The sequence below is a fragment of the Pseudoxanthomonas jiangsuensis genome, from assembly GCF_010093185.1.
Taxonomy (GTDB): Bacteria; Pseudomonadota; Gammaproteobacteria; order Xanthomonadales; family Xanthomonadaceae; genus Pseudoxanthomonas; species Pseudoxanthomonas jiangsuensis.
Genome location: NZ_PDWL01000002.1, coordinates 112894 through 169016 on the forward strand (window position 1 = coordinate 112894; position 56123 = coordinate 169016).

The 56123-nt window shown below is 71.0% G+C and carries 51 protein-coding genes and 1 pseudogene (2 of these 52 only partly in view); 32 read left to right on the plus strand and 20 right to left on the minus strand.

What is annotated here, in order from left to right:
• Positions 1–2096, plus strand: the 3' portion of a protein-coding gene (locus CSC62_RS01935; protein WP_162404483.1) for a phosphomannomutase/phosphoglucomutase. The gene continues 241 nt to the left of window position 1, outside the view; only the last 2096 of its 2337 coding nucleotides appear in the window; its start codon lies beyond the left edge, outside the window; it ends in the stop codon at positions 2094–2096.
• Between the two features lie 40 nt (positions 2097–2136).
• Here CSC62_RS01935 and CSC62_RS01940 read toward each other — a convergent pair whose 3' ends face one another.
• Positions 2137–2829, minus strand: a complete 693-nt coding sequence (locus CSC62_RS01940; RefSeq protein ID WP_162404484.1) for a hypothetical protein — start codon at positions 2827–2829, stop codon at positions 2137–2139.
• A gap of 21 nt (positions 2830–2850) precedes the next feature.
• Positions 2851–3510 carry an orotate phosphoribosyltransferase gene (pyrE, locus tag CSC62_RS01945; protein WP_162404485.1) on the minus strand — a complete coding sequence of 220 codons (660 nt, stop codon included), beginning with the start codon at positions 3508–3510 and terminating at the stop codon, positions 2851–2853.
• A gap of 286 nt (positions 3511–3796) precedes the next feature.
• Between pyrE and CSC62_RS17925 the strand changes: the two genes are divergently transcribed.
• The 5 genes from CSC62_RS17925 to CSC62_RS01970 all read left to right on the plus strand — a co-directional run bounded on the left by CSC62_RS17925 (position 3797) and on the right by CSC62_RS01970 (position 6814).
• A complete protein-coding gene (locus CSC62_RS17925; RefSeq protein ID WP_170298345.1) occupies positions 3797–3982 on the plus strand; it encodes a type II toxin-antitoxin system RelE/ParE family toxin in 186 nt (61 codons plus the stop codon).
• 14 nt (positions 3983–3996) lie between these two features.
• Positions 3997–4299, plus strand: a complete 303-nt coding sequence (locus tag CSC62_RS01955) for a helix-turn-helix domain-containing protein (protein ID WP_162404486.1) — start codon at positions 3997–3999, stop codon at positions 4297–4299.
• Between the two features lie 94 nt (positions 4300–4393).
• The gene (locus CSC62_RS01960; RefSeq protein WP_162404487.1) at positions 4394–5203 is read left to right on the plus strand and encodes an exodeoxyribonuclease III; all 810 of its coding nucleotides are present in this window, start codon (positions 4394–4396) and stop codon (positions 5201–5203) included.
• Entirely contained in the window at positions 5200–6507 is a 1308-nt protein-coding gene (locus tag CSC62_RS01965) for an AmpG family muropeptide MFS transporter (RefSeq protein WP_162404488.1), read from the plus strand. The genes CSC62_RS01960 and CSC62_RS01965 overlap by 4 nt, the downstream gene beginning before the upstream one ends.
• 79 nt (positions 6508–6586) lie before the next feature.
• On the plus strand, positions 6587–6814 hold the full coding sequence (locus tag CSC62_RS01970; RefSeq protein ID WP_162404489.1) for a hypothetical protein: 228 nt from the start codon (positions 6587–6589) through the stop codon (positions 6812–6814).
• Positions 6815–6816: 2 nt separating this feature from the next.
• Here CSC62_RS01970 and CSC62_RS17930 read toward each other — a convergent pair whose 3' ends face one another.
• Positions 6817–7806: an isoaspartyl peptidase/L-asparaginase family protein gene (locus CSC62_RS17930; RefSeq protein WP_246194133.1), complete on the minus strand. Its 990-nt coding sequence runs from the start codon at positions 7804–7806 to the stop codon at positions 6817–6819.
• A 414-nt stretch (positions 7807–8220) separates the two neighbouring features.
• Positions 8221–8760, minus strand: a pseudogene (locus CSC62_RS18220) (cyanophycinase); the annotation flags it as partial.
• Positions 8761–8986: 226 nt separating this feature from the next.
• On the opposite strand from CSC62_RS18220, the gene CSC62_RS01980 reads away from it, so the two are divergent.
• The 3 genes from CSC62_RS01980 (at position 8987) to CSC62_RS01990 (ending at position 13864) form a co-directional block, all read left to right on the plus strand.
• Entirely contained in the window at positions 8987–9580 is a 594-nt protein-coding gene (locus CSC62_RS01980) for an RNA polymerase sigma factor (protein WP_162404490.1), read from the plus strand.
• Positions 9558–10697, plus strand: coding sequence for a FecR family protein (locus CSC62_RS01985; protein ID WP_162404491.1), 1140 nt, complete (start codon positions 9558–9560; stop codon positions 10695–10697). The genes CSC62_RS01980 and CSC62_RS01985 overlap by 23 nt, the downstream gene beginning before the upstream one ends.
• Before the next feature lie 143 nt (positions 10698–10840).
• Positions 10841–13864, plus strand: a complete 3024-nt coding sequence (locus CSC62_RS01990; protein WP_162404492.1) for a TonB-dependent receptor — start codon at positions 10841–10843, stop codon at positions 13862–13864.
• A 42-nt stretch (positions 13865–13906) separates the two neighbouring features.
• On the opposite strand, the gene CSC62_RS01995 is transcribed toward CSC62_RS01990, so the two are convergent.
• Entirely contained in the window at positions 13907–15019 is a 1113-nt protein-coding gene (locus CSC62_RS01995; protein ID WP_162404493.1) for an anhydro-N-acetylmuramic acid kinase, read from the minus strand.
• A gap of 41 nt (positions 15020–15060) precedes the next feature.
• Entirely contained in the window at positions 15061–16473 is a 1413-nt protein-coding gene (locus tag CSC62_RS02000) for a M23 family metallopeptidase (RefSeq protein WP_162404494.1), read from the minus strand.
• Between the two features lie 172 nt (positions 16474–16645).
• On the opposite strand from CSC62_RS02000, the gene tyrS reads away from it, so the two are divergent.
• A complete protein-coding gene (gene tyrS / locus CSC62_RS02005) occupies positions 16646–17857 on the plus strand; it encodes a tyrosine--tRNA ligase (RefSeq protein WP_162404495.1) in 1212 nt (403 codons plus the stop codon).
• A 121-nt stretch (positions 17858–17978) separates the two neighbouring features.
• Here tyrS and CSC62_RS02010 read toward each other — a convergent pair whose 3' ends face one another.
• The 3 genes from CSC62_RS02010 to CSC62_RS02020 all read right to left on the minus strand — a co-directional run bounded on the left by CSC62_RS02010 (position 17979) and on the right by CSC62_RS02020 (position 23471).
• Positions 17979–19130, minus strand: coding sequence for a GGDEF domain-containing protein (locus CSC62_RS02010; RefSeq protein ID WP_162404496.1), 1152 nt, complete (start codon positions 19128–19130; stop codon positions 17979–17981).
• 216 nt (positions 19131–19346) lie between these two features.
• Positions 19347–22574 carry a bifunctional proline dehydrogenase/L-glutamate gamma-semialdehyde dehydrogenase PutA gene (gene putA / locus CSC62_RS02015; RefSeq protein ID WP_162404497.1) on the minus strand — a complete coding sequence of 1076 codons (3228 nt, stop codon included), beginning with the start codon at positions 22572–22574 and terminating at the stop codon, positions 19347–19349.
• A 183-nt stretch (positions 22575–22757) separates the two neighbouring features.
• A complete protein-coding gene (locus CSC62_RS02020) occupies positions 22758–23471 on the minus strand; it encodes an AraC family transcriptional regulator (RefSeq protein ID WP_246194113.1) in 714 nt (237 codons plus the stop codon).
• A 191-nt stretch (positions 23472–23662) separates the two neighbouring features.
• Between CSC62_RS02020 and CSC62_RS02025 the strand changes: the two genes are divergently transcribed.
• The 6 genes from CSC62_RS02025 to CSC62_RS02045 all read left to right on the plus strand — a co-directional run bounded on the left by CSC62_RS02025 (position 23663) and on the right by CSC62_RS02045 (position 28484).
• The gene (locus tag CSC62_RS02025) at positions 23663–24136 is read left to right on the plus strand and encodes a DUF2244 domain-containing protein (RefSeq protein ID WP_162404499.1); all 474 of its coding nucleotides are present in this window, start codon (positions 23663–23665) and stop codon (positions 24134–24136) included.
• Between the two features lie 19 nt (positions 24137–24155).
• Entirely contained in the window at positions 24156–25103 is a 948-nt protein-coding gene (gene coxB / locus CSC62_RS02030) for a cytochrome c oxidase subunit II (protein ID WP_162404500.1), read from the plus strand.
• A 64-nt stretch (positions 25104–25167) separates the two neighbouring features.
• On the plus strand, positions 25168–26781 hold the full coding sequence (ctaD, locus tag CSC62_RS02035; RefSeq protein ID WP_162404501.1) for a cytochrome c oxidase subunit I: 1614 nt from the start codon (positions 25168–25170) through the stop codon (positions 26779–26781).
• A gap of 58 nt (positions 26782–26839) precedes the next feature.
• The gene (locus CSC62_RS18145; RefSeq protein WP_281353273.1) at positions 26840–26971 is read left to right on the plus strand and encodes a hypothetical protein; all 132 of its coding nucleotides are present in this window, start codon (positions 26840–26842) and stop codon (positions 26969–26971) included.
• Complete coding sequence (locus CSC62_RS02040) at positions 26968–27585, plus strand: cytochrome c oxidase assembly protein (protein WP_162404502.1); 618 nt, start codon at positions 26968–26970, stop codon at positions 27583–27585. The genes CSC62_RS18145 and CSC62_RS02040 overlap by 4 nt, the downstream gene beginning before the upstream one ends.
• A 23-nt stretch (positions 27586–27608) precedes the next feature.
• The gene (locus CSC62_RS02045; protein ID WP_162404503.1) at positions 27609–28484 is read left to right on the plus strand and encodes a cytochrome c oxidase subunit 3; all 876 of its coding nucleotides are present in this window, start codon (positions 27609–27611) and stop codon (positions 28482–28484) included.
• Positions 28485–28578: 94 nt separating this feature from the next.
• On the opposite strand, the gene CSC62_RS02050 is transcribed toward CSC62_RS02045, so the two are convergent.
• Positions 28579–28797, minus strand: a complete 219-nt coding sequence (locus tag CSC62_RS02050) for a twin transmembrane helix small protein (protein WP_162404504.1) — start codon at positions 28795–28797, stop codon at positions 28579–28581.
• A 78-nt stretch (positions 28798–28875) separates the two neighbouring features.
• Between CSC62_RS02050 and CSC62_RS02055 the strand changes: the two genes are divergently transcribed.
• From CSC62_RS02055 to CSC62_RS02070, 4 genes are read left to right on the plus strand one after another with little or no spacing between them, the layout of a single operon-like run.
• Complete coding sequence (locus CSC62_RS02055) at positions 28876–29622, plus strand: SURF1 family protein (protein WP_246194115.1); 747 nt, start codon at positions 28876–28878, stop codon at positions 29620–29622.
• Between the two features lie 36 nt (positions 29623–29658).
• Entirely contained in the window at positions 29659–30231 is a 573-nt protein-coding gene (locus tag CSC62_RS02060; RefSeq protein WP_162404505.1) for a hypothetical protein, read from the plus strand.
• A 13-nt stretch (positions 30232–30244) separates the two neighbouring features.
• Positions 30245–31432 carry a COX15/CtaA family protein gene (locus CSC62_RS02065; protein WP_162404506.1) on the plus strand — a complete coding sequence of 396 codons (1188 nt, stop codon included), beginning with the start codon at positions 30245–30247 and terminating at the stop codon, positions 31430–31432.
• Complete coding sequence (locus tag CSC62_RS02070; RefSeq protein ID WP_162404507.1) at positions 31429–32331, plus strand: heme o synthase; 903 nt, start codon at positions 31429–31431, stop codon at positions 32329–32331. Before CSC62_RS02065 ends, CSC62_RS02070 begins: the two co-directional genes overlap by 4 nt.
• A 432-nt stretch (positions 32332–32763) precedes the next feature.
• On the opposite strand, the gene CSC62_RS02075 is transcribed toward CSC62_RS02070, so the two are convergent.
• The 7 genes from CSC62_RS02075 to rpsU all read right to left on the minus strand — a co-directional run bounded on the left by CSC62_RS02075 (position 32764) and on the right by rpsU (position 38299).
• The gene (locus CSC62_RS02075; protein WP_162404508.1) at positions 32764–33510 is read right to left on the minus strand and encodes a TerC family protein; all 747 of its coding nucleotides are present in this window, start codon (positions 33508–33510) and stop codon (positions 32764–32766) included.
• Between the two features lie 81 nt (positions 33511–33591).
• Positions 33592–33888: a TFIIB-type zinc ribbon-containing protein gene (locus CSC62_RS02080; RefSeq protein ID WP_162404509.1), complete on the minus strand. Its 297-nt coding sequence runs from the start codon at positions 33886–33888 to the stop codon at positions 33592–33594.
• 235 nt (positions 33889–34123) lie between these two features.
• The gene (dnaG, locus tag CSC62_RS02085) at positions 34124–35851 is read right to left on the minus strand and encodes a DNA primase (RefSeq protein WP_162404510.1); all 1728 of its coding nucleotides are present in this window, start codon (positions 35849–35851) and stop codon (positions 34124–34126) included.
• Between the two features lie 77 nt (positions 35852–35928).
• Positions 35929–36858: a YihY/virulence factor BrkB family protein gene (locus CSC62_RS02090; protein ID WP_162404511.1), complete on the minus strand. Its 930-nt coding sequence runs from the start codon at positions 36856–36858 to the stop codon at positions 35929–35931.
• A 75-nt stretch (positions 36859–36933) separates the two neighbouring features.
• Positions 36934–37437 carry a GNAT family N-acetyltransferase gene (locus CSC62_RS02095; protein ID WP_162404512.1) on the minus strand — a complete coding sequence of 168 codons (504 nt, stop codon included), beginning with the start codon at positions 37435–37437 and terminating at the stop codon, positions 36934–36936.
• A 5-nt stretch (positions 37438–37442) separates the two neighbouring features.
• Complete coding sequence (locus CSC62_RS02100) at positions 37443–37904, minus strand: GatB/YqeY domain-containing protein (protein ID WP_162404513.1); 462 nt, start codon at positions 37902–37904, stop codon at positions 37443–37445.
• A 179-nt stretch (positions 37905–38083) separates the two neighbouring features.
• Positions 38084–38299: a 30S ribosomal protein S21 gene (gene rpsU, locus CSC62_RS02105; RefSeq protein WP_162404514.1), complete on the minus strand. Its 216-nt coding sequence runs from the start codon at positions 38297–38299 to the stop codon at positions 38084–38086.
• 120 nt (positions 38300–38419) lie between these two features.
• On the opposite strand from rpsU, the gene tsaD reads away from it, so the two are divergent.
• From tsaD to CSC62_RS02165, 12 genes are all read left to right on the plus strand, one after another.
• Entirely contained in the window at positions 38420–39445 is a 1026-nt protein-coding gene (gene tsaD, locus CSC62_RS02110; RefSeq protein WP_162404515.1) for a tRNA (adenosine(37)-N6)-threonylcarbamoyltransferase complex transferase subunit TsaD, read from the plus strand.
• Positions 39446–39475: 30 nt separating this feature from the next.
• Entirely contained in the window at positions 39476–39832 is a 357-nt protein-coding gene (folB, locus tag CSC62_RS02115) for a dihydroneopterin aldolase (protein WP_162404516.1), read from the plus strand.
• 76 nt (positions 39833–39908) lie between these two features.
• A complete protein-coding gene (locus CSC62_RS02120; protein WP_162404517.1) occupies positions 39909–40667 on the plus strand; it encodes a hypothetical protein in 759 nt (252 codons plus the stop codon).
• Positions 40664–41356 (plus strand): SDR family oxidoreductase, encoded by a 693-nt coding sequence (locus tag CSC62_RS02125; RefSeq protein WP_211368910.1) that lies wholly within the window; start codon positions 40664–40666, stop codon positions 41354–41356. The genes CSC62_RS02120 and CSC62_RS02125 overlap by 4 nt, the downstream gene beginning before the upstream one ends.
• Before the next feature lie 6 nt (positions 41357–41362).
• The gene (locus tag CSC62_RS02130) at positions 41363–41863 is read left to right on the plus strand and encodes a 6-pyruvoyl trahydropterin synthase family protein (RefSeq protein ID WP_162404518.1); all 501 of its coding nucleotides are present in this window, start codon (positions 41363–41365) and stop codon (positions 41861–41863) included.
• 74 nt (positions 41864–41937) lie between these two features.
• On the plus strand, positions 41938–43239 hold the full coding sequence (locus tag CSC62_RS02135) for a mechanosensitive ion channel family protein (RefSeq protein WP_425501978.1): 1302 nt from the start codon (positions 41938–41940) through the stop codon (positions 43237–43239).
• Between the two features lie 78 nt (positions 43240–43317).
• Complete coding sequence (locus tag CSC62_RS02140) at positions 43318–44763, plus strand: circularly permuted type 2 ATP-grasp protein (RefSeq protein WP_162404519.1); 1446 nt, start codon at positions 43318–43320, stop codon at positions 44761–44763.
• The gene (locus CSC62_RS02145; RefSeq protein ID WP_162404520.1) at positions 44763–45692 is read left to right on the plus strand and encodes an alpha-E domain-containing protein; all 930 of its coding nucleotides are present in this window, start codon (positions 44763–44765) and stop codon (positions 45690–45692) included. Before CSC62_RS02140 ends, CSC62_RS02145 begins: the two co-directional genes overlap by 1 nt.
• A gap of 61 nt (positions 45693–45753) precedes the next feature.
• On the plus strand, positions 45754–46584 hold the full coding sequence (locus CSC62_RS02150) for a proteasome-type protease (protein ID WP_162404521.1): 831 nt from the start codon (positions 45754–45756) through the stop codon (positions 46582–46584).
• A 10-nt stretch (positions 46585–46594) separates the two neighbouring features.
• Positions 46595–47119 carry a 2-amino-4-hydroxy-6-hydroxymethyldihydropteridine diphosphokinase gene (gene folK / locus CSC62_RS02155; RefSeq protein ID WP_246194117.1) on the plus strand — a complete coding sequence of 175 codons (525 nt, stop codon included), beginning with the start codon at positions 46595–46597 and terminating at the stop codon, positions 47117–47119.
• 62 nt (positions 47120–47181) lie between these two features.
• Entirely contained in the window at positions 47182–48366 is a 1185-nt protein-coding gene (locus CSC62_RS02160) for a class I SAM-dependent methyltransferase (RefSeq protein WP_162404522.1), read from the plus strand.
• Positions 48363–48752 (plus strand): VanZ family protein, encoded by a 390-nt coding sequence (locus CSC62_RS02165; protein ID WP_425501979.1) that lies wholly within the window; start codon positions 48363–48365, stop codon positions 48750–48752. Before CSC62_RS02160 ends, CSC62_RS02165 begins: the two co-directional genes overlap by 4 nt.
• Before the next feature lie 67 nt (positions 48753–48819).
• On the opposite strand, the gene CSC62_RS02170 is transcribed toward CSC62_RS02165, so the two are convergent.
• From CSC62_RS02170 to CSC62_RS02180, 3 genes are all read right to left on the minus strand, one after another.
• The gene (locus tag CSC62_RS02170) at positions 48820–51174 is read right to left on the minus strand and encodes a beta-N-acetylhexosaminidase (RefSeq protein WP_162404523.1); all 2355 of its coding nucleotides are present in this window, start codon (positions 51172–51174) and stop codon (positions 48820–48822) included.
• Positions 51171–53546 carry a family 20 glycosylhydrolase gene (locus CSC62_RS02175; RefSeq protein WP_162404524.1) on the minus strand — a complete coding sequence of 792 codons (2376 nt, stop codon included), beginning with the start codon at positions 53544–53546 and terminating at the stop codon, positions 51171–51173. The genes CSC62_RS02170 and CSC62_RS02175 overlap by 4 nt, the downstream gene beginning before the upstream one ends.
• A gap of 109 nt (positions 53547–53655) precedes the next feature.
• A protein-coding gene (locus CSC62_RS02180; protein WP_162404525.1) for a TonB-dependent receptor crosses the window boundary here: on the minus strand, positions 53656–56123 show its 3' portion. The gene runs 337 nt beyond the window's last position; only the last 2468 of its 2805 coding nucleotides appear in the window; its start codon lies off the right edge, out of view — the gene reads right to left on this strand; the stop codon is at positions 53656–53658.

The window sequence follows — 56123 nt, forward strand, 5'->3', positions numbered from 1 at the left end:
AGGCCGCCCTGGCGGGCGGCGATCCGGCCGCCGCTGCGGCCGCCCTGCGCGCCGCCTGGCCGCAGGCCGAGGACAGCGCGGTGTGGCGCGCCGACCTGGCTGCCGGGTATGCCGATGCCAACGCTTTCGGCTACGCCCGCCTGGCCCTGCTCGAGCGCGCGCTCAGCGGCGACGCGCCAGTGGCCGCGGTGGTCCGCGACGAAGGCAAGCCCAGGCTGGGGGTGGCCGCGCCGGTGAACCTCGGCGGCCAGGCCGCGGTGGCCTACGTACGCCTGCCGTTGCCTTTGCTCACCGCCGGCGTCTCCCAGGCGCCGGTGCCCGAAGGCACCTACCTGGCCCTGCGCCAGGGCAACTACAACGTGATCGAGCGCGGCAACGGCTCGCTGGCGCAGAGCGCCGACCTGCTCTCGCGCGAGGTCGGCAAGACCGGCCTGCGCGCGGCGGCGGCGGTGCCCGATCCGGGCGTGGCCCCGTTCGGCCTGGGCGCGCTGGCCTGTTTCGTGGTGGCCGGGGTGTTCGCCGTGCTGGCGGTGCTGGCCCTGCTGCTGGCCCACCCGCGGGTGCGCGGGCTGCTGCGCCGCCGCGCCGCCGCCGCGCCGGCGGCGGAAGACCTGCCGACCCTGGGCCAGACCCTGCGCGATTCCGCCGCCGAGGCACCGGCCGCTGCGGCCGCCTCCCCGCGCGCCGCGCCGGCGGTGCAGGACGTGCAGCTGGATCCGGGCATCTTCCGCGCCTACGACATCCGCGGCGTGGTCGGCAAGCAGCTGACCCCGCAGGTCGCCGCGCGGATCGGCCAGGCGATCGGCAGCGTGATGGCCGAGCAGGGCCTGACCGACATCGTGGTCGGCCGCGACGGCCGCCTGTCCGGGCCCGAGCTGTCGGGCGGCCTGATCGAGGGCCTGCGCCGGGCTGGCCGCAACGTGATCGACGTGGGCATGGTCCCGACCCCGGTGGTGTACTTCGCCGCCTACCACCTGCGCGCCGGCAGCGGCGTGGCGGTGACCGGCAGCCACAACCCGCCCGACTACAACGGCTTCAAGATCGTGGTCGGCGGCGAGACCCTGTCCGGCGACGCGATCTCCGACCTGTACGCGCGCATCGCCGAGGGCCGCCTGCACCAGGCCGACCCGGGCGTGCTGACCCAGCACGACGTGGCCGACGACTACATCCAGCGGATCGCCGACGACGTCCAGCTCGAGCGCCCGCTGAAGGTGGTGGCCGACGCCGGCAATGGCGTCGCCGGCGAGATCGCCCCGCGCCTGCTGGAGGCGATCGGCGCCGACGTGATCCCGCTGTACTGCGAGGTCGACGGCACCTTCCCCAACCACCACCCGGACCCGAGCGAGCCGCACAACCTCGAGGACCTGATCCAGACGGTCAAGCAGTTCGACGCCGACATCGGCCTGGCCTTCGACGGCGACGGCGACCGCCTGGGCGTGGTCACCAGGGAAGGCAAGGTGATCTTCCCCGACCGCCTGCTGATGCTGTACGCGGCCGACGTGCTGCAGCGCAATCCGGGCGCGATGGTGATCTACGACGTCAAGTGCACCGGCAAGCTGTCCGACTACATCCTGCGCAACGGCGGCAGCCCGCTGATGTGGAAGACCGGCCACTCGCTGATCAAGTCGAAGATGCGCGAGACCGAGGCCGAGCTGGCCGGCGAGATGAGTGGCCACTTCTTCTTCAAGGAGCGCTGGTACGGCTTCGACGACGGCCTGTACTCGGCCGCGCGCCTGCTGGAGATCCTGGCCGGCCGCGCGGAGAGTGCCTCGGAAGTGCTCGACGAGCTGCCCGACAGCGTCTCCACCCCGGAGATCAAGGTCCCGGTGGAGGACAATCCGCACGGGGTCGTGGCCCGCTTCGCCGCCGCCGCCCAGGTCGAGGACGCGCCGTTCGCCGGCGCCCGCCTGACCACCATCGACGGCCTGCGCGCGGACTGGAACGACGGCTGGGGCCTGCTGCGCGCCTCCAACACCACCCCGGTGCTGGTGCTGCGCTTCGAGGCCGACGACGAGGCGGCGCTGGCGCGGATCAAGGACCTCTACCGCGAGCAGCTGCGCGGCCTGCTGCCGGAAGGCACGCCGCTGGAGTTCTGAGGCCTCCGGCCGGCTCCTGCGAGGGGCCGGCGCGTCGCGATTACCGCTCCGGCGGCAGGCTGGCCACGCCGCGCCCGCCCGGGGCGTCGGCGGCCTTCAGCGCGCGGTAGCGCTCGAGGATGTCGGCGATCTCCACGTCCAGCGCGGCCCGCTGGTTCTCGAAGCTGCGCTGCAGCAGCTTGTTGTACAGCAGCTGGGCGTGGCGCTGGCGGATGTCGTCGGCCAGCTGGTCCGGCACCGGCTTGCCGCCGAGCTCGCGCTCGCCGGCGGTGCGCAGCAGGGTCACCAGGCCCTCGCGCAGGCTGGCCACGTTGTAGCGCGCGGTCTGGATGCTGTTGTCGACCAGGCCGATCCGCTCGGCGAACACCCGGCGCAGCTCCTCCTCGTCCTGGAAGGTGACCAGCATGGCCTGGTCGGTGCGGCGGCGGGTCTCCAGCGCCAGCGCCTCGGTGCGGCGGCGGGCCTCCTCGTCGGCCTGGGCGGCGCGTTCCTCGTCGGTCAGCGCGCGCTGGATCTCGCCGGTGCGGATGCCGCTGCTGGCGCTGATCTCCTCGCGCGCGGAGGCCATCGCCTCCGGCGGCACCGTGTCGGAACAGACCCGCTGGCCGCCCTGGTCCCAGCAGTACAGCTTCTTGGCGGGCGGCTTGCCACTCTGCGCCGCCGCCAGTGCCGGCAAGGCCAGGCAGGCGAGCAAGGCCAGGCGCGAAGGCCCGGTCGTGGAACGGTTCGGCATCACGGCAGCCCCCTGCTGTCTTCAGCCCGACGGATCGCTGCCGTAGCGGGCCCGATAGGCCTGCAATGGCGCGCGGAATGCGGCCAGTGTGTCGTTTCCGGCGGCGAATGCAAGCAGGTCTGCCAGCCCGGCCACGGCCTGCACCGGCACCCCGGCTTCGGCCGCCACCGCCTGCGCGGCCGAACGGCGGTCGGACTCGCCCGCGACCTCCTGCCGGTCCAGCGCGACCACGATCCCGGTCACCGTTCCGCCGGCGCCGGCGATGATCCCCAGCGCCTCGCGGATCGCGGTGCCGGCGGTGATCACGTCGTCCACCACCAGCACCCGGCGCCCGGCCAGCGGCGCCCCGATCAGGCTGCCGCCCTCGCCATGGGCCTTGGCCTCCTTGCGGTTGAACGCCAGCGGCAGGTCGCGGCCGCGGCGCGCGTACTCGCAGGCCAGCGCGGTCGCCAGCGGGATGCCCTTGTAGGCCGGGCCGAACAGCAGGTCGAAACGCAGCCCGGCCGCATCGATCGCGTCGGCGTAGCAGGCCGCCAGCGCCGCCAGGCTGGCGCCGCTGTCGAAGCGCCCGGCGTTGAAGAAATAGGGCGAGACCCGGCCCGACTTCAGGGTGAACTCGCCGAAGCGCAGGGCATCGGCGTCCAGGGCCAGTTGCAGGAAGCGGGTGCGGTGGTCGGACATGCCTTGGAAAGTGAATCGGAGAAGCGCCAAAGGATACCCGGCGCGCCCGGTTGCTTCGCATGGCCATGGGCAGGCCGGCAAGCAGGCAGGCCGGGCGATTGCGCGGGGCGCCGGCCAGTGCTTGCATGAATATACAAGTAAATATATATTCCGGGCCATGAAGGAGCTGCACTGGATCGGAACCTCATTGGACGACCTGCGCGGGTTTCCGACGGATGCCCGGGCCGAAGCGGGCACGGACCTGCGCCTGGTCCAGCAGGGGGGCGATCCACGGGACTGGTAGCCCATGCCGGATGTCGGCGCCGGCACCCGGGAGATCCGGGTGCGCACCAGGGATGGTGCCTTCCGGGTTTTCTACGTGGTCGAGAGCGCCACGGACGTCTATGTGCTGCATGCCTTCCAGAAGAAAAGCCAGAAGACTGCGGCCAGTGACCTCGAGAAGGGCAAGGCCCGATACAGACTTATTCCATGAATGAGAGGTGCCCCATGCGCAAGAGTGACAGGGACGAAAACAGGATCACGACGTCCAGCGGCAATGTATTCGCCGATCTCGGGTTCGATGAGGCCGAAGCCCAGGTGCTTGCGCTGCGTGCGGACCTCATGGCGCAGCTCGAGCAGACGATCAAGGCGCGCAAGCTGACCCAAGTTGCGGCTTCCAAGGTCCTGGGCGTGAGCCAGGGGCGAGTGTCAGACCTGGCCCGGGGAAAGGTCGAGAAGTTCAGCCTCGACATGTTGGTCACCTTTGCGGCCAAGCTGGGCAAGCCTGCCAGGATCGAACTGTCGGCCTGATGCCGGATCGGTCCGTCCGGGCAAGCCAAGGGGCGCACGCCGCCGCCGCGATTCGCTAGGCTAGCGGCCTGTCCCGCTTCCCGTGTCCTGCCGCATGCGCATCATCAGCTTCAACGCCAATGGCATCCGTTCGGCCGCCAGCAAGGGGTTCTTCGACTGGTTCGGCCAGCAGGACGCCGACGTGCTGTGCATGCAGGAGACCAAGGCGCAGGAGCACCAGCTGGCCGGGCCGGAGTTCCTGCCGGCCGGCTACAAGGCCTGGTTCCGCGATGCGAGCACCAAGAAGGGCTACAGCGGCGTGGCGATCTACGCGCGGCGCGAGCCGGACGAGATCCGCACCGCGCTGGGGCGGCCGGACTTCGACGAGGAGGGGCGCTACATCGAGGCGCGCTTCGGCAACCTGAGCGTGGTCTCGTTCTACATCCCGTCCGGTTCGTCGGGCGAGCTGCGCCAGGGCTACAAGTTCCAGATCATGGAATGGCTGAAACCGGTCCTGGACCAGTGGCTGGCCAGCGGCCGCGACTACGTGCTGTGCGGGGACTGGAACATCGTCCGTTCGCGCCTGGACATCCGTAACTGGACCTCCAACCAGAAGAATTCCGGCTGCCTGCCGCCGGAGCGCGACTGGCTCAACGGCCTGTGCGCGGACCTGGCCGAGGAGGCCGACGCGAAGGCCGGGCGCGGCTGGGTCGATGCCTACCGCGCGCTGCATCCCACCGGCGAGGACTACACCTGGTGGAGCAACCGCGGCGCCGCCCGGGCCAACAACGTGGGCTGGCGGATCGACTACCAGTTCGTGACCCCTGCCTTGCGCGAGCGCCTGCGCGCGTGCTCGATCCACCGCGCCGACCGCTTCTCCGACCACGCCCCGTTCACCGTGGACTACGCCGGGCCGGTGGCATGACCGCGGCCGCGCCGGACAGGCCGGCGTACAAGGGCTGGGTCGGGATCCGCCGCGCCTTCGGCACGCCGTCGGCGGCGACGATGGCGCTGCTCGGATTCGGCTGCGGGCTGCCGTTCCTGCCGATCGCCTCGATGACCCTGTCCACCCGGCTGCGCGACTCGGGCCTGGACCTAGGCAGCATCGGCCTGATCAGCCTTGCGAGCTTCTTCTACCTGCTCAAGTTCCTGTGGGCGCCGCTGATCGACCGCTACGTGTTCGCGCCGCTGGGCGTGTTCGGCCGGCGCCGCTCGTGGCTGTTGGCCGCGCAGCTGGGCGTGGCCGCGGGCCTGGCGGCGCTGGCCCTCACCCGGCCGGAGCTGGGGGTGGGGCCGCTGGTGGCCTGGGTGCTGTTCACCTCCTTCGCCGGCGCGACCCAGGATTCGGTGGTCGACGCCTACCGGATCGAGGTCGCCCCGGCGCAGGCGCAGGCCGCGCTGGCGGCGACCTACACCCTGGGTTACCGCATCGGCCTGATCGTCGGCGGCGCCGGCGCGCTGTATCTGGCCGAATTCGCCGGCTGGAAGAGCGCCTACCTGGCGATGGCCGCGCTGATGGCGCTGCCGCTGCTGGCCACCCTGTGTTCGCGCGAGCCGGACGCACCGGAGGCGACGGTGCAGCGGCGGATCGATTTCCTCGGCGCGTTCTGGCAGCCGTTCTCCAGCTTCTTCGCCAACAACGGCTGGGCGCTGGGGCTGGTCCTGCTGTTGTTCGTGGGCCTGTTCAAGTTCCCCGACCAGGTGATCGGGGTGATGGCCGGCCCGTTCTACCTGGACAGCGGCTACACCAAGGCCGACATCGCCACGGTCTCCAAGCTGTACGGAATCTGGGCCGGAATCGGCGGCGCGTTCCTCGGCGGGCTGTGCGTGGCCGCGTTCGGCTTCCGGAAGATGCTGTTCGTGGCCGCGCTGGGCGTAGCCCTGTCGAACCTGGCCTTCCTGCTGATGAGCCAGTACCCGTCGCAGATCTGGGCGTTCTACGCGGCCATCACCGCCGACAACGTCTCCCAGGGCTTCGCCGGCACGGTGCTGGTGGCGTTCATGTCCTCGTTGACCGACCGCAACTTCACCGCCACCCAGTTCGCCCTGCTGGTGTCGCTGGCCAACCTGCCGGGCAAGTTCGCCGGTGGGGTGTCCGGTTATGTGGTGGAGGCCAGCTCGTACGGCACGTTCTTCGTGCTCAGCGCGCTGACGGTGGTGCCGACCCTGGCCCTGCTGGCCTGGCTGTGGCCGCGGATCCGCGAAGCCGGACCTGCCGCGCAGAACTGAACGCCGGCCGGGGCGCGGCGATTCCGCGCCCCGGCGATCCGTGGCAGTCTTGCCGCACCACCAAGGACCCACCCACGCTATGGCCGACCTGGTGCTGCGCGACATCGACCCGATCCTGGCCGACCGCATCCGTCGCGTCTCGGTGGCGCGCGGCTGGACCCAGCAGGAAACCCTCACCCGGCTGCTCGAGCAGGGCCTGTTCGCCTCCGAGCACGAGGTCCGTAGCGGCTTCGAGAATCCCGAGGTGACCGCGTTGTCGGATGCGATCGCGGCGCTGAAGATGCTGCCGGCGGGCAAGGGGTTCTAGGGTCAGGGAAGTGGCAATGCTTCGTCGCGGAACACCGCCACGTGCGGCACGCCGTCGACGCCGATCCAGCCGCGGTACATGCCCTCGGTGTTGAACGGGAAGGCCAGGCTGCCGTCGGCGCCCAGGGCGATCGCGCCGCCGTCGCCGCCGGCCTTGGGGATGTCGCGGTTGATCACCGCCTCGGCCGCCCGCGCCAGCGGCGCGCCGGCCAGGCGCACCCGGGCGCAGATCTCGTGGGCGGCGGCGGCACGGATGTAGAACTCGCCCCAGCCGGTGCCCGAGACCGCGCAGCGTGTGTCGGCCCAGGTGCCGGCGCCGATGATCGGCGAATCGCCGACCCGGCCGTAGCGCTTGTCGGTCATACCGCCGGTGGATGTGCCGGCGGCCAGGCGGCCCTGGCCGTCCAGGGCCAGCGCGCCGACGGTGCCGAAGTAGTCGTGCGGGCGCTCGACTCGGGCCTGGCCGGAGGCTTCCTCCTTCAGCCTTTGCTGCAGCTGCTGCCAGCGCTTCTCGGTGCGGAAGTACGCCGGATCGACCAGCTCCACGCCCTGCCCGGCGGCGAAGGCCTCGGCGCCGGCGCCGACCATCATCACGTGCTTCGAGCGCTCCATCACCGTGCGCGCCAGCCGGATCGGGTTCTTCACCCGGTGCACGCCGGCGATCGCGCCGGCCCGGCCGCTGGCGCCGTCCATGATCGAGGCGTCCAGCTCGTTGCGGCCGTCGTGGGTGAACACCGCGCCGCGGCCGGCGTTGAACTGCGGCGCGTCCTCGAGCACCGCGATCGCCGCGGCCACCGCCTCGGTGGAGGGCTGGCCGGCGCGCAGGGCGGCATGGCCGGCGCGCAGCGCCGCTTCCAGGGCCTTGCGCGCGGCGGCCTCGTCTTCGGCGCTCAGGTCGGCGCGTTCGACGCCGGCGCCGCCGTGGACCACCAGCAAGGGCGCGTCCAGCGCCACCAGCACGCCGTCGCGCACCGCGTAGCGGCGCGTGGCCAGCGGCCGCTCGACCCGGCCCTCGGGCAGGTGCAGCACCGAGCCGGTGCCGGCGACCACGGCCTCCAGGCCCGCCACGTTCATCGGTGCATCCTCGGCCTGGCTCTCGAAGCCGCCGCGGACCACGGTGGCGCCGGCGCCGGGCGCGGTGGCGAACACCCGCCCGCGGCCGTCGCCCTCCACCGCCACCGCTGCGTCTTCGTCCACGCCCAGCCCGACCAGCGGCCGCCCGGCGTGGGCCTCGGCCTTGGCGACGAAGGCGACCAGGCGGCCGAGCCGGCCGCGCTCGCTGAAGTGGGTGTCGGTGATCACCCCGCGCAGCCGCTCCAGCCGCAGGAAGCCGGTCTCGATGGTGTTGTCGTCGCCGAGCGGGTCGGCCAGCGCGCGCGGGCTGGTCTGGCTGCCGCCGTCCATCGCGCCGTACAGGTATTCGCCCAGCATCGCCAGGCCGGCACTGGTGCCGCCCAGCGGCTTGCCGTCGCGCACGTGCTTCTCCAGCGCCGCGGCCACCGGGGTGCCGCGCCAGTAGCGCACGTAGCGCGACTGGTCGCCGCCGGCCAGGAAGATGCCGTCGGCCCGCGCCAGCGCGCGCAGCATGGCCGGATCGCCGGCGCTTTCGCGGTCCTTGAACACGAAGGTCTCCACTGAGGCGATGCCGCCGACCTCGCGGTAGAACTCCTCGCCGATCTCCCCGCCCAGCGAGGCGCGCAGGACCACGATGTGGCCGTGCCCGGCCTTGGCCATGAACCAGCGCAGGGCGTCGAAGTTGCGGTCGCCGCCGCCCATCAGCAGCAGGCCGGGTTCGACCTTGCCGGGCGTGCGCGCGTCCTTGTCGCCGAGCAGGTGGTGGCCGAGTTCGGCCGCCTGCGCCGGCAGGGCGCAGGCCGCGGCCAGGGCCAGCCAGGTGCCGAGCCGCCGCAAAGTCCGTCCGATCTTCCTGCCGCCGGCTGCCTTCATGCGCTCGCTCCCGTTCGATGCCGCGGCCGGATGGCCGCCGCTTCCAGACTAGACGAACGGGCGCGGGTCTTCCCCCATGACCGATCTCTGTTGTAGGAGCCGGTCTTGCCGGCGACCGTGGAGGCGGATGGATCAATGGCATCCGGTTTCACGCAGACGCTTCCGCCATGGCGGTCGCCGCAAGACCGGCTCCTACAAGGGGAGGCGGGTCGGCTACAGTGCGGCCATGCCCACCGAATTCGACGCCTGGTTCGTCCGCGAGGTGCTGGTCCACGAGCGCGCACTGGTGCAGTACCTGCAGCGCGCCTGGCCGCAGCGCGACGAGGTCCACGACCTGCGCCAGGAGGTCTACGCCCGGGTCTACGAGGCCGCCGCCCGCAGCCGGCCGACCGCGCCGCGGGCGTTCCTGTTCGCCACTGCCCGGCACCTGATGACCGACCGCCTGCGCCGCAGCCGGGTGGTGTCGATCGAGCCGGTGGGTGATTTCGAGTCCTCGAACGTCTACCTGATCGACGAGGTTTCGCCCGAGCGCTGGCTCGGTACCCGCCAGGCCCTGCGGCGGCTGACCCAGGCGCTGGAGCGCCTGCCCGACCGCTGCCGCGAGGTGGTCTGGCTGCGCCGGGTGGAGGAGCTGTCGCAGAAGGACGTGGCCGCGCGCCTGGGCATCAGCGAGAAGACCGTGGAAAAACACCTGGCCAAGGGGATGCGCCTGATCGCCGACTACCTCTACGGGGGCGACGAAAGCTCGGCCGCGTCCGCGCGGCGGCGCGCGCCGGCGGCGCAGGGAGACGACGGGCATGGACGCCAGCAGGCGGATTGAGCGCACCGCCGCCGCCTGGCTGGCGCGGCGCGACGGCGGCGACTGGTCGCCGCAGGCGCAGGCCGAGCTGGACGCCTGGCTGGCCGAGCGCACCGAGCACCGGGTCGCCCTGCTGCGGCTGGAATCGGCCTGGCACGAGGCGGCGCGGCTGAAGGCGCTGGCCGCCGGCCTGTCCGGGGGGCAGGTGCCGGCACGCGGCCACTGGGCGCGCTGGACCGGTGCGATGGCGGCGACGGGCGACGGCGACGGCGGCGGAGAGGCGGCAGGCACCGCTGCTGCGAATCCGCACCCCGCGTCCGCGGTATGCGATGCCCGCGCCGCCACGCCGCCGCCCGACCTGCGCGCACTGACCTTCAACCCGCGACCGGCCGTGCGCGCATCGCGCTGGCCGGCCGGGCTGGCGGCGGTCTGCGTGCTCGGCCTGGCCGGCGTCGTCGGCGGGTTCGGCTGGCAGGCCAGCGGCCGCGAACAGGCGACCTACGCCAGCGCCCGCGGCCAGGTGCGCGAACTGGTCCTGGGCGATGGCTCGCAGGTGACCCTGGGCAGCGACAGCCGCCTGGACGTCAGCCTGGAACGCGGCCGGCGCCGGATCGCCTTGGTCCAGGGCGAGGCTATCTTCGCCGTCGCCCATGATCCGGGCCGGCCGTTCGAGGTCGAGGCCGGCGGCCGCCGTGCCATCGCCGTGGGCACCCGCTATTCGGTCCGGCGCCAGGCCGACGGCCTGCGGGTGGTGGTGACCGAGGGCCGGGTCCGGCTGGAAAGCGCCGAAGCCGGCGGCCGCCCGCATCCGGCGGCTTTGCTGACCGCCGGCAGCGTGGCCACCGCCGGCCGCGACGGCCTGCTGGTGCGCGCGCTGGCGGCCGGCGAGGCCGAGCGCCTGCTGGAATGGCGCCAGGGCTTCCTCGCCTTCGACGACGCCCCGCTGGCCGAGGCGGCGGCCGAGTTCAACCGCTTCAACGCCCGCCGCCTGGAACTGGCCGACCCGGCGGTGGCCGGCCTGCGGGTCGGTGGCAACTTCCGCTGGGACAACCTCGACGGCTTCGTCGGCCTGCTCGAGCAGGGCTTCCCGGTGCGCGCCGAGCGCCATCCCGACCGCATCGTCCTGCACGCGCGCTGAGCCCGGCGTAGCGGCCATGCACCGCCAAGGTGCGACGGCGGCGACATCACGTTGTCCGGCATCGTCGGCATGGGGGGAACGGCCCGCCCGTTCGTCGTGCTCCATTGAAGGTGCCGCTGCGTGCACCGCCGGGGGAAGAATCCATGCGCCATCCATTGCGTGTCCTGCTGTTGAGCCTGGCCTGTAGCACCGCGCTGGCGGCGCAGGCGCAAACCGCGCCCGCGCGCATCGACGTGCCCGCCGGCGACCTGGCCACTGCGCTCAACACCCTGGCCCGGCAGTCCGGCACCCAGCTGGTCTACCGCGCCGACGAGCTGAAGGGCCGGCGTACCGGCGGGGTCCAGGGCGCGGCCTCGGCCGAGCAGGCGCTGGAACAACTGCTGCGCGGCAGCGGCTTCACCACCCGCCGCGACCCGGCCACCGGCGCGGTGCTGGTGGTGCGACAGGCCGGGGCCACACCGCCGGCGCCCGCGCCGCGCGCGGTCCCGGCCGCGTCCGGCGGCAGCGCCGCGGCCGAACCGGTCACCGAGATCGACGCGGTCCAGGTCACCGGCTCGCGCATCCCGCGCGCGCAGGTCGAGGGCCCGGCGCCGATCACTGTGATCACCGCCGAGCAGATCCAGGCCCAGGGCTTCACCTCGGTGCCCGACGTGCTGCGGGCGATGACCCAGAACGGCGGCGAGACCCAGAGCCAGCAGTCGGCCAGCGGCGCGGACTTCTCCCCCGGCGCGCAGCAGGTGGACCTGCGCGGCCTCGGCCCCAACCACACCCTGGTATTGGTCAACGGCCGCCGCATCGCCGACTTCCCGATGCCGTTCAAGGGCCGCAGCAATTTCACCGACGTGTCCAGCATCCCGATCGGGATGATCGAGCGGATCGAGGTGCTGACCGGCAGCGCTTCCGCGATCTACGGCTCGGACGCGATCTCCGGCGTGGTCAACTTCATCCTCAAGAAGCGCGCCGATGGGGTGACCGTCGACGTGCGCATGGGCACCACCACCGAGGGCGGCGGCGAATCCTTCGACGCCAGCCTGGTCAGCGGCTTCGAGCGCGGCCGCTTCAGCGGCGTGTACAGCCTGGACCTGCAGTCGCAGACGCCGCTGTGGGCGTACGAGCGCGATATCCAGGACTCGACCCGGGACGGCCCCACCGAGGGCTCGCGGATCGCCCGGCGTGCTTACCTGCGCACCGACTGGTGGGACGACTACATCGACCCGGGCGAGGACACCTGCGCCGGGCTGTCCGGGCAGAACGGCGGCAGCACCTACCATGCCTACCGCCCGCGCTACGGCTACTACTGCGGCAGCGACACCTCGATCGGCTACGGCACCATCCTCAGCGAGCGCCGCGGCGCCAATGCCTACGCCTCGCTGAGCTACCTGTTCGACAACGGCAGCGAGTGGTTCGCCGACCTCCAGGCCGGCTACCACACCGTGGAGCTGTTCCGCGACGTGACCGCGTGGAGCTACATGGCGCCCGACGGCAACGAGGAGGGCTATTTCTTCAACCAGGCCACCGACCAGGTCGAGTACTGGCAGCGGCAGTTCTCGCCGGAGGAGATCGGCGGGCTGAACCGCAACATGATCGAGACCACCCAGAAGACCCTGGGCCTGACCACCGGCTTCAAGGGCAGCTTCGCCGCCGACTGGGACTACGAGGCCTCGCTGAGCTGGTCGCAGTACAAGGCCGAAATCAGCTGGCCGCAGATCGTGGCCGCGCGCGCCAACGCGCTGTTCCTGGGCGAGCAGCTGGGCGAGGACGACGATGGTTTCCCGATCTTCGACGCCGACCCGGCGCGGCTGTACACGCCGCTGACCCGGGCCGAGTACGACGGCATCGCCGCGCGCTCGGTCTACCACCCGCAGTCGGAGACCGGAACGCTGGCGCTGACCGTGGCCCAGTCCGAACTGTTCGCCCTGCCCGGCGGCGCGGCCGGCTTCGCCGCCACGGTCGAACTCGGCCACCAGTCCTACGAACTCAATCCCGACCCGCTCGCCACCCAGTACCACTACTACAGCTGGAAGGACTCCGACGGCCACGGCAGCCGCAACCGCTGGGCCGCGGCCGGCGAGCTGCGCATGCCGCTGCACGACACCCTGAACCTGAGCGTGGCAGGTCGCTACGACCAGTATCGATATTCGGGCAACAGCATCGGCAAGGCGACCTGGAGCGCGGGCCTGGAGTGGCGGCCGGTCGACAGCCTGCTGGTGCGCGGCTCCTACGGCACCGCGTTCCGCGCCCCGGACCTGCACTACGTCTACGCCGGCATCGGCAACGACGAGACCTCGGGCAACGACTACTACTACTGCCTGCTGGACGAGGCCGACGACTGCTCCGACTACGAGGAAGGCCTGATCCGCACCCGCGCCGGCAACCGCGACCTGGAGCCGGAGACCAGCACCTCGTGGACCGCCGGCTTCGTCTGGTCGCCGCTGGAAGGGCTGGACCTGTCGGCCGACTGGTTCGACATCGACATGCGCGACCAGGTCCAGGACATGAGCGTGGACGCGATCCTGCGCGACGAGGCGGCCTGCCGCCTGGGCGAGCTGGACATCGCCTCGCCGACCTGCGTCGATGCCCTGGCGCGGGTGACCCGCAGCTCCAACGACACCCTGTACGGGATCTACGTCAACCCGGTGAACGTGGCCCGCGAGACCACCCGCGGCATCGACGCCACCGCGCGCTACCGCTTCGACACCGGGATCGGCCGTTTCACCGCCTCGCTCAACCACACCTGGGTGGAGTCGCACGACTTCCAGCAGTTCGATGGCGACCCGGTGGAGGACCAGTTCGCGATCAACAGCGGCTTCGACATCCCGCGGACCAAGACCGGGATCAGCCTGGGCTGGGAGAAGTCGGCGTGGTCGGCCACGGTCTACGGCCAGCGCCTGGGCCGGCTGCCGAACGGCTGGTCGTACGACCAGGTGTGGGAGGAGGGCGATCCGGGTCCGTGGATCGCGGCGACCTGGCGCTACAACGCCTCGGTGCAGTACCGCTTCGACGACCATTCGCGGCTGTCGCTGGCGGTGGTCAACCTGACCAACGAGAAGCCGCCGTACGACCCGACCTACACCGCCTACCCGTACTACGACGTGTCCTGGTTCGACTCGGTCGGGCGCCAGGTCAACCTGCAGTACACCCACAAGTTCGGCGGCAGCGCGCTGTAGTCCCCACGTCGTCCCGGCGAACGCCGGGACGACGGCTGCGGGTCAGGCGGGATGCACCACGCCTAGCACCCGCGGCCCGCGTGCGCCGGTGACCGCCGGCAGGTTGCCGGGCCGGCCGGCCAGGGTCTCGCGCGCCAGCCAGGCGAAGGCCATGGCCTCGACGTAGTCCGGATCCAGGCCATGGACCGCGGTGGACTCCACCGCCACGCCCGGCAGGCGCGCGGCGATGCGTTCGATCAGCCGCGGGTTTCGTACGCCGCCGCCGCACGCGATCACCCGCGCGGTACCGGGCTGGTGCGCGCGCAGGGCGTCGGCGCAGGTGGCCGCGCTCAGTTCCAGCAGGGTGGCCTGGACGTCGGCGGGCGACTCGCCACCGTGCAGCTGCGCCTGCACCCACTCCAGGCGGAACTGCTCGCGGCCCGTGCTCTTCGGCGGCGGCAGCGCGAACCAGGCCTCGTCGAGCAGGCGCGCGAGCAAGGCCTCGTCGACCCGCCCCGAGGCGGCGAACGCGCCATCGGCATCGAACGCCTGCCCGGTATGGCGCAGGCACCAGGCATCGAGCAAGGCGTTTGCCGGGCCGGTGTCGAAGCCGCGCACCGCGCCCTGCCGCGGCAGCAGGGTGTAGTTGCCGATCCCGCCGAGGTTGAGCACGGCCCGGTCTTCGTCGTCCGAATGCAGCAGGGCGGCGTGGAAGGCGGGCACCAACGGCGCGCCATGCCCGCCGGCGGCCACGTCGCGGCGGCGGAAATCGCAGACGGTGGCGATGCCGGTGCGCTCGGCGATCACGCTGCCGTCGCCGACCTGCAGGGTGAACGGCGCATCGCCGTGCGGGCGGTGGCGCAGGGTCTGGCCGTGCGAGCCGATCGCAGTCACCGCGGACGGCGCGATCCCGGCGTCCTCCAGCAAGGCCAGCGCCGCGTCGGCGAAGGCCTGGGCGACCTGCACGTCCAGCCGGCCCAGTTCGTCCAGCGAGCGCAGCTCGCCGCCCTGGCCGAGCGCGACCAGGCGCTCGCGCAAGACCGGCGCCCAGGGCTGCACCCGCGCCGCGCGCAGCTGCAGGCCGGCGGCGTTGTCGGGATCGGGGAATTCCACCAGCGCGGCATCGATGCCGTCGGCGCTGGTGCCGGAGATCAGGCCAATGAAGAGCTGCGACATGCCGGCATTGTAGGCGCCGGCCCTGCCGCTTACGCGCCTCCTCAGCCGCGCTTGGCCTTGCCCTTCGCCGGCTCGGCCGAGGCGTACATCAGCCGCTCCATCGACTCGATCCGGGCCAGGGCCGGGGCGGCCTGGGCGCGGAAGGCGGCCAGTTCGGCGCCGGCCAGCGGGGCCGGCGGCGGCATGGTCACCGACAGCGGGTTGCGGTGCACGCCGTTGACCCGGAATTCGTAGTGCAGGTGCGGGCCGGTGGCCAGGCCGGTGGAGCCGACGTAGCCGATCACCGAGCCCTGCGCCACCTGCTGGCCGCGCTTGATCTTGCCGAAGCGCGACATGTGCGCGTACAGGGTGGTGTGGCCGCGGCCGTGGTCGAGGATCACCACGTTGCCGTAGCCGCGCTGCTGTCCGACGAACTGCACCTTGGCGTCGCCGGCGGCCATGATCGGGGTGCCGGTGCCGGCGGCGTAGTCCACGCCCTTGTGCATGCGCATCTTGCCCAGCACCGGGTGCCGGCGCGCGCCGAAGGTGGACGACAGCCGCGCGTAGGGGATCGGCATGCGGATGAAGCTCTTCTTCAGCGGCCGCCCGTCCTGGGTGAAGTACTCGGTCTTGCCGTCGCGCTCGAAGCGGAAGCCGGTGTAGGTCTTGCCGCCGGTGGTGAAGGTCGCCGCCAGGATCCGGCCACCGCCGATCCGCTCGCCCTCGCGCCAGGTCTCCTCGACCACGGCGCTGAAGCGGTCGCCCGGCTGCACGTCCTTGAAGTCGATGTCGTACTTGAAGATGTCGTCGGTCATCACCGCGATCGAGGCCGGGCTCAGGCCGGCGCGACGCCCGGCGGCGTACAGCGAGGAGTCGATCTCGGCGCTGGTCACCGCCACCCGGGTGGTGGTGGCGCGCTCGAGCACCTTCTCGTGGATCTTGCCGCCGACCAGGCTCAGTTCGACCCGCTGGCTCGGGGTGCGGTCGAAGCGGAAGCCCTGCAGGGCGCCGTCCTCGCCCAGGGCGAAGGCCAGCTCGGCGCCGGGGCGCAGCCGGGTCAGCGCCTCGCGGTTGCCGGGCTGCTCCAGGATCTGGTGCATGGTCTGGCTGGACACGCCCATGGACTCGAACACCCCGCCCAGGGTCTGCCCGGATTCGACCTGGACCACGTCCCACTGGTGGCCCTGGCCGGCGGCCGGGGCGCGCACGGTCAGCGGCGGCAGGCTCAGCGGCAGGGTGGCGTGCAGCTGCGAGGCCGGCTGCAGCTGCGAGGAGAAACCGGGGACGATGGTGGCCAGCAGCGCGCCCAGGGTCGCGAACAGGCTGGCGTGGACCCAGTGCCGGCGGGTCCAGCGGGTGTTGAACGCCGCCGGGAAGCGCTGCCGGAGGGTGCGGTGGAGGAGGGTGTCGTGGAGGATGCCGAGGCGGTCGTGGAACTGCTGCTTGCGGACGGGGCCGTGTTCGGACAGGGGCATGGAGCGGCTTCCTTCACGTAGGCCCCGGAATGCGGCCCAGCGCGGGTAACATAGACACCTGAAATCTGTGCGTCAAACCATTGAAGAAGCTGAATTTTTGGCTGGCTTTCCGGTTAACCCGCACGTAACATTTGGTTCAAGTTTGTCGTTGCCAGAACCGTGGGAGCCGTCCGTGTCGTCCGTCGAACAATCCCTTGCCCTGATCGGCCGCGGCGCCGACGAGATCCTCAAGCGCGACGAGCTGGAGGCGCGGCTCAAGCTGGGCCGGCCGCTGCGGGTCAAGGCCGGCTTCGACCCGACCGCGCCGGACCTGCACCTGGGGCATACGGTGCTGCTGAACAAGATGCGCCAGTTCCAGGAGCTGGGACACCAGGTGATCTTCCTGATCGGCGACTTCACCGGGATGATCGGCGACCCCTCGGGCAAGAACGTCACCCGCAAGCCGCTCTCGCGCGAGGACGTGCTGGCCAACGCCGAGACCTACGCCGAGCAGGTGTTCAAGGTCCTCGACCGCGAGCGCACCGAGGTGCGGTTCAACAGCGAATGGTTCGGCAAGATGTCGGCCGCCGACATGATCCGCCTGGCCGGCCAGCACACGGTGGCGCGCATGCTCGAGCGCGACGACTTCGCCAAGCGCTACGCGGCCCAGCAGTCGATCGCGATCCACGAGTTCCTCTACCCGCTGGTCCAGGGCTACGACTCGGTGGCCCTGCAGGCGGACGTGGAGCTGGGAGGCACCGACCAGAAGTTCAACCTGCTGATGGGCCGCGGCCTGCAGGAGCACCACGGCCAGGCGCCGCAGATCGTGCTGACCATGCCCTTGCTGGAAGGCCTGGACGGGGTCAACAAGATGAGCAAGTCGCTGGGCAACTACATCGGCATCGCCGAGCCGGCGATCGACATCGTGACCAAGACGATGAAGATCGGCGACGAGCTGACCTGGCGCTGGATCGACCTGCTCAGCTTCGAGATCCCGGTGGCAGAGGCCGAGCGGCTGAAGGCCGAAGTGGCTTCCGGCGCGCTCAACCCGCGCGAGGTCAAGCTGCGCCTGGCGCGCGAGCTGGCCACCCGTTTCCACGACGCGGTCGCGGCCGAGCAGGCGATCGCCGGCTGGCACGCGGTGGTGACCGGGCAGGGCGACACCTCCTCGCTGCCGTTGCAGGACGTGGCGGTGCCGGCCGAGGGCATCCGCATCGCCGCGCTGCTGACCGCCGCCGGCATCACCCCGTCCAACTCCGAGGCCAACCGCAAGCTCAAGGAGCGGGCGGTGAAGGTGGCCGGCGAGGTGGTCGAGGATCCGGGCGCCACCTTCGCCCCCGGCTTCGAGGGCGTGCTGCAGGTGGGCAAGCGCAACTTCGCGCGGGTGCGGCTGGTCGCCCTGTAGGAGCCGGGAGACCGGACATTCGTCCGTGGAGAAGCGCCGGCGACCGCCATGGCGGATACGTCTGCGAGCACCCGGATGCCAACGACCCGTCCGCCGCCACGGTCGCCGGCAAGTCCGGCTCCTACAGCGTATTGGCCACCACACAATCACGGCCGCCGCGCTTGGCCGCGTACAGCGCCTCGTCGGCGCCGCGCATCAGCATCGACAGCGGCATCGGGCGCGCCGACAGGCAGACCCCGGCGCTGACGGTGACCCGTACCGCCGGCGCCGGCGGGTCCAGCCGCATCTCCGCCACCGCCTTGCGGATGCGCTCGGCCAGCAGCGGCGCGCCGGCCGCGTCCGGCCCGGTGACCACCACCAGGAATTCCTCGCCGCCCACGCGCGCGAACACGTCGTCCTCGCGCACGCAGTCGCGGACCGTGTCGCTGAGCTCCTGCAGCACCAGGTCGCCGATCTCGTGGCCGTGGCGGTCGTTGACCCGCTTGAAGTAGTCCAGGTCCAGCGCGATCACCGCCAGCTGCGCATCGCGGGTCAGCCGCTCCAGCTCCGGGTCCAGGCGCGCGAACAGGCCGCGGCGGTTGAGGGTGCCGGTCAGCGGGTCGAGCATCGCCGTCTGCCGCAGCGCCTCGGCGGCGCGGAAGCTGGTCAGCATCAGCATGCAGAAGTTGAACAGGTACCAGGTCGACAGGTCGACGTTCACCCAGGCCTGGTTGGAGGTGTACTGCCCGGTGAAGGCGTCCAGCAGGTCGCGGCCGTAGAGGAAGGCCAGCACCACCGCGCCGAGCATCATCAGCCGCGCCGGCACCCGCGCCGGCGGCGCGTCCAGGCGCCACAGCTGGACCAGCACGGTCGCCAGCATCGCCAGTTCGGCCGCGCTCATCGCCGCGCCCTGGCCATCGATGGCGTCGCCGGCCAGCCAGGCCAGCGGCGAGAGCAGGACCACGCCGGCCAGCGCCAGGCGTTCGCCGCCGCGCAGGGCGCGCTGCCCGGCGAACATCACCATCGCCCCGGCGATCACCGCCAGGCCGCCGCAGGCCAGGATCCCGCCGATCGCCGCGACCACCGGCGAGGCGCCGTGCGCGCCGGCGCGCTCCAGCTCCAGCGCGGTGCCGTCGAGCATCGCCGCGCCCAGCGAGTAGAGGAAGTGGCCCACGCCCCAGGACGCGATCCCGGGCACGCCGCGCGACACCCGCGAGACGTACCAGAACAGGCCGAGCAGGATCAGGGCCAGGGCGCAGTCGGTCAGCAGCAGGTTGTAGAAATCGGTGGTCATGCGCCTCGGTTCCGCCGCCAGCCCACGACCGCGCCAGCCTCCGCGGCGTCCGCTCCCCGTGATCGCCGCAAGCCTCGCCCAGCACGGGCGCGCAGGCAAGCGTCCATCCGCGTCCGGGACCGTACTGTGCCCGGCACCCGTAAGAAGGCGTGAGAAACGGAAAGGGACGCCGAGGCGTCCCTTGCGTCCACGACCGCAGGCGCCGGGGAACCCCGGTCAGTCGCCCAGGGTCAGCAGCGAGGCGTTGCCGCCGGCGGCGGTGGTGTTGACCGTCACCGTCTTCTCGGTGGCGAAGCGGGCCAGGTAGTGCGGGCCGCCGGCCTTGGGGCCGGTGCCGGACAGGCCCTGGCCGCCGAACGGCTGCACGCCCACCACCGCGCCGATCTGGTTGCGGTTGACGTAGATGTTGCCGACCTTGACCCGCGAGACGATCCGGTCGACGGTCTCGTCGATCCGCGAATGGATGCCGAGGGTCAGGCCGTAGCCGGTGGCGTTGACCTGCTCGATCACCGCGTCGAGCTGGTCGGCCTTCCAGCGGATCACGTGCAGGACCGGGCCGAACACTTCCCTGTGCAGCTGCGACAGCGACTGCAGCTCGCAGGCGCGCGGGGCGAAGAAGGTGCCCAGGGCCAGGTCCGAGTCGATCGGCACGGTGGCGATGTGGGTGGCCTCGCGGTCCATGCGCTGGGCGTGGGCCTTGAGCGTCTCCAGGGCGTCGGCGTCGATCACCGGGCCGACGTCGGTGGCCAGCAGGCCCGGGTCGCCGACCTTCAGCTCGGCCATCGCCCCGGCGAGCATGTCCACCACCTTGTCGGCGATGTCGGCCTGCACGAACAGCACCCGCGCGGCCGAGCAGCGCTGGCCGGCGGAGGTGAAGGCCGAACCGATCGCGTCCTTGACCAGCTGCTCGGGCAGCGCCGAGGAGTCGGCGATCAGCGCGTTCTGGCCGCCGGTCTCGGCGATCAGCACAGCGATGCCGGCGTCCTCGCGCGCGGCCAGGGCACGGTTGATCGCGCGCGCGGTTTCGGTCGAGCCGGTGAAGGCCACGCCGGCCACGCGCGCGTCGCCGGTCAGGGCCGCGCCGACCGTGGCGCCGTCGCCGGGCAGGTACTGCAGGACCGCCTCGGGCACGCCGGCCTCGTGCAGCAGCTTCACCGCCGCGTGGCCGACCAGGCTGGTCTGCTCGGCCGGCTTGGCCAGCACGCTGTTGCCGGCGGCCAGGGCCGCGGCGACCTGGCCGAGGAAGATCGCCAGCGGGAAGTTCCACGGGCTGATGCACACGAACGCGCCGCGGCCCTGCAGGCGCAGTTCGTTGGACTCACCGGTCGGCCCGGGCAGGCGCTCGGGCGTGCCGAACTGGGCGCGCGCCTGGGCGGCGTAGTAGCGCAGGAAGTCGACCGCCTCGCGGACCTCGGCGACCGCATCGGGCAGGGTCTTGCCGGCCTCGCGCACGCACAGGGCCATGAACTGCGGCATGCGCTGCTCGAGCAGGTCGGCGGCGTGCTCCAGGATCGCGGCGCGGCTGGCGGCCGGGGTGCGGTCCCAACCCGGCTGCGCGGCCACGGCATTGGCCAGCGCCTTGTCGACGGTGGCCGCGTCGGCCGGCTGCCACTGGCCGATCGCCTGGCGGCGGTCGGCCGGACTGCGCACGGTCACCGGTTCGCCGGCGGCGGGCGCGGCGCCCGGCACCAGCGGCGCGGCGCGCCAGGGGCCGGCGTGCTCGTTCAGGCGTGCGGCCAGGGCCTGCAGTGCGTTGTCGTCGGCGAGGTTGGCGCCCATGGAGTTGTTCCTGTCGAAGCCTTGCTGGATGAAGAGGTCGCGCGGCGGCGGGATGCGCGGATGAGGAATGGAATCGAAGCCGGAGACCGCGGCCACCGGGTCCTGGACCAGCTCGGCCACCGGCACCTCCTCGTCGGTGATGCGGTTGACGAAGCTGGAGTTGGCGCCGTTCTCGAGCAGGCGCCGGACCAGGTACGGCAAAAGGTCCTCGTGGCTGCCCACCGGGGCGTACACCCGGCAGGGCACGCCGAGGCGGTCGGCCGGCACCACCTCGGCGTAGAGGTCGTCGCCCATGCCGTGCAGCTTCTGGTGCTCGTAGGCGCGGCCGTTGGCGATCGCGCGGATCGCGGCGATGGTCTGCGCGTTGTGGGTGGCGAACATCGGGTAGATCGCATCGCTGTGGCCGAACATGCGCCTGGCCGTGGCCAGGTAGGACACGTCGGTATTCTGCTTGCGGGTGAACACCGGGTAGCCCGGCAGGCCCTCGACCTGGGCGCGCTTGATCTCCGCGTCCCAGTACGCGCCCTTGACCAGGCGCACCGGGATCCGGCGGCCGACCCGGCGGGCCAGGTCGGCGAGGAAGTCGATCACGTACGGCGCGCGCTTCTGGTAGGCCTGCACCGCCAGGCCGTAGCCCTCCCAGCCGTCCAGCGAGGGATCGGCGAAGGTGGCCTCGATGATGTCCAGCGACAGTTCCAGGCGGTCGCTTTCCTCGGCATCCACGGTGTAGCCGATGCCGTAGGACTTCGCCAGCTGCGCCAGTTCCAGCACCGCCGGCGCCAGCTCGGCCATCACCCGCTCGCGCTTGGCGTGCTCGTAGCGCGGGAACAGCGCCGAGAGCTTGATCGAGATGCTGGGCGCGGCGAAGACGTCGTTCAGAGCGGGATCCGTACCCACGTAGCTGCCGCTGCGCCCGATCGCGTGGATCGCGTCGCGGTAGGCCTGCAGGTAGCGCTGCGCGTCCTTCATCGTCAGCGCGCCCTCGCCGAGCATGTCGAACGAGTAGCGGTAGTCGGCGTTGCCGCCCTTCTTCGAGCGCGCCAGGGCCTCGCCGATGGTCCGGCCCATGACGAACTGGTGGCCCATGATCCGCATCGCCTGGCGCACGGCCAGGCGCACCACCGGTTCGCCGACCCGGCCCACCAGCCTCTTGAACGCGCCGGGCACGTCGTGGCGGGTGAGGTCGTTGAGGTTGACCAGCCGGCCAGTGAGCATCAGCCCCCAGGTCGAGGCGTTGACCAGGACCGACTCGCTCTGGCCCAGGTGCTTCTCCCAGTCGGCGTCGCCGAGCTTGTCGCGGATCAGCTTGTCGGCGGTCTCCTGGTCGGGGATCCGCAGCAGGGCCTCGGCCACGCACATCAGCAGCACGCCTTCCTCGCTGCCGAGGTCGTACTGGCGCATGAAGGCCTCGATCGCGCCCTGGTCCTGGGCGCGGGTGCGCACCCGCCGGACCAGGTCGGCGGCGAGGGCGTCGATCTCGCCCTGGGCCAGGGGTTCCTGGCGCGCCTGCAGCAGCAGTTCGCGCACGTGCTCGGCCTCGTCGCGCAGCCAGGCGGCGGTGATCGCCGCGCGCAGGGGCGAGGGTGCGGCCGGCGGGGCGAGGACCGGGATGGGGGCGGCGTCGCCGGCTTCGGGCCGGGCGTCGGGAAGCGGGGCAGTGGTCATGGGCTGGCCGAAGGAAGGACCGGAATGCCACCACGGCCGCGCGGGAGCGCACGGCCGTGGCGGGCGGTGCCGCGGAGGGGAGTTCCGGGCGGCGCCATCATCGCGTCCGCTCCGGGGCGGCGGCTTGAACGATTCCGGCGGCGTTGCCGCGTGCGCCGGCACAAACGCGGGCGGCGCCGCGGCTCAGGCCGTACGCAGCCGCCGGTACTCGCCCGGGGTCATCCCGACCAGGGCCACGAAGCGGCGGGTGAAGGCGCTCTGGTCGCTGAAGCCGCAGGCCTGGGCGATCCCGGCGATGCTGCCCGGGCCGTGCAGCCGGTGCATCGCCGCCTGGATCCGGATCCGGCTCAGCAGCTGCAGGGGCGCCAGCTGGAACACCTTCTGGAAGGTGCGTTCGAGCTTGGACTCGGAGAAGCCGGTGATCGCCAGCAGGTCCTGGATGCGGATGTTGTCGGCGTAGTGCCGGTTCATGTGCACCAGGGCCTCGCGCAGGGAGGCGTAGTCGGCCTCCAGGCCTTCGCGGCTGGCCAGGTCGCGGGAGATGCCGACCAGCCCGGCCACCTGGCCGTCCACCAGCAGCGGCCGCTTGCAGGTCAGGCACCAGCCCGGCTCCTGGTCCGGGAACAGCTGCAGTTCCAGCAGGTTGTCGATCACCGCCCCGTCCAGCACCTGCTGGTCCTGCAGGCCGTAGGTGACCCCCAGGCCGCCCGGGTACAGCTCGATCGCGCGCCGGCCGATGATCTCCCGGCGCGAGCGCAGCCCCAGCCGGCGCAGCATGGTGGCGTTGACGTGGGTGTAGCGGCCCTCGCGGTCCTTGATGAAGAACAGCACGTCCGGGATCGAGTCGAACAGAGCCTCGACCTCGGCGGCGTCCACGGTCAGGGGGGCTGGCTTCACGTCGGGTCCGGAGGGCGGGGCGGCGCGGGAGGCCATTCTAGGGGGATCATCCGCGGCGGGCGGGATGCGGCGCTGCGGCAAGCCCGGCGCGGTTGCCGGCGCCTTGTCCAGGATCAATGCCGGTTGCCGCTGGATGTGCTGAACGCTTACCATCTGACGGTTTTCCGCAGCTGTGGGCGGCGGTTGGCGACGTGATCGAGGTGATGCCGCGGGGTTCCGGACAGGCAGGCGCGCAGCTCAGGCTGCGCCCGCCGCGGGCCCTGACGGCCTCCCAGTTCAGGGCGCTGTTCGCCGCGCTGGCGGGGGCGATGTGGCTGGTGGCCGGGCTCGGCTGGCTAGCCGGCAACGTCTTCGCGCCGGCCTTCGCCCTGCTGCACAGCGCCGGGCTGGCGCTGGCGCTGCGCCGGTTGTGGTGCAGCGGGGAACATGGCGAGGAGATCGCCATCGGCCCTTCGGCGGTGGAAATCCGGCGGGGGGCCGTGGTCGTTTTCAGCGCCCACCCGTATTGGGTGAGGATGCAGGTGCAGGATGGCGGCGGAAGGATCACGCTGTCGTCCAGCGGCAGGGGGGTGGAGGTGGGCGCGTTCCTGGGCCCGGCCGAACGCTCGCAGCTGGCGCGATGCCTGAAGGAATTCCTGGCGGCCGCAAGCGGCCGCAACCGATGACGCAACTAGGGTCTAGGCAATGATGCAAGCGAAGGGATGGTTCAAGCGGTGGATGGCGGCGGGCGCGCTGGTGGCGGCCCCGGCGCTGGCCTGGGCCCAGTCGGCGGATCCGCACCGCTGGCAGCTGAACATGGGGCGCGGCGTCACCGCCTCTTCGCAGCACGCCTACGACGCGCACATGGTGGCGCTGTGGATCTGCGTGGCGATCGGCATCATCGTGTTCGGCGCGATGGGCTGGGCCATGTTCAGGTTCCGCAAGTCCAAGGGCGCGGTCGCGGCCCAGTTCAGCCACAACACCACCGCCGAGATCATCTGGACGGTGATCCCGGTGGTACTGCTGATCGCCATGGCCTGGCCGGCCACGGCCAAGCTGATCGCCATGTACGACACCCGCGACTCGGCCATGACCGTCAAGGTCACCGGCTACCAGTGGATGTGGAAGTACGAGTACCTGGGCGAGGGCGTGGCCTTCACCAGCCGCCTGGACCGCGAGTCCGACCGCATCCGCCAGAGCGGCGAGCGGCCGGACTTCGAGAAGAACCCGCATTACCTGCTGGACGTGGACAACCGCCTGGTCCTGCCGGTGGACACCAAGATCCGCTTCGTCATCACCGCCGACGACGTCATCCACGCCTGGTGGGTGCCGGCGCTGGGCTGGAAGCAGGACGCGATCCCGGGCCTGATCAACGAGGCCTGGACCGAGATCAAGACCCCCGGCGTGTACCGCGGCCAGTGCGCCGAGCTGTGCGGCAAGGACCACGGCTTCATGCCGATCGTGGTCGAGGCGGTCTCCAAGGAGGACTACGCCCGCTGGCTGGCCTCGAAGAAGCCGGCCGCGGCCGCCGCGCCGGCGCAGGACGCCGCCCCGGCCGATGCCGCCGCCCCCGCGGGCGAGGCCCCGGCTGCCGCGCCCGCAGCGGCGCCGGCCGAGACCGCGCCGCAGGCCCCGGCCGACCAGGCCGGCTGACACGCCGCATACGCAACGGCCGCCCGCGGCCGCCACGCACCCGCATTCCAGAGGTAGCAACGCCATGGCCCATTCCGCCGCCGAGCACCACGACGACCACCACGAGCACAAGCAGGGCTTCGTCGAGCGCTGGTTCTTCTCGACCAACCACAAGGACATCGGCACGCTGTACCTGCTGTTCTCCTTCGTGATGTTCATCGTCGGCGCGGCGATGAGCGTGATCATCCGTGCCGAGCTGGCGACCCCGGGCCTGCAGTTCGTCAGCCCCGAGTTCTTCAACCAGATGACCACCGTGCATGCGCTGGTGATGATCTTCGGCGGCGTGATGCCGGCCTTCGTCGGCCTGGCCAACTGGATGGTGCCCCTGCAGATCGGTGCGCCGGACATGGCCCTGCCGCGCATGAACAACTGGTCGTTCTGGCTCTTGCCGGTGGCCTTCTCGATGCTTCTGCTGTCGCTGTTCCTGCCCGGCGGCGCCCCGGCCGGCGGCTGGACCCTGTACCCGCCGCTGTCGCTGCAGGGCGGCTACAACGTGGCCTTCACCATCTTCGCCATCCACGTGGCCGGCATCAGCTCGATCATGGGCGCGATCAACATCATCGCGACCATCCTCAACATGCGCGCCCCGGGCATCGACCTGCTGAAGATGCCGATCTTCTGCTGGACCTGGCTGATCACCGCGTTCCTGCTGATCGCGGTGATGCCGGTGCTGGCCGGCGCGGTGACCATGCTGCTGACCGACAAGTTCTTCGGGACCAGCTTCTTCAACGCCGCCGGCGGCGGCGACCCGGTGATGTACCAGCACATCTTCTGGTTCTTCGGCCATCCCGAGGTCTACATCATGATCCTGCCCGCCTTCGGCGTGGTCAGCGAGATCATCCCGACCTTCAGCCGCAAGCCGCTGTTCGGCTACCAGGCGATGGTCTATGCGACCGCGGCGATCGCGTTCCTGTCGTTCATCGTCTGGGCCCACCACATGTTCACCGTGGGCATGCCTTTGGGCGGCGAGATCTACTTCATGTTCGCCACCATGCTGATCTCGGTGCCCACCGGGGTGAAGGTGTTCAACTGGGTCAGCACGATGTGGAAGGGCTCGCTGTCCTTCGAGGCGCCGATGCTGTGGTCGGTGGCCTTCGTGATCCTGTTCACCATCGGTGGCTTCTCCGGCCTGATGCTGGCGATCGTCCCGGCCGACTTCCAGTACCACGACACCTACTTCGTGGTCGCCCACTTCCACTACGTGCTGGTGACCGGCGCGGTGTTCGCCCTGATCGGCGCGGTGTACTACTGGTGGCCGAAGTTCACCGGGCGGATGTACAACGAGTTCTGGGCCAAGTTCCACTTCTGGTGGACCATGGTGTTCGTCAACCTGCTGTTCTTCCCGCAGCACTTCCTCGGCCTGGCCGGCATGCCGCGCCGCATCCCGGACTACAACGTGGTGTTCGCCGACTGGAACCTGGTCAGCTCGATCGGCGCGTTTGGCATGTTCGCCACCCCGTTCATGATGGCCGCGATCCTGCTGTACTCGCTGCGCAAGGGCGCCAAGGCCGAGGCGCGCGCCTGGGAAAGCGCCAAGGGCCTGGAGTGGACCATTCCCTCGCCGGCGCCGCACCACACCTTCACCGTGCCGCCGGTGATCAAGGACGGCGACCTGGCGCACGGCGATATCAGTCATTGAGGCGAGTCCCTCGCAAAAGCCCGCACATCCATGTGCGGGGGTTCAACAGGAAGGCAGCGTGACCGCACCCAGCCACAACCAGGACACCGCACAGCGCCGCAGGGGCGTGCTGCGTACCGTGTGGGTGGTCGGCGCGATCGCCCTGGCGATCTACGTGGCCTTCATCCTGTCCGGGGTGCTGAACGCATGAGCGCGCCGGCTCCGGAAAAGCACGATCCCGCGCGCCGGCGTGGTGCCGGCTGGCTGAAGCTGGCGGGCGTGGCCCTGGCCGCGTTCGCCTTCACCTTCTCGCTGGTGCCGCTGTACCGGATCGCCTGCGAGAAGGTGTTCGGCATCCGCCTGGAAGGCGGCACCGGCCAGGCTCGTGCCGGCACGGCGGCCAGCGCGGCCGATGCGCGCAAGGCCCGCACCGTGACCGTGCAGTTCGACGGCGGGGTGAACTCCAAGCTGCCCTGGGCGTTCCAGCCCGAGCAGCTGACCATGGAAGTGGTGCCCGGCGAGCTCAACGAGGCCCTGTACTTCGCCCGCAACGACGGCGACCGCGCCATCGTCGGCAGTGCCGTGCCCTCGGTGGCGCCGGCGCGCGCTTCGGGCTACTTCACCAAGACCGAGTGCTTCTGCTTCACCGCCCAGACCCTGCAGGCGGGCGAGCAGCGCGACATGCCGGTGCGCTTCATCGTCGATCCGGACCTGCCGGCCGACGTGAAGACCATCACCCTGTCGTATACCTTCTTCAAGAACGACGCCATGACCGCGCAGCTGGGCGCGGCCAGGGCCTCCAGCACGCCGCACGCGGCGCCCTGACCAGAGCAACGGAACTCCAAGCCATGGCCCAACACCCGACCGACGCCAACGTCTACTTCGTCCCGGCCCGGAGCAAGGCGCCGATCTTCGCATCGGTGTCGATGTTCGTGATGATGATGGGCGTGGCCAGCTGGCTCAACGACGTGTCGTGGGGCAAGGTGGCGTTCTTCACCGGCATGGCGATGATGATCGCCACCCTGTTCTACTGGTTCGGCGAGGTCATCCGCGAATCGCAGGGCGGCCACTACAACCGCCAGGTCGACGTCTCGTTCCGGATGGGGATGGTGTGGTTCATCTTCTCCGAGGTGATGTTCTTCGGCGCCTTCTTCGGCGCGCTGTTCTACACCCGCCAGTACGCCCTGCCGTGGCTGGGCGGCGAGGGCGACGGGGTGATGACCAACGCCCTTTTGTGGGACGGCTACAGCGCGGCCTGGCCGAGCGCCGGCCCGGGCCAGGTCGGCGGCCACTTCCAGACCATCCCGGCCTGGGGCCTGCCGCTGGTCAACACCCTGATCCTGCTGACCTCGGGCGTGACCCTGACCATCGCCCACCACGCCCTCAAGGCCGGCCAGCGCCGCGCCCTGCTGTTCTGGCTGGGCCTGACCGTGGTCCTGGGCATCACCTTCCTGTTCCTGCAGGCCGAGGAGTACATCCACGCCTACAGCGAGTTGAACCTGACCCTGGGTTCGGGCATCTACGGCTCGACCTTCTTCATGCTCACCGGCTTCCACGGTGCGCACGTGGCGCTGGGCACGATCATGCTGCTGGTGATGTGGTTCCGCGCGCTGAAGGGCCACTTCACCAAGGACCACCACTTCGGCTTCGAAGCGGCCGCCTGGTACTGGCACTTCGTGGACGTGGTCTGGCTGGGGCTGTTCCTGTTCGTGTACGTGCTGTAACGGACGGTCCCCGGTTCTCCAGGCACGGGCGCCCTCGCGGCGCCCGCGCTTTTTGCGGGAGCCGGCTTGTCGGCTCACGCAGGAAGGTCGGGCCCTAGCGGCCGACCCCATGCGGCTGGATCACCCCGCTCCAGATGCCGAGGATGACCAGCAGGATCAGCGCCACCGACAGGCCGATGCGGCGGGTGAGCGCATTGACGGTACGCTTGCTCTGGCCGCGGTCGACCAGCAGGTAGTACAGGGCCGAGCCGAGGTTCCAGACGATGACCAGCAGGAACGCGACCACGATCAGGGTCTTGAGCGAATCGTTCACGGGTTCGGGCTCGTTGCGCGCGGGGATGCGCGGCGCATTATCGCAGGCAGGCACCGTCCGGGTGCGCGGGGCTGGCCGGTGAGCGGGCGGCGCCTGCCCTGGTGGGCCGGCTGGTCGCTGGCCCTGATCGTGGCCGCGCTGTGCGCGGGCCTGGGCAGCTGGCAGCTGCAGCGGATGCACGCCAAGCAGGCCCTGCTCGACGCCTCGGCCCGGGTGCTGGCCGAACGCCGGGCGCAGCCGCTGGCGCTGGCCGCCGATCCGGCGCGCGCGCGCGACTTGGACTGGGCCGCTGGCCGTGGCCGCTTCGCGCCTTTGCCGGCGGTGCTGCTTGACAACCAGAACCGCGACTCGCGCCCGGGCGTGCGCGCCTACCGGGTGCTCCAGCCGGAGGACGGCGGCATGCCTGTGCTGGTCGAGCTGGGCTGGCTGCCCTTGCCCGGCGACCGCCGGCTGCCGCAGGTACCCGTACCGGACATCGCCGCCGCCGCGGATCGCCCGCTTCCGGTGTCGGGCCTGCTGTTGCCGCCGCCTTCGCCCGGCCTGGCCGCGCCGACCGTGCAGCTGCAGGCCGACGGCGACCTGCTGCTGGTCGCGCTGGACCCGGCGGTGGTGGCCCAGGCGCTCGGCCTGCCCGCCCTGGCGCCGCGGATCATGCGCCTGGATCCGGCCCTGCCGCTGGGCTACGCCCGCGACCTGGAGCTGCTGCCCAACACCCTGCCGCCCGAGCGCCACCTCGGCTATGCCGTGCAGTGGTTCGCGCTGGCCATCGCGGTGCTGGCGATCGCCGCCCTGCTGAGCTGGCGCGCGCGACGTCGGCGGAGTTGAGCGCGTGCGGCAGCCGGGCATGCGAAAATCGCGGCCATGACCGCTCCCGCCTCCGACGCCGCCCGCACACGCGGGCGCCTGATGCTGATCGCCCTGTTCGTCCTGTTCTTCGGTTCGGCCTTCGGCGCCGGCGTGCTGCGCTTCAGCGGCTGGATGCCGGCTGGGCTGAAGAACCACGGCGAACTTTTGCAGCCGCCGGTCGACCTGCGGGCCGTGTCGCCGCGGCTGGCCAGCGGCGGCGCCTACGCCTGGAACCCGGAGGCGCGGGTGTGGCGTATCGTGGCGGTGGCGCCGGCCGCCGGCTGCGATGCGCGCTGCCCGCAGCTGCTGGCCCAGCTGGACAAGGTCTGGCAGCTGTTCGGCCACAACGCCGACCAGGTCGAGGTGCTGTGGCTGGGCCCGGCCCCGGACGCGGCGGCCAGGCTGCCGGAAGTGCGCCTGCTGCTCGACGATCCGGCGCTGCGTGCGGCCCTGCCGCGTTCGGCCGATCCGGCCGGCATCCCGCTGTACGTGGTCGATCCCAACGGCTTCGTGATCCTGCGCTACGCGCCGCAGGCCGATCCGGCCGGGCTGCGCTCGGACGTGGCCCGGCTGCTGAAACTGAAGTGAGGCTCCCGTCCCGATGAACGCGCTCGTGCGGCCGACCCTGGCCCGCCACTTCCACCGCATCGCCTGGCTGGCGGTGATCCTGACCGCTTGCGTGGTGGTGTTCGGCGCGTTCGTGCGCCTGTCCGACGCCGGCCTGAGCTGCCCGGACTGGCCGACCTGCTACGGCCGCGCGACCTGGCCCACGGCGCCGCAGGACGCAGCCGCGCACGCGGCTAGCGAAATCCGCCCGTTCGACACCAGCAAGGCCTGGCGCGAGCAGGTCCATCGCCACCTGGCCGCCTCGCTGGGCGTGCTGGTGCTGCTGCTGGCCCTGCTGGCCGCGCGCCGGCGGCGCTTCGGCGTGCTCCAGATCGTCGGCGCCTCCGTGCTGGTGGCCGGCTCGATCCCGGCCTATATGCATGGCCAGATCGGCCTGGCCTTCGCCCTGGCCGGCGCCGGCGAGGCGGTTTTGCTGCTGGCCGCCCTGCGCTGGTCGAACATCGACCTGGCCCGGGCCGCGGCGCTGACCCTGGCGGTGATCGTGTTCCAGGCCCTGCTGGGCAAGTGGACGGTGACGATGCTGCTCAAGCCGATCATCGTCATGGGCCACCTGCTCGGCGGCCTGGCCACGTTCTCCCTGCTGGTGTGGATGGCCTGGCGCGCGACCCACCTCCCGATCCGCCTGGCCGACGCGCGGGTGCTGAGGCGCTGGCTGATCGCCGGGATCGCCGTGCTCGGCGTGCAGATCGCGCTGGGCGGCTGGACCAGCGCCAACTACGCGGCCTTGGCCTGCGGCGGCGGTGGCTGGACCACGGCCGAGCACCACTACCTGGATTTCCCCAAGTGCGTCGGCCAGTGGTGGCCGCAGACCGACTTCCGCGAAGGCTTCGTGCTCTGGCGCGGGGTCGGCGTGGACTACGAGGGCGGCGTACTCGACGGCGCCTCGCGGATCGCGATCCAGCTGGCCCACCGGATGATGGCCATGGTGGTGTTCGTGTACCTGCTGTGGCTGGCCGTGCGCCTGTACCGCACCCCGGGCATGCGCGGCTGGGCGAGCCTGCTGGGCGCGCTGGTGCTGGCCCAGGTCGCGCTGGGCGTGCTCAACGTCAAGCTCGCGCTGCCTCTGCACGTGGCGGTAATGCACAACGCCGGCGCCGCGGCCCTGCTGTTCGTGCTGGTCAGCCTGCTGGCACGGCTGAAGGATCCCGAGCCGGTCGCATGAACGCCCTTCCCGCCTGGCGCCAGTACCTGGAGCTGACCAAGCCGCGCGTGGTCGCGCTGCTGGTGTTCACTGCCCTGGTCGGCATGTTCCTGGCCGTGCCCGCCTTGCCGCCGTTGAAGGAAAGCGTGCTCGGCCTGCTCGGCATCTGGCTGGCCGCCTCGTCGGCGGCGGCGATCAACCACCTGATCGACCAGCGCATCGACAAGGTCATGTCCCGCACCGCACACCGGCCGCTGGCCACCGGCGCCCTGCGGCCGGTGCAGGTGCTGGTGTTCGCGCTGGTGCTGGGCGTGGCCTCGATGGCGATCCTGGTGCTGTGGGTGAACACGGTCACCGCCCTGCTGACCTTCGCTTCGCTGATCGGCTACGCGGTGGTCTACACCGGCTTCCTCAAGCGCGCCACCCCGCAGAACATCGTGATCGGCGGCATCGCCGGCGCGGCGCCGCCGCTGCTGGGCTGGGCCGCGGTCACCGGCATGGACGGGCCCTGGGACTGGCAGCATGCGCTGTTGCTGGTGCTGATCATCTTCGTCTGGACCCCGCCGCACTTCTGGGCGCTGGCGATCTTCCGCCGCGAGGACTACGCCCGCGCCCTGATCCCGATGCTGCCGGTGACCCACGGCGTCACCTACACCCGCTGGCAGATCCTGTTCTACACCGTGCTGCTGGTCGAGGTGACCGTGCTGCCGGTGGTGTTCGGGATGAGCGGCTTCTTCTACCTGGGCGGTGCGCTGGTGCTGGGCAGCGTGTTCCTCTGGTACGCCTGGCGCCTGCTCGACCCGCCGGATGAGTTCTACGCCATGCGCGTGTTCAACTATTCCATCGTCTACCTGATGGCACTGTTCGCCTTCCTGCTGGTGGACCACTGGCTGCCGCTGGCGCTGGCGCGCCTCCTGTAGGAGCCGGGAGACCGGACATCCGTCCGTGGAGAAGCGCCGGCGACGCCAGACAGACAGGTCGGGCCGATCATCGAACGGCAACGGCAACGGCGGAAGCGGAGGCTTGAGCCGGCTTCGGACGGAGTCCGCCGTCACATGGGGGATGGCCCACCCCTCGGGACGGCATCCTGTCTTTACTCAGGGCCGTGGCACATCCCTGTGCCACTTGGTCCATCCCCCATGCGACGGCGGACGCGTGCGCGTCGGGAATCGTGCCTTCGGATACCGGTTTCGCTTCACCTGTAGGAGCCGGTCTTGCCGGCGACCGTGGAGGCGGACGCATCATTGGCACCCGGTTTCACGCAGACGCATCCGCCATGGCGGTCGCCGGCAAGACCGGCTCCTACAGGGCTGGCACACCGCCCGGGCAGGCCGGGCGGTGCCGTCCTTGTGTCAGCGTTCCGCGGCCCCAGGTACCGCGGCCTTCTGCTCGCGGTGGCGGATCCACAGGTTGATCATCTCCACGAACACCGAGAAGGCCATCGCCGCGTACACGTAGCCCTTGGAGATGTGCTGGCCGAAGCCGTCGGCGATCAGCACCAGGCCGATCATGATCAGGAAGCTCAGCGCCAGCACCTTGACCGTGGGGTGGCGTTCGACGAAGTCGCCGATCGGGCCGGCGAAGCCGATCATGAAGGCGATCGAGATCAGGATCGCGGCCACCATCACCCAGCGCTCGTCGACCATGCCGACCGCGGTGATGATCGAGTCCAGCGAGAACACGATGTCCAGGATCATGATCTGGACGATCACGCCGCCGAAGGAACTCGCCATGCGCTTGGGACTGGGCGCGCCGCCGCCGCCGGCGCCCTCGATTTTCTGGTGGATCTCGTGGGTGGCCTTGGCGATCAGGAACAGGCCGCCGCCGATCAGGATCAGGTCGCGCCACGAGAACGGGTGGTCGAACAGCGCGAACAGCGGCTTGGTCAGGCCGATGATCCAGGAGATGGTGAACAGCAGGCCCAGCCGGGTGATCGCCGCGGCGGCGATGCCCAGGCGGCGGGCCTTGTTGCGCTGCTCGGGCGGCAGGCGGGCGGCCAGGATCGAGATGAAGATGATGTTGTCGATGCCCAGCACCAGTTCCAGCGCGGTGAGGGTGGCCAGGGCGATCCAGATTTCGGGATTGAGGAGGGCGTCCATGTGGGGCGTCAGGTGGGAGTGCGAAGGGAGGGTGCCACCAACGGCGTGCAGGCGGCATCGGTGGGTAGCGGCGGTGCCGGCCTAGAAGTCGAACAGCTCGCCCAGCAGGGATTTGGGCTTGCGCTTGCGGGTGTCGTAGCCATGACCGCCGTAGCCTTGGCCGTGCCGGTGGCCGTCATGGCGGGGCGGCGGCGGCGGCGCGCTGCGGGACCCGGCATGGGCCGGCGTCGGCGCCACGTCGGCCTCGACGCGGGCGAGCAGGCGGTCCAGCTCGCCACGGTCCAGCCAGATGCCGCGGCACTGGGGGCAGTAGTCGATCTCGATGCCCTGGCGCTCGGTCATGGCCAGGATCGTGGTCTTGCAGGCGGGACAATGCATGGGGAGGCTCCGGTGATTCCAGGGCCACGGCGAACCTGCATCGGCATCGGGGAGACCGGACGCACCTTCGCCGCGGGGCGGCGAAGGTCTCGTCCACGGGCCTTTGGGCCCGCTGCTGCACCGGGGGCCGCGGCAAAAAGGCGGACCCGTAATGACGGCGACAGCACGGAGGACTACTCCCCTTCGAGCGGCGATCCTAGCACGGCCCCTGTAACCCTGGCCGCCGGTCCTGCGTTCAGCCCCGGCCGGCGACCAGCGCCTGCAGCAGCATCCGCAGTTCGTACTTGTCGGTCTCGTCCAGGCCCTGGCTGCGCTGCTTCTGCTGCAGTTCGTCGATCCTTTGCTGCAGGGTCTGCTTTTCCAGCTGCGCGGCGGCGTCGTGCAGTTCGTGCGCCCAGCTGGCCTCGTCGCCGGGCAGGGCCTGGGCGGCGAGCTTGCGCAGGGCGTCGGCCTGCTCGTGCTCGGCGAAATGCTCGAGCAGGGCGCCGGTGCTGATCTCCGGGCGCTGGTGGACCAGGTCCAGCAGCTCCAGCAACAGGGGCATGCCCGGCAGGCGCAGCGCGGCGAAGCCGTAGGGGCGCTCCAGCTGCAGGCCCAGCGACGGCCTTTGCAGCAAAAGGGCGATGGCGCTGCGCACCAGGCTGCGTTTCTGCGCCGGGGCGGCTTGGCGCGCCGGCGGCCGCGGTGGTGCGGGCACGGCGGCCTGGGCGGCGCCGACGCCGGTCTGGCGCTGCAGTTCCTGGCGCATCAGGTCGGCGAAGGCGCCGTCGGGCAACTGCGCCAGCAAAGGGCGGGCGCGCTCGGCCAGGCGCGCTCGGCCGTCGAGGGTGCCGCGGTTGATGTCGCGGCCCAGTTCGTCGAAGAAGAACTGCGACAGGGGCGTGGCCTGGGCCAAGCGCGCGTCGAAGCCGTCCGCGCCTTCCTGGCGGACGATGCTGTCCGGGTCCTCGCCCTCGGGCAGGAACAGGAAGAAGGCCTGGCGGCCGTCCTTCATCCGCGGCAGCACCGACTCCACCGCGCGCCAGCCGGCGCGGCGGCCGGCGGCGTCGCCGTCGAAGCAGAAGTACACGTCCGGCGCGTTGCGGAACAGCAGCTCGGCGTGGTCGGCGGTCGTGGCGGTACCCAGGGTGGCCACGGCCTGGGTGACGCCATGCTGGAACAGCGCGACCACGTCCATGTAGCCCTCGACCACGATCAGCCGTTCCAGCTTCTGGTTGGCCTGCTTCGCCTGCCACAGGCCGTACAGCTCGCGGCCCTTGTGGAACAGGGGGGTCTCGGGCGAGTTGAGGTATTTCGGGCTGGCTTCCTTGTCCAGCACGCGGCCGCCGAAGGCGATCACCCGTCCGCGGCGGTCGTGGATCGGGAACATGATCCGGTCGCGGAACTTGTCGTAGACGTGGCCGCGCTCGTTCTTGGAGAGCATGCCGGTGCGGTCGAGCAGCTTGAGCCGGCGCTCGTCCGTGCCCAGGGCGTCCTTGAGGGTGGAAAAGCCGTCGGCGGCGTAGCCGATGGCGAAGCGGGCGCGGTTCTCGGCATCCACGCCGCGGCCGTCGAGGTACTCGCGGGCGCGGGGACTGTCGGCCAGCTGGCGCTGGAACAGCTTGGCGGCGGCCTCCAGCGCGGCGTACTGGTCGCGCAGGTCGCTGTCCTGGTTGTTCTGGCGGGTCTCGCGCGGGACCTCGATGCCGGCGCGGCGGGCCAGTTCCTCGACCGCGTCGAGGAACTCGAGCCGGTCGTAGTTCATCAGGAAGCTGATCGCGGTGCCGTGGGCGCCGCAGCCGAAGCAGTGGTAGAACTGCTTGGTCGGGGAGACGTAGAACGAGGGCGTGCGTTCGTCGTGGAACGGGCAGGGGGCGCTGTACTCGCGGCCCTTGCGCTTGAGCGGCACGCGCGCGCCGACGATCTCGACGATGTCGGAGCGCGCGAGCAGGTCGTCGATGAACGCGTCGGACAGGCGGGCCATCGCAATAGGATGCCATCCGGGACGGGCTTCCGGCCGGGCCGTAGCCGAACGACCCGTCGGGAGCCGGTGCTCCTGCTTCAGGAGCCCCGGGTTTCCCCGGCGCCGTCCGCAGCGGTGCCCGTCTCCGGAACCTTCAGCCCCGCCTGCCGGAGCTTCCTGCGCGAGTGCATCCGCTCGTCGATCACCGCCGTGATCAGCGCGCCGGCGAAGAACACCACCGCCGCGTAGTACATCCACACCAGCAGCAGGACCAGGGCGCCCATCGAGCCGTAGGCGCTGCCGGGCGCCGCCTGGGCCAGGTACAGGCCGATCAGGTAGCGGCCCAGGGCGAACAGCAGGGCCGTGATCGCCCCGCCCAGGAACGCCTGCCGCCACTCGACCCGACGGTCGGGCAGGTAGTGGTAGAGGAAGGCGAAGGCCAGCGCGTACAGCAGCAGGGTGCTGGTGTAGCCGATCGCCGGCAGCAGCGAGGGCAGGCGCGAGAACACCAGCTGCAGCGCTGTGGTGGCGATCATCGACACGATCAGCAGGAAGCCCAGCGCCAGGACCACGCCCAGCGAGAACACCCGCTTGCGCAGCCAGGCCTTCAGCCCGCCCAGCTGCTCGCCGCCGGTGCGGAAGATCAGGTTCAGCGCGCCCTGCAGCTGCGCGAACACCACGGTCGAGCCGACGAACAGCAGCACCGTGCTCCAGACCCCGGCCAGCGAGCCGATGTCGGGCTGCTCGTCGGCGTTGCGGATCACGGTCTCGGCCACCGCCGCGGCGTTGTCGCCGGCGAGGCTGCCGATCTGCGCCACCAGCGAGGCCTGGGCGGGCGGGTACAGCGAGGCCGTCAGCCACAGCAGAAGCACCAGCAGGGGCGCCAGCGACAGCAGGGTGTAGAACGAGAGCGAGGCGGCCTGGGTGATCAGGTCGGCCTCGACGAAGCGCTTGATCAGGGCGGCCGGCAGGCTTTCCTGCAGGCGTTCGAGGTGGCGGCGCAGCTTGCTGGCGGACAGGGATTTCATGGGACGCGGGAGTGGCGGCACGCCGGTGCCTGCAGCTTGGCCACGCCGGTGTGGCCGGGGCGTGAGCGCGCGTCGCTAGTCCGATGCGCCGGCCAGCGCCTGCAGCGCCGCGCCGGTGACCCTTTGCACGGTCCAGCCATCCATCGGCTGCGCGCCGAGGCCGCGGTAGAACGCGATCGCCGGCGCGTTCCAGTCCAGCACCGACCATTCGAAGCGGCCGTAGCCGCGGGCGAGGGCGATCCGCGCCAGTTCCACCATCAGCCGCCTGCCGATGCCCAGGCCGCGGTAGGCCGGGCGCACGAACAGGTCCTCCAGGTACAGCCCGGGCTTGCCGAGGAAGGTGGAGAAGCTGGTGAAGAACAGGGCGAAGCCGGCGGCCTGCCCGCCATGCTCGGCGACCAGCACCTCGGCCGCCGGACGCGGGCCGAACAGCGCCGCGTGCATGTCGGCGGCGGTCGCCACCGCTTCGTGCTCCAGGCGCTCGTACACCGCCAGTTCGCGCACCAGCTCCAGGATCAGCGGGACGTCGTCCTGATGGGCGGGGCGCAGGACGGTGGTCGAAGGGGCGGGCGCGCTCATCGCGCTCAGCCCGCCAGGCGCTTCTTCACCAGCGCCGAGACCTGGCCCATGTCGGCCTGGCCGGCCAGCTGCGGCTTGAGCACGCCCATCAGCTTGCCCATGTCGGCCGGGCCGGCGGCGCCCCCGCTTTCACTGGACACGAGGGCGACCGCGGCGTCGATCGCGGCCAGGATCGCGGCCTCGTCCAGCTTGGCCGGCAGGTAGCGCTCGATCACCACGATCTCGGCGCGCTCGACCGCGGCCAGGTCCTCGCGGCCGGCGCCTTCGTACTGGGTCACCGAGTCCTTGCGCTGCTTGACCATCTTCTCCAGCACGGCCAGCACCGCGGCGTCGTCCAGCTCGATCCGCTCGTCCACCTCGCGCTGCTTGATCGCGGCGTTGATCAGCCGGATCACGCCGAGGGTGTCCTTGTGGCCGGCCTTCATCGCGGCCTTCATGTCTTCGGTCAGTTGCTGCTTCAGGCTCATGGCAACACCTCTAGCTGTAGGAATGTCGGGATGGCGTGGTCGCGCCGGATCGTGCCGGACCACGCCGGATTCCGCAGGAAACACAAAAAGCCGGTCACGCGGGGCGTGCCGGCTTTCGGTTTGCCACGTCCGCGCGGGTTCCGACCGAACCGGTCGCCCGCGCAGCGGTCAGGCCTGGATCAGTACAGGCGCTGGCGCTTGGTGACGTCGCGCGACATGCGGCGGATCTGGCGCTTCACCGCCGCGGCGGCCTTGCGCTTGCGCTCCTGGGTCGGCTTCTCGTAGAACTCGCGCTTGCGGGTTTCGGCCAGGACGCCGGCCTTCTCGCAGGTGCGCTTGAAGCGACGCAGCGCAAACTCGAAGGGCTCGTTCTCGCGGACTTTGACGCTGGGCATGGAATCTCCGGGACACAAAATACCGGGTCTGTCCCGGTGAGCCGCGTATGATAGCCGCGGTCCCGGGCCGGCTGCAAGCCGGTCCCCGGGCCGGCCTCCCGTCCCCCTCCGGCAGTCCCCATGCGCGTCCTCGGCATCGAAACCTCCTGCGACGAAACCGGCGTGGCCGTGTACGACACCGCGCTCGCCGGGTCCGCCGGCCTGCGCGCGCACGCGGTCTACAGCCAGATCGCCCTGCATGCCGAGTACGGCGGGGTGGTGCCCGAGCTGGCCAGCCGCGACCACGTGCGCAAGCTGCTGCCGCTGGTCCGGCAGACCCTGGCCGAGGCCGGGCTGTCCACCGCCGACCTGGACGGGGTGGCCTACACCGCCGGCCCGGGCCTGGTCGGGGCCCTGCTGGTCGGTGCCGGCACGGCGCGGGCGCTGGCCTGGGCGCTTGAGGTGCCGGCGGTCGCGGTCCACCACATGGAGGGCCACCTGCTGGCGCCGCTGATGGAGGACGACCCACCGGAGCCCCCGTTCGTGGCCCTGCTGGTCTCCGGTGGCCACACCCAGCTGGTGGCGGTGGACGCGATCGGCCGCTACCGGCTGCTGGGCGAGACCCTGGACGACGCCGCCGGCGAGGCCTTCGACAAGACCGCCAAGCTGATGGGCCTGCCCTACCCCGGCGGGCCGCAGCTGGCGGCGCTGGCCGAGCAGGGCACGCCGGGCGCGTTGCGCTTCGCCCGGCCGATGACCGACCGGCCGGGGCTGGATTTCAGCTTCTCCGGGCTCAAGACCCAGGTGCTGCTGGCCTGGCAGCAGTCCGACCAGGCGCCGCAGACCCGGGCCGACATCGCCCGCGGCTTCGAGGACGCGGTGGTCGACACCCTGGCGATCAAGTGCGGGCGCGCGCTGGACGCGGCCGGCTGCGACACCCTGGTCGTGGCCGGCGGCGTGGGCGCCAACAAGCGCCTGCGGGCGCAGTTGCAGGCCATGTGTGCGCAGCGCGGCGGCCGCGCCTGCTTCCCGCGGCCGGCGCTGTGCACCGACAACGGCGCGATGATCGCCTTCGCCGGCGCCCTGCGGCTGGAGGCGGGCCAGCGCGAGGACGCGCAGGTCAAGGTGACCCCGCGCTGGGACATGGCCGCCTTGCCGGCGGTGTGAGCCTGGAGGCGCGCGCAGTATCCTGCGCGCATGGATGACACCGTCTTCATCGAAGGCCTCCGGATCGATGCCCTGATCGGCGTCCACGAGTGGGAGCGGCACGCGCCGCGGCCATTGCTGCTGGACATCGAGATGGGCTTCGACAACCGCGTGCCCGCGGCCAGCGACCGCCTTGCCGACACCCTGGACTACGACGCGGTGAGCACGCGCCTGGCGGCCTATGCCGCGCAGACCGGCTTCCAACTGGTGGAAACCCTGGCCGAGCGCTGCGCCGCGCTGATCCTGGACGAGTTCGGGGCCACCCGGGTGCGGCTGAAGGTGAGCAAGCCCGGCGCGGTGGAGCGCGCGGCCGCGGTCGGGGTGGTGATCCAGCGGCGCCGCGGCTGAACGCGCGGCGGCGTGCGGCGACCGCGGGGCCTGTCGTAACCTAGCCGCCTGCACACGCAACGCGGGAGACCAGCGCATGTCGGAAGGCGGTTCGGCCCCGGCGTTCTTCGACGTGAGGCACTACACCTACCTGCCGGGCTGGGCCAAGGGCGCGGTGCTGGCCGCCGCGGGCCTGCTCCTGCTGCTGTCGGCGGTGATGGTCGGCCGCTCCCTGTTCGGCCAGGAGCAGGGCGACCACGTCCTGTTCTACCTGTCGCTGGCCCAGACCGCCGCGCTGGTGCTGGTGTTCGGGGTGATCCTGATGTACTCCACCCGCGACGCCAACGCCTCCAACCTGCGCACGCTGTCCGACGCCTTCATCACCGGCTACGTGGCCGACGCGCTGGCGCGGGTCTCGCTGCCGGCGCAGGGAGTCGGCTCGTTCGAGGTCCGCGACCTGGGGCGCAAGGACATCTTCGGCCGGGCGCTGGAGATGCACGCGCCGGGGCAGGTGTTCCCGCTGTGGGTGGGATTGAACGTCAGCCGGATCTTCGTGATCTACTTCGTGCCGCTGGCCGGGGACACCACCCTGGAGAAGGTGCAGGACGCTTTCCGGTTCACCTTCGGCGGCGCCGAGAAGGTCGGCTTCCACGTCAACTACGAGCCGGCCGTGGTCGACGGCCAGCCGGTGGTCTCGGTCTGGCTGAACGTGGCCGCCAGCGGCGAGCTGCTGTACAGCCCGCGCGAGAAGCTGTTCTGGGCGCAGGACATCGCGATGATGACCGAGTCCTTCCTGCGCACCGCCCATCGCGCCGGCATCCCGCTGGCGGGCGCGCCGCAGCCGGGGCCGCTGTGAGCGTCGCCCTGGTCACCGGCGCCTCGCGCGGGATCGGCCGCGCCATTGTCGAGCGCTTCGCCGCCGGCGGCTGCACCGTGGTCGCCGTCGCCCGCGGCGCCGAAGCGCTGGATGCGCTGAAGCGGCAACTGCCGGCGGTCGACGCCATCGCCTGCGACCTGCGCGACGAGGCGGCGTTGGACGCGCTGGCGCGGCAGGTGCTCGAACGCCACGGCGTCCCTGACCTGCTGGTCAACAACGCCGGCCAGTACCGGCCGGGGCGGATCTCCGCGGAGGACGACGGCGCCCTGCTGGACATGCTCCAGGCCAACCTGTTCGGCGCCTACCGCCTGACCCGCAGGCTTTTGCCGGGGATGGTCGCGCGCGGCAGTGGCATGGTCATGAACATGTGCAGCATCGCCTCGATCGGCGCCTATCCCGACGGCGGTTCCTACAGCATCGCCAAGCACGCGCTGTACGGCTTCTCGCGCAACCTGCGCGAGGAGATGAAGCCGCACGGCGTGCGCGTGGTCGCCTTGCTGCCGGGCGCGACCCTGACCTCGTCCTGGGACGGGGTGGACCTGCCGCCGGAGCGGTTCATGCCGGCGCAGGACGTGGCCGAGGCGGCCTGGAGCGCGTGGAGGATGTCGCCGCGCACGGTGGTCGAGGACATCGTCCTGCGCCCGCAGCTGGGCGACCTGGGGAGCTGAGGCGCGATGGAAGGCGACACCGCGATCATCCGCCTGGCCAAGGAGAACATGAAGTTCTCCGCCGGCCACTTCACCATCTTCTCGGCCAGCGAGCGCGAGCGCCTGCACGGCCACAACTTCCGGGTCGAGGCCGACATCGAGGCGCGCATGCTCGGCAACGGCATGTGCTTCGACTACGGCCTGTACAAGGACCGGATCGTGGCCCTGTGCCGCGAGCTCAACGAGTGGTTCATCCTGCCGTCGCGCTCGCCGCACCTGCGGATCGAGGAGGAGGGCGAGTACCTGTACGCGACCTTCGCCGGGCAGCGGATCCCGTTCCTGCGCGCCGACGTGCTGCTGCTGCCGATCGCCAACGCGACCCTGGAGGAATTCGCCGGGTACTTCATCGAGCGCCTGGCCGAGGATCGCCAGGCACTGCGCGAGCACCGGATCGACGCGATCGAGGTGCGGGTGTTCTCCGGGCCGGGGCAGAGCGCCGGCCGGCGGCTGCGCTTCGACGACGATTGAGCGCGGCTGTTAGGCTGGCGGCGGGCGACCCTGCGGTCGCCCAATCCGGTGAACAGCGTAAGGAGGTGGATGCGGTGCAGGTGGATGCGGTGAAGGAGGCGGCGGTACTGGAGCGGCTGGACGGACTCAGGGCGGTGCTGGAACCCTGGCCATGGGCATGGCCGCTGCTCTTGCTGCTGCTCCTGCTGCTGATGGCCTGGCTGGCCAACTTCGTCACCAAGCGCGTCCTGCTGCGCGGCCTGCGGCGTGTCCTGAACCTGCTGGCCAGCCACACCGGCCATGTAGGCGTGGCCAATCTGCGGGTGATCCCGCGCCTGGCCAACGTGGTGCCGGCGCTGGTGATCTCGGCCGGGATCGGCTGGATACCGGACCTGCCGCCGGCACTGGTGGCCTTCGTCCATGGGGCCTGCCAGGCCTGGGTGGTGCTGACCCTGGCGCTGGCGGTGTCGCATGCGCTGGACGTGCTCAACGAGCTGTACGAGCGTCGTTCCGATGCGCGCAACAAGCCGATCAAGGGCTACCTGCAGGTGGCCAAGATCGCGATCTTCGTGCTGGCCGGCCTGTCGATCGTCGCGACCCTGGCGGGGGTGAAGCTGCTGCACCTGGTCACCGGCCTGGGCGCGGCCACGGCGGTGCTGATGCTGGTGTTCCAGGACACGATTCTCTCGCTGGTGGCCAGTGTGCAGATCAGCGGCGACGGCCGGGTGCGGATCGGCGACTGGATCGAGATGCCCGGCCAGAACGCTGACGGCGACGTAATCGACATCGCCCTGCACACGGTCACCGTGCAGAATTGGGACAAGACCGTCACCACCATCCCGACCAAGAAGCTGATCAGCGAGTCGTTCAAGAACTGGCGGGGGATGAGCGAGGCCGGCGGGCGCCGGATCAAGCGCGCGCTGTACCTCGACCAGTCGAGCGTGCGCTTCCTCGATGCTGCCGAACGCGGGGAACTCGGGCGCTTCGTTCTGCTGCGCGAATACCTGGACGGCAAGGAGCGCGAGCTGGCCGAGTGGAACGCCGGCCTGGGCGCCGACGGCCAGTTGCCGGTCAATGCCCGGCGGGTGACTAACCTGGGCACCTTCCGCGCCTACGTCGAGCGCTACCTGCAGCAGCATCCGCAGATCCACACCGACATGACCCTGCTGGTGCGCCAGCTGCAGCCGGGTGCCACCGGCCTGCCGCTGGAGATCTACTGCTTCACCAACGACACACGCTGGGGCGTGTACGAAGGCATCCAGTCCGACATCTTCGACCACCTGCTGGCGATCCTCCCCGAGTTTGGCCTGCGCGTCTTCCAGGAGCCTTCGGGTACCGATTTCCGTGCCCTGCTTACGCCTTCGGCAACGGCGGTACCCGGGTCGCCCGCCTCTTGACGCCCATGGCGGCCGGGTGCATGTTGCAGTGCAACAGCCGGCGCAGGGGATGCCGGCTCCGACCGCAGGCAGGTGCCGATGGACTGGGCGAACTACACGACCCCGTCGTATGACGAGCTGATCGACGCCGACGGGCGGCCGCGTCCGGCGGCACGCCCGCTGATCGAATACCTGTCCAGCCTGTCCGGGCGCGAACTGGCCGAGCGCCAGGCCGCCGCCGACGTCGCCGCGCGGGTAATGGGCATCACCTTCACCGTGTACAGCGACGGCCGCAACGTCGACCGCACCCTGCCGTTCGACCTCATCCCGCGGATCCTCGACCGCCGCGAATGGCAGCGCACCGAGGCCGGGCTGAAGCAGCGGATGCAGGCGCTGAACCTGTTCATCGGCGACATCTACGGCGCGCAGCGCATCGTGCGCGACAAGGTGTTCCCGGCGCAGCTGCTGGAACACTCGGTCAACTTCCGCGCCCAGTGCGTGGGCGTGCGCCCGCCGCTGGACGTGTGGGCGCACATCTGCGGCTCGGACCTGGTGCGCGACGGCGACGGTACACTGTACGCGCTGGAGGACAACCTGCGCATTCCGTCCGGCGTGTCCTACATGCTCGAGAACCGGATGGTGGCCAAGCGGGTGTTCCCGGAGCTGTTCGAGACCAGCGCGATCCTGCCGGTGGACGACTACCCGGCCCAGCTCTACGACACCCTGGCCGCGCTGTCGCCGCGCCCGGGCGACACCCCGACCATCGCCCTGCTCACCCCCGGCGTGTTCAACAGCGCCTACTTCGAGCATGCCTACCTGGCCCAGGCCATGGGCATCGAGCTGGTCGAGGGCAGCGACCTGTTCGTGGACGACGACGACCGCACCTGGATGCGCACGGTCTACGGGCCGCAAAGGGTGGACGTGGTCTACCGCCGGGTGGACGACCTGTTCATCGACCCGGAGGCGTTCCGCCCGGACTCGGTGCTGGGCGTGCCCGGGCTGATCCGCAGCTGGCGCGCCGGCAAGGTCGCGCTGGCCAACGCGCCCGGCGCGGGGGTGGCCGACGACAAGGTGGTGTTCGCCTACGTGCCGAAGATGATCCGCTACTACCTCGACCAGGAGCCGATCCTGCCCAACGTGCCCAGCTACCTGTGCCACGATGAGGCCGACCGCAGGTACGTGCTCGAGCACCTGGACGAGCTGGTGGTCAAGCCGGCCAACGAGTCCGGCGGCTACGGCATGCTGATCGGCCCGCGCGCCAGCGCCGGCGAGCGCGAGAAGTTCCGCGCCCTGATCCAGGCCGATCCGCGCAACTACATGGCCCAGCCGACCCTGTCGCTGTCGACCGCGCCGATCGTCACCCCGGAAGGCCCGGGTGCGCGGCACATCGACCTGCGCCCGTTCATCCTCTCGCGCGAGGACACCTACGTCACCACCGGCGGCCTGACCCGGGTGGCGATGACCGAGGGCTCGCTGGTGGTCAACTCCTCCCAGGGCGGCGGCGCCAAGGACACCTGGGTGGTCGACCTGGAGGAGATGGGCTGATGCTCTCGCGTGTCGCCGACCACCTCTACTGGTTCAGCCGCTACCTGCGCCGCGCCGAGAACACCGCGCGCCTGGTCGGGGTGGGCAGCCTTCTGCAGCTGGACCTGCAGCGCGCGGTGCGCTTCGACTGGCAGCCGATGATCGCCACGGTCGGCGCGGCCGGGCTGTTCGAGGCCTGCCATCCGCAGCCGGAGGAGGCCGACGTGCTCGACTTCCTGCTGCTGGACGCGCGCAACCCCTCCTCCCTGCGCGCCTCGGTGGAGCAGGCGCGCGAGATCCTGCGCAGCATCCGCGACGCCTTGCCGCAGGAGGTGTGGGAGGCGGTCAACGACCTGCACCTCTACATCCACGCCGACGGCGGCCGGGTGCTGGCGCGGCGCTACCGCCTGGACTTCATCACCCGCATCACCGACGGCTGCCTGAAGGTGTCCGGCCTGCTCCAGGCCAACGTCAGCCGCGACATCGGCTTCAATTTCCTGCGCCTGGGCACGGCGCTCGAACAGGCCGACATGACCACCCGGATCATCGACGCCGGGGCCTCAGGCCTGGTGACGCCGCGCCACGAGGAAGACCGCGAGGCCTACCAGAACATGCAGTGGATGGCGGTGCTGCGCGCGCTGGCCGCCTACCAGATGTACCGCCGGCACGTGCGCCAGCGGGTCTCGGCCGCGCATGCGCTGCGCTTCCTGCTGCACAACGCCGAATTCCCGCGCAGCGTGCTGTTCTGCCTGACCCGGGTGCAGAGGATCCTGCCGGCGATGCCGCCGCGGCCGGCTGTGGACCGGATCCTCACCCGCGCCGCCGGCCTGGTCCGCCAGGCCGATCCGGCCCTGCTGGCCAGCGGCGACCCGTCGGCGTTCATGGACGAGGCGCAGGTCTACCTGGGGCAGCTGCACCAGGCCATCGCCGAGGGTTACTTCAATGGCTGAGGACACGGGGACGGCTGCGGCCAGCGTGTAGAATTCGTCCGCACCGTATCCGCGACCCGCCATGACCTACTGCGTCGGCATCGAAGTGGACGAAGGCCTGGTCTTCGCCGCAGACACCCGCACCAACGCCTCGCTCGACGACGTGCGCGTGCACCGCAAGCTGCACGTGTTCGAGTATCCGGGCGAGCGGGTGTTCGTGGTCATGAGCGCGGGCAACCTGGCCACCACCCAGCTGGCGGTCTCGCGCCTGCGGCGCGACGCGGAGGATCCGTCGGCGGCGCGCAGCCTGCGCACGTTCAGGCACCTGTTCGAGGTCGCCGAGTACGTGGGCGAGGTGCTGGTGGCCAGCCAGGTGCAGGCAAGCGAGGGCGACCAGTACAGCGGCAACGGCACCCAGGCCACGCTGATCCTCGGCGGCCAGATCGCCGGCGAGCGGCCGGGGCTGTACATGGTCTACCCGCTGGGCAACTGTATCGCCGCCTCGCCGGAAACCCCCTATCTGCAGATCGGCGAATCCAAGTACGGCAAGCCGATCCTGGACCGCATCGTCCGACCGGGCACGGCCCTGGAGGACGCGGCGCGCTGCGCCCTGGTGTCGCTGGACTCGACCATCCGCTCCAACCTCTCGGTCGGCTTGCCGGTCGACCTGGCCCTGGTCCGCGCCGGCGACCTGAAGGTCAGCCAGCAGATGCGGCTGGAAGGCGACACCCCGCTGTACGCGGAGATCCACGACACCTGGTCGCGCAAGCTGGAGAACGCGGTGCGCACCCTGCCGCGCTTTCCGTGGGAGCCGGCGCTGGCGGCCACCGGCGGCGATCCGGCCCTGCCGCCGTTACCGCCCCGCCGCGGTCCGGCGCGGCAGGATCCGGGCGACTCCTCGGCCCAGCAGTAAGCATCGGGCGATGGGGATTTCCATGGGGGACGAGTCCGCTTCGGCGGCGGCGGTGACCGTGCTGCTCAGCCTGGGCAGCAACATCGAGCCCGAACGCTACCTGCGCACCGCGCTGGACGAGCTGGTATCGGCCTTCGGGCCCTTGCGGGTCTCGCCGGCCTACCGCACCCCGGCGGTGGGCTTCGACGGCGCGCCGTTCCTCAACAACGCGGTGGCGCTGCGCACGACATTGCCCCTGCCGGCGCTGGAGGACTGGCTGCACGCGCTGGAGGACCGACACGGCCGCGATCGCGGCGGCCCGCGCCTGGCCGACCGCACCCTGGACGTGGACGTGGTGTTCTACGGCGATGGGATCCTGCGCGAAGGCGGGCGGGTGCGGATACCACGGCCGGAGCTGGAGCATGCCTTCGTGCTCAAGCCGATGGCCGACATCGCCGCGGATTTCGTCGATCCGCTGAGCGGGCGCACCCTGGGCGAACTGTGGCGGGCGCATCCGCAGCATGGTGAAGCCTTCGAGGCCGTGTCGCTGTCGTAGGCGTCGAGGAGTGCCGTGCCGCGCTCGGCTATGCTGGTCGCCTCCCGGATTCCGCCACACCCATGCACGCCGATCTTCCACGACCCGATGCCGACGCCCTGCGGCACAGCGACACGCTGGCCGCGCACATCCGCGCCGAGATCCTCCAAGGCGGCGGCACGATCCCGTTCTCGCGCTTCATGGAGCTGTGCCTGTACGCGCCGGGCCTGGGCTACTACAGCGCCGGCAGCACCAAGTTCGGCGGCGCCGGCGACTTCACCACCGCGCCGGAGACCGGACGCCTGTTCGCCGCCACCGTGGCCGGGGTGCTGGCCGAGACCCTGCGCCAGCTCGATGGCCGCGCGCGGGTGCTGGAGATCGGCGGCGGCAGCGGCGCTTTCGCCGAGGTCGCGCTCAAGCGCCTTTTGCAGCTCGATGCCCTGCCGGACCGCTACGCCATCCTCGAGCCCAGCGCCGACCTGCGCCAGCGCCAGCGCGAGCGGTTGGAACGCAGCCTGATCCCGCCGGTGTTCGAACTGGTGGAATGGCTGGACCGCCCGTTCGAGGACGAGTGGGACGGGGTGCTGTTCGCCAACGAGGTGGTCGACGCATTGCCGACGCCGCGCTTTACCGTGCGGCACGACGAGGTGCTCGAGGAACACGTGGCCCTGGACGGCAACGGCGACTTCGTCCGCGTCGACCGGCCCGCCGACGTGCTGCTGACCGCCGCGGTGCGCCACGTCGAGCGCCACCTGGAAACGCCTTTGGCCGACGGCTACCGCTCCGAACTTTTGCCGCAGCTGCCCTACTGGCTGCAGGCGGTGGCCGGCGGGCTGCGTTCGGGCGCGATGCTGTGGTTCGACTACGGCCATCCGCGCCGCGAGTACTACCAGCGGCAGCGCGGCGACGGCACCCTGCGCGCGTTCTACCGCCAGCGCATGCACGAGGACGTTCTGCGCTGGCCGGGCCTGCAGGACCTGACGGCCTCGGTGGACTTCACCGCCCTGGCCGAGGCGGGCACCGGCGCCGGCTTCGACCTGGCCGGCTACTGCAGCCAGGCCAGCTTCCTGCTCGGCAACGGCATCGACCGGCTGCTGGCCGAGGCCGAGGCGCGTACCGACGAGGCCGGCGCCCTGCGCCTGCGCCAGGAGCTCAAGCGCCTGACCCTGCCCGAGCAGATGGGCGAGCGTTTCCAGGCGATGGCCTTCAGCCGCGACGTCGACCTGGGTGCCGCGTTCCTGCTCGGCGACCTGACCTGGCGGCTGTGAGCGCCGCGCTCAAGCCGTTCCGGCGGCCGTGGCTGTGGCTGGGCGTGTGGGCCGCGGCGGTGCTGGCGGTGGTCGTGCTCAGCCTGACCCCGCCGCCGCCGATGGCATTGCCGCAACACGGGGACAAGGTCGAACACCTGCTGGCCTATGCGGCGCTGATGGCCGGCGCGGTGCAGCTGTTCGCCGGGCGCGGCCGGCTGCTGGCCTGTGCGCTGGCCCTGGCGGCGCTGGGCGTGGGCCTGGAGCTGGCGCAGGGCTCCTTCACCGCCAACCGCATGGCCGATCCGGCCGACGCGCTGGCCAATGCCGGCGGCGTCGCCCTGGGCCTGGCCAGCGCCTGGCTGCCCTGGCGCGACGCGTTGCTGCGTTTCGACCGCCGCCGCTGAAGGAAAGGGCGGGGCGCCGCGGAGCGTGGAGTGGAGAGAACCCCACGATCCGCGACGCTCCGCGAACTCAGTCGGCCGGCCGCAGGGTGACCTGGTCGAGCACCCACATCTGCGGCCGGGTATCGCCGCTGAAGGTCAGGCACAAATCGGTGATGGTCTCGGGGCCCTTGCGCAACGGCGCCTCCAGTTCGATGAAGCCGTCCGCGCCGGGCTGCCGCGGCAGCGGCACCGAAGCCAGGACGCGTCCCTCGCAGCCGGCGCGCACCTCGAACTCGCCGTAGCGCGCCACCGGCCTGCGCCAGCCGCGCCTGGCCTCTTCCTCGCGCAGCAGGCCGAAGTTGTACGGGATGCGGCCGGCGCGGACCTTGACCGAGGCGATGCCCTGCAGCTGCGCGTCCTCCCACAGCCAGCACGGGTTGAAGATGCTCACGTCGAAACTGTCGCGCGGGCCGTCGAGCGGGGTGTCGTCCTCCAGCCGCAGCAGCAGGCGGCCGCCCTGCGGACACTGGGCCAGGGTCTTGTCGGTGCGGGTGAGCAGCGAGGCCGCGTCGAAGGTCCAGCGGTTCGGTGCGTCGGCCAGCGGCTTGCCGTCGACGAAGGTCATCGCCTTCAGCTCGGTTGGCACCGGCAGGGTCAACGCCGCGCCGTAGCTGGCCGATTGCGCGGTGGGCGTGCTGCCGTCGGTGGTGTAGCGGATGTCGCGGTAGCTCAGCGGGTTGGACAGCTCCACGGTGACCTTGCCGCCGGCGCGGTCGTCCTGGCGCTTCATCGCCACCGACAGGGCGGTCTGGCCGTAGGCAATGCCCAGCGCCCGGTAGCGTTGCAGCTGCGCCGGCAGGCGCGCGAGGAAATCGTCGTAGCTCTTGCGTTCCAGCGGCGTCCAGGCGATCTCGGCCAGCGCGGCCATGCGCGGGAACACGTTGTGCTGCAGGCGCTCGAAGGTGCGGGTGTGCTCGGTCCAGATGTTGGCCTGCACGCCCAGCACGTGCTTGCGCTGGGCCGGGTCGAGCTGCGCCGGCACGGGATCGAACGCATAGATTTTCTGCATCGAGGTGAACTTGGGCCGGCCCGGCGGCTCCTCGGGCAGGTTGGTCTGCAGGAAGTCCAGGTACAGGGTGTGGCTCGGCGCCATCACCACGTCGTGGCCGTGGGTGGCAGCCTCGATCCCGCCCTCGATCCCGCGCCAGGACATCACCGTGGCCTGTGGCGGCAGGCCGCCCTCGATGATCTCGTCCCAGCCGATCAGCTTGCGGTCGTGCGATTCCAGGAACCGCTCCAGCCGCTTGAGCATGTGCGACTGCAGCGCCTCCTCGTCCTTCAGGCCGAGTTCGCGGATGTAGGCCTGCACCGCCGGCGAGGCCTGCCACTGGTACTTCACCGCCTCATCGCCGCCGATGTGCACGTAGGGGCCGGGGAACAGTTCGATCACCTCGGCCAGGATGTTCTCGAGGAACTCCAGGGTCTGCTCGCCGGGGTTGAACAGGTAGGGGTTCACGCCCCAGTTGTGCGACGGCTCGGTCGGTTCGTCGACCACGCCGTGCTCCGGATAGGCCGCCACCGCCGCCTGGGCGTGGCCGGGCACGTCGATCTCCGGGACCACGGTGATGTGGCGCGCGGCGGCATAAGCGACCACATCGCGGATCTGCTCCTGGGTGTAGTAGCCGCAGTACAGGTTGGGCGTGCCGTCCGGCTTTCGCCCGGCTTCGCCGGCTGGGGCGCGGCAGCCGCCGACTTCGGTCAGCTTCGGGTAGCGCTTGATCTCCATCCGCCAGCCCTGGTCGTCGGTCAGGTGCCAGTGGAAGGTGTTGAGCTTGTGGGTGGCCATCGCGTCGAGCAGGGTCTTGATCTGCTCCACGCTCTGGAAGTGGCGGGCCGAATCGAGCATGAAGCCGCGCCAGGAAAAGCGCGGCGCGTCGTCGACGCGCATCGCCGGCAGGGACACGGCCGCGGCCTGCTGCCCGGCCAGCAGCTGCCACAGCGACATGGCGCCGTAGAACAGGCCGCGTTCGTCGGTGGCCTCGACCACGATGCCACGGGGGCCGATCTGCAGCGAATAGGCCTCGGCCGAGGCGCCGGCCGTGGCCGGGACGAGCCGGAACGCGATGCCGGAAGCCCGGCCGCTGCCGGAGGCCTTCGGTCCGGCCAGGCGCAGCGGGGTGGTGTCGCCGAGCAGGGCGACGAACTGGCCGGCCACCGTGGCCGCTTCGCCGGATGCGAACACGGCGGTGGCGGCATCGACGGTGTAGCGGCCCTGCGCCGGCTGCACCGAGACGGGACGGGGGATCAGCGGTGTTCCCTGGACTTCCACGGTCTGCGCCTGGACGACGGCGGTGGGCGTGCCCGCTGCCGCCGGGAAGGCGCAGGCGAGGGCGACGGCCAGGGCGGCGGTCAGGGTGGAAGCGCGGGGAAGAAGCTGGGTCACGGTCGATCCTCCGGCAGGGAAGTGGCCGGCTGCAGGCTGACCCGGTCCAGCACCCACATCTGCGGGCGGCTGTCGCCAGTGAAGCGCAGGCACAGGTCCTGGCGGCCGGACAGGTCCGGCGGCAGTTCGGCGTCCAGCTCGAGGAAGCCGTCCGCGCCGGGCGCCGCCGGCAGCGGCACGCTGGCCACGCGCTGGCCCTTGCAGCCGCCGGCGAACACGTCCAGCTCGCCGTGTGCCGACCGCGCCGGTTCGAAGCGCCGTGCCGGCTCGTCGTGGGCCAGCTGGAAGTAGTACGGGATCCGCCCCGCACGCACCTTCACCGCGGCGATCCCGTCCAGCTGCGCGCCGTTCCACTGCCAGCAGGGGTAGAAGATGTCGGTGTTGAAGATCGCGCGCTCGCCGTCGGCCGGGCCGTCGTCCTCCAGGCGCAGCAGCAGGCTGCCGCTCTCCGGGCAGGCGGCCAACTGCTCGTCGCTGCGCGACAGCAGCGAGGCCGCGTCCCAGTCGAACCCGCGCGCGGGCGCCAGCGGCCTGCCTTCGAAGAACGCCGCCGCGCGCAGCTTCGCCGGCAGCGCCAGGTCCACCGGTGCGGAGTACAACGGCGAATCCGCGCCGGGCTCTTGGCCGTCGGTGGTGTAGCGGATCTCGTAGCCGAGCGGATTGGACAGCGTCGCCCGGGCGGTGCCGGCGGCGCGGTCGTCCTCGGCCACCGCGTCGACCTGGAACGGGGTCAGGGCATAGCCGATGTTCCAGCGCTGCCAGCGGCGCAGCTGCGCCGGCAGGCGCTGCAGGAAGTCGGCGTAGTCCTTGCGCGCCTCCGGGCTCCAGCCGGTCTCGGCCACCGCCGCCAGGCGCGGGAACATATGGTGCTGCAGCCGTTCGAAGGTGCGGGTGTGCTCGGTCCAGAGGTTGGCCTGCAGGCCGAGGATGTGGCCGCGGTTGGCTTCCTCCAGTTCCGCCGGCACCGGCTCGAAGTCGTAGACCTGCTTCAGGGTGATGGTCGCCGGCCGGCCCGGCGGCTCATGCGCCGAGGAGGTCTGCAGGTAGTCCAGGTACAGGTCGGAGGACGGCGACATCACCACGTCGTGGCCCGCGCGCGCGGCCTTCAGGCCGCCTTCGATGCCGCGCCAGGACATCACCGTGGCCTCGGCCGGCAACGGGCCTTCCAGGATCTCGTCCCAGCCGATCAGGCGCTTGCCGTGGCCGGCGAGGAACTTCTCCAGGCGCGCGACCAGGTGGCTCTGCATCTCCATCTCGGTCGTGGCGCCGACCTCGCGCATGCGTTGCTGCACCCGCGCCGAGGCTTCCCACTGGTCCTTGACCGCCTCGTCGCCGCCGACGTGGAAATAGGTGCCGGGGAACAGCGGGATCAGCTCGGCGATCACGTTCTCCAGGAACCGGTAGGTCTCCTCCTCGGCGTTGACCAGGTTCGGGAACACGCCCCATTCGCTGGACGGCACCAGCCGGCGGTCGGTGCTGCCCAGTTCGGGATAGGCGGCGATCGCGGCGGTGGCGTGGCCGGGGACGTTCACCTCGGGCACCACGGTGATGTGGCGCTCGCCCGCGTAGGCGACCACGTCGCGGACCTGGTCCTGGGTGTAGAAGCCGCAGTACCGGCGCGGCTGGCCGGTGGCCGGCTCGATCCCGCCGTCGCCGGACGGGATGCGGCAGGCGCCGACCTCGGTCAGCTTCGGGTACTGCTTGATCTCCACCCGCCAGCCCTGATCGTCGGTCAGGTGCCAGTGCAGGGTATTGAGCTTGTGCAGGGCCATCATGTCGATGACCTGTTTGACCTGGTCCACGCTCCAGAAGTGGCGGGCCGGGTCGAGCATGAAACCGCGCCAGCCGAAGCGCGGCGCGTCCTCGATCCGCACCGCGGGCAGGGCGACCTGGCCGGCATCGTCCAGGGTGGCCAGCTGCAAAAGGGTCATGGCGCCGTAGAACAGGCCGGCGGCGTCGCCGGCGCTGACGCTCACGCCATCGCCGGTGACCTCGAGCAGGTAGGCCTCGCGGCCCGCCGCGGCGCGCGTCGGATCCAGCCGGAACACGATCCCGCGCCGGGTTTCGCCGCTGGCGGCCGTCGGTTCCAGGACCAGGTCGCGGCCCTGGGCCAGCAGGGTGGCGAACTGGCGGGCCACGGTCAGCGCCGCCTCGCCTTCGCCCTGCAGGGGCGTGTCCGCGGCGAGCGCGAAGGTGCCGGCGCCGGGCTGCATGCTGGCCGGCGCCGGAATCAGCGACAGCCGGGCAGGCGCGGCGGCGGCGGGCGCCGCGGGCTCGCCGGACGGCGCCTTGCCGCCGCACGCGGCCAGCGCCGCGAGCAGCGCCGCCGCGCCGAGCCGGCGCAGGCGCTGGAAGGAATCGGGTCGGTTCATGGTCACTCCCTTGTTGCGGTGATGCGGATTGCGGAAATGACGACGGGCCCGGATCGCTCCAGGCCCGCCGCTTCAAGGGCAGCTCGCGCTGCCGTGGATCATGCCGCGGTCAGAACTGGAACCTCAGCGAGGCCATGATCCGGCGGCCGGTGCGGTAGTCGCCGCGGACCAGCTTGTCGGTGTTCTCGATCCCGGGCACCTCGGCGTAGGTGTAGTAGTTGCTGTCCAGCAGGTTCATGCCGTCCAGGCCCAGGCTGAGGTAGTCGTTGATCTTGAAGTTGAAGCTGGCGTCCAGCGAGTCGTAGTCGTCGGTGACCAGGTAGTTGCCGCGATCGACGCTGGTGTAGTACTTCGAGCGCCACGAGTAGGTCACGCGCGCGCTCCAGCGCTCGTTCTCGAAGAACGGGCTGACGTTGAGCTGCTCCTTGGAGTTGTACGGCAGGTGGTCGCCGTTGTCGGCCTTGGCGTCGGCGTAGGTGTAGTTGGCCAGCAGGCCGAAGCCGGCGCCGAAGGCCTTCTGGAACGCCAGCGACACGCCCTTCACCTTGGCGCTGCCCGCGTTCTCCGGGCGGGAGACGGTGAACGCTTCGATCTGGCCGTTGGACTCGTTGCGGTGCTGCTCGGTCCGGGTGGTGTAGAGGATGTAGCTGCCGACGTCCTTGTGGAACGCGGTCGCGGCCAGGATCGCGTCCTCGGCGAAGTACCACTCGGCCGAGACGTCCAGGTTGGTGGACTCGTACGGATCCAGGTCCGGGTTGCCGCCGCCGCCGGTGCGGGTCTGCGGGCCCAGCCACAGGTAGTTGGACATGTCGCCGTAGTTCGGGCGGGCGATGACCTTGGCCGCCGAGCCGCGCAGGACCAGGGTGTCGGTGGCGTCGAACACCACGTTCAGGTTGGGCAGCACGTCGCGGTACTTCTTCTTGATGCTGACCAGGTCGTAGGTGTGGACGCCGTTGTTGGCGACCGCGACGGCGGTGCAGTCGGCACTGGCCGTGCACTGCCAGCCCACGCTGTCGGACTCGGTCTCCACCACGCGCACGCCGAAGTTGCCGCGCAGGCGGTCCCAGCTGTAGTCGGCCTGCAGGTAGGCGGCGTTCACGTCCTCGGACACCGCCCAGGTATTGGAGACGAAGTCGGCGTGGTTGAAGGTGCTCGGCTGCGGCATGGTCTGCCACGGCGCCAGCCAGTCGCCGCTGAGGATGTAGTCCGACAGCGCCCAGCCGTCGATGGTGAAGCGCTCGGACAGGTCGCCCGTGCCGCTGAAGCCGCTGAGGTAGTTGCCCGGCAGGGGACGCGGATCGAACATGTCGGCGGTCGCGTTGCCGTAGCCGGCCACCGCCGCCAGCGACACGCCGGCCATGGTCTGGGTGGTTTCGTGCTCGCGGCGCTTGAGGCCGAAGCGGATCTGGTAGATCGGCGAGTCCAGGCGGATGCCGAAGTCGACCTGGGCGTACTTTTCCTCGTCGGTGGTCGGCTTGGACACGATGTTGCCGCCCCAGCCGGTGTTCCAGTCGCTGTTGTCCGGGCTGCCCGAAGCGCCCGCCCAGCCGCCGTCGATCTGGAAGGAGGAGGGGTTGAGGAACGGGTTGTTGCCGCTGAAGGTCAGGCTGCGATTGCCGCTGATGTCGTAGCTGTAGTCGGACCAGTTCAGGAACTCGCCGTAGACCTGGCGGCCGGTGCCGCCGGTGGCCTTGGAGGTGCCGACGTGCGCCGAGGCGAACCAGCGCTCGTCGTTCCAGGTGGCCTTCAGGTCGTAGGAGTCGGTGTCGACGGTGGCCTGGCGGTTGATCAGGTCGTAAACCACCAGCGCGTTCTTGAAGTCGGCCTTGGTGATGACCCCGCCCTCGACCGTGAGGTCGGTCATCTTCATCAGGCCGTTGTAGTCGTTGCCGTTGAACGCGAACATCGAGTGGCTCATGTTGTCGTAGCCGGCCTTGACGTCGAGCGCGTTGAACTCGATGTCCAGCTTGTCGTGCGGCTTGAACTGCAGGCCCAGCGACAGGGTGTCGCGCTCGCGCTGCTGCTCGAAGTAGTGGGCGCTGATCGAGTTGGGGCCGACCGCGTCGGGGTTGGCCAGCAGGGTGTCGGCGCAGTGGTCGACGCAGATGACCGGGGCGGGCGCGCCGACCGACCAGTCCATCGGCCGGTTGTTGAGCGTGCCGCCGCCGCCGCGGCCGTTGATGTAGTTCTCGCCGGTCACCGTGCCGTAGGCCTCGATGCCGTCGCGGCGGATGCTTTCGATCGAACGCTGGGCGGAGACGATCACGCCGAAGTTGGACGCGTCGTTCTTCCAGCCGAGCAGGGCCGAGACCGAAGGATCGCCGGTGCCGATGCGGTCGTTGTGCAGGTAGCTCACCGCGCCGGAGATGGTGGTGCCGTCCAGGTCCAGCGGCTTGCGGGTGGAGATGTTGACGGTGCCGCCGACCGAGCCTTCGTCCAGCCACGCTTCCGGCGACTTGTAGACCTCGACCTTGCTCACCACCTGCGGCGCCAGCAGGGAGTAGTTGAAGGTACGGCCCGGCTGGTCGGTGATGAACCAGTCGGCCGAAGCCACGGTCTGGCCGTTGAGCAGGGTGC

What these genes read in the sequence shown, in the direction of transcription:
- CSC62_RS01940 (WP_162404484.1), bottom strand. Translation starts at nt 2,829, where the DNA reads ATGCCGAACCGTTCCACGACCGGGCCTTCGCGCCTGGCCTTGCTCGCC.
- pyrE (WP_162404485.1), bottom strand. Translation starts at nt 3,510, where the DNA reads ATGTCCGACCACCGCACCCGCTTCCTGCAACTGGCCCTGGACGCCGAT.
- CSC62_RS17925 (WP_170298345.1), top strand. Translation starts at nt 3,797, where the DNA reads ATGCCGGATGTCGGCGCCGGCACCCGGGAGATCCGGGTGCGCACCAGG.
- CSC62_RS01955 (WP_162404486.1), top strand. Translation starts at nt 3,997, where the DNA reads ATGCGCAAGAGTGACAGGGACGAAAACAGGATCACGACGTCCAGCGGC.
- CSC62_RS01960 (WP_162404487.1), top strand. Translation starts at nt 4,394, where the DNA reads ATGCGCATCATCAGCTTCAACGCCAATGGCATCCGTTCGGCCGCCAGC.
- CSC62_RS01965 (WP_162404488.1), top strand. Translation starts at nt 5,200, where the DNA reads ATGACCGCGGCCGCGCCGGACAGGCCGGCGTACAAGGGCTGGGTCGGG.
- CSC62_RS01970 (WP_162404489.1), top strand. Translation starts at nt 6,587, where the DNA reads ATGGCCGACCTGGTGCTGCGCGACATCGACCCGATCCTGGCCGACCGC.
- CSC62_RS01980 (WP_162404490.1), top strand. Translation starts at nt 8,987, where the DNA reads ATGCCCACCGAATTCGACGCCTGGTTCGTCCGCGAGGTGCTGGTCCAC.
- CSC62_RS01985 (WP_162404491.1), top strand. Translation starts at nt 9,558, where the DNA reads ATGGACGCCAGCAGGCGGATTGAGCGCACCGCCGCCGCCTGGCTGGCG.
- CSC62_RS01990 (WP_162404492.1), top strand. Translation starts at nt 10,841, where the DNA reads ATGCGCCATCCATTGCGTGTCCTGCTGTTGAGCCTGGCCTGTAGCACC.
- CSC62_RS01995 (WP_162404493.1), bottom strand. Translation starts at nt 15,019, where the DNA reads ATGTCGCAGCTCTTCATTGGCCTGATCTCCGGCACCAGCGCCGACGGC.
- CSC62_RS02000 (WP_162404494.1), bottom strand. Translation starts at nt 16,473, where the DNA reads ATGCCCCTGTCCGAACACGGCCCCGTCCGCAAGCAGCAGTTCCACGAC.
- CSC62_RS02010 (WP_162404496.1), bottom strand. Translation starts at nt 19,130, where the DNA reads ATGACCACCGATTTCTACAACCTGCTGCTGACCGACTGCGCCCTGGCC.
- putA (WP_162404497.1), bottom strand. Translation starts at nt 22,574, where the DNA reads ATGACCACTGCCCCGCTTCCCGACGCCCGGCCCGAAGCCGGCGACGCC.
- coxB (WP_162404500.1), top strand. Translation starts at nt 24,156, where the DNA reads ATGATGCAAGCGAAGGGATGGTTCAAGCGGTGGATGGCGGCGGGCGCG.
- ctaD (WP_162404501.1), top strand. Translation starts at nt 25,168, where the DNA reads ATGGCCCATTCCGCCGCCGAGCACCACGACGACCACCACGAGCACAAG.
- CSC62_RS02040 (WP_162404502.1), top strand. Translation starts at nt 26,968, where the DNA reads ATGAGCGCGCCGGCTCCGGAAAAGCACGATCCCGCGCGCCGGCGTGGT.
- CSC62_RS02045 (WP_162404503.1), top strand. Translation starts at nt 27,609, where the DNA reads ATGGCCCAACACCCGACCGACGCCAACGTCTACTTCGTCCCGGCCCGG.
- CSC62_RS02060 (WP_162404505.1), top strand. Translation starts at nt 29,659, where the DNA reads ATGACCGCTCCCGCCTCCGACGCCGCCCGCACACGCGGGCGCCTGATG.
- CSC62_RS02065 (WP_162404506.1), top strand. Translation starts at nt 30,245, where the DNA reads ATGAACGCGCTCGTGCGGCCGACCCTGGCCCGCCACTTCCACCGCATC.
- CSC62_RS02070 (WP_162404507.1), top strand. Translation starts at nt 31,429, where the DNA reads ATGAACGCCCTTCCCGCCTGGCGCCAGTACCTGGAGCTGACCAAGCCG.
- CSC62_RS02075 (WP_162404508.1), bottom strand. Translation starts at nt 33,510, where the DNA reads ATGGACGCCCTCCTCAATCCCGAAATCTGGATCGCCCTGGCCACCCTC.
- CSC62_RS02080 (WP_162404509.1), bottom strand. Translation starts at nt 33,888, where the DNA reads ATGCATTGTCCCGCCTGCAAGACCACGATCCTGGCCATGACCGAGCGC.
- dnaG (WP_162404510.1), bottom strand. Translation starts at nt 35,851, where the DNA reads ATGGCCCGCCTGTCCGACGCGTTCATCGACGACCTGCTCGCGCGCTCC.
- CSC62_RS02090 (WP_162404511.1), bottom strand. Translation starts at nt 36,858, where the DNA reads ATGAAATCCCTGTCCGCCAGCAAGCTGCGCCGCCACCTCGAACGCCTG.
- CSC62_RS02095 (WP_162404512.1), bottom strand. Translation starts at nt 37,437, where the DNA reads ATGAGCGCGCCCGCCCCTTCGACCACCGTCCTGCGCCCCGCCCATCAG.
- CSC62_RS02100 (WP_162404513.1), bottom strand. Translation starts at nt 37,904, where the DNA reads ATGAGCCTGAAGCAGCAACTGACCGAAGACATGAAGGCCGCGATGAAG.
- rpsU (WP_162404514.1), bottom strand. Translation starts at nt 38,299, where the DNA reads ATGCCCAGCGTCAAAGTCCGCGAGAACGAGCCCTTCGAGTTTGCGCTG.
- tsaD (WP_162404515.1), top strand. Translation starts at nt 38,420, where the DNA reads ATGCGCGTCCTCGGCATCGAAACCTCCTGCGACGAAACCGGCGTGGCC.
- folB (WP_162404516.1), top strand. Translation starts at nt 39,476, where the DNA reads ATGGATGACACCGTCTTCATCGAAGGCCTCCGGATCGATGCCCTGATC.
- CSC62_RS02120 (WP_162404517.1), top strand. Translation starts at nt 39,909, where the DNA reads ATGTCGGAAGGCGGTTCGGCCCCGGCGTTCTTCGACGTGAGGCACTAC.
- CSC62_RS02130 (WP_162404518.1), top strand. Translation starts at nt 41,363, where the DNA reads ATGGAAGGCGACACCGCGATCATCCGCCTGGCCAAGGAGAACATGAAG.
- CSC62_RS02140 (WP_162404519.1), top strand. Translation starts at nt 43,318, where the DNA reads ATGGACTGGGCGAACTACACGACCCCGTCGTATGACGAGCTGATCGAC.
- CSC62_RS02145 (WP_162404520.1), top strand. Translation starts at nt 44,763, where the DNA reads ATGCTCTCGCGTGTCGCCGACCACCTCTACTGGTTCAGCCGCTACCTG.
- CSC62_RS02150 (WP_162404521.1), top strand. Translation starts at nt 45,754, where the DNA reads ATGACCTACTGCGTCGGCATCGAAGTGGACGAAGGCCTGGTCTTCGCC.
- folK (WP_246194117.1), top strand. Translation starts at nt 46,595, where the DNA reads ATGGGGATTTCCATGGGGGACGAGTCCGCTTCGGCGGCGGCGGTGACC.
- CSC62_RS02160 (WP_162404522.1), top strand. Translation starts at nt 47,182, where the DNA reads ATGCACGCCGATCTTCCACGACCCGATGCCGACGCCCTGCGGCACAGC.
- CSC62_RS02175 (WP_162404524.1), bottom strand. Translation starts at nt 53,546, where the DNA reads ATGAACCGACCCGATTCCTTCCAGCGCCTGCGCCGGCTCGGCGCGGCG.